The organism is Maritimibacter harenae, from assembly GCF_009882975.1.
Lineage (GTDB): Bacteria > Pseudomonadota > Alphaproteobacteria > Rhodobacterales > Rhodobacteraceae > Maritimibacter > Maritimibacter harenae.
Window position 1 is genome coordinate 168,401 of sequence record NZ_WTUX01000002.1, and the last position, 56,697, is coordinate 225,097.

At 67.6% G+C, this 56,697-nt stretch carries 50 protein-coding genes (2 of these 50 only partly in view); 32 read left to right on the forward strand and 18 right to left on the reverse strand.

All coding sequences use genetic code 11. The features are described from left to right. A protein-coding gene (gene xylB, locus GQE99_RS00885) for a xylulokinase (protein WP_161349702.1) crosses the window boundary here: on the reverse strand, positions 1–293 show its 5' portion. 1,153 nt of this gene lie to the left of the window's left edge; the window shows 293 of its 1,446 coding nt (coding positions 1–293); it begins with the start codon at positions 291–293; its stop codon lies off the left edge, out of view. Positions 294–507: 214 nt separating this feature from the next. On the opposite strand from xylB, the gene GQE99_RS00890 reads away from it, so the two are divergent. The 10 genes from GQE99_RS00890 to GQE99_RS00935 all read left to right on the forward strand — a co-directional run bounded on the left by GQE99_RS00890 (position 508) and on the right by GQE99_RS00935 (position 11,756). Beyond that, on the forward strand, positions 508–1,539 hold the full coding sequence (locus GQE99_RS00890; protein WP_161349703.1) for a LacI family DNA-binding transcriptional regulator: 1,032 nt from the start codon (positions 508–510) through the stop codon (positions 1,537–1,539). 97 nt (positions 1,540–1,636) lie between these two features. Next, positions 1,637–2,953 carry an ABC transporter substrate-binding protein gene (locus GQE99_RS00895; protein ID WP_161349704.1) on the forward strand — a complete coding sequence of 439 codons (1,317 nt, stop codon included), beginning with the start codon at positions 1,637–1,639 and terminating at the stop codon, positions 2,951–2,953. Between the two features lie 109 nt (positions 2,954–3,062). After that, a complete protein-coding gene (locus GQE99_RS00900; protein ID WP_161349705.1) occupies positions 3,063–3,941 on the forward strand; it encodes a carbohydrate ABC transporter permease in 879 nt (292 codons plus the stop codon). A 9-nt stretch (positions 3,942–3,950) separates the two neighbouring features. Further along, a complete protein-coding gene (locus tag GQE99_RS00905) occupies positions 3,951–4,781 on the forward strand; it encodes a carbohydrate ABC transporter permease (RefSeq protein WP_161349706.1) in 831 nt (276 codons plus the stop codon). A gap of 12 nt (positions 4,782–4,793) precedes the next feature. Then, positions 4,794–5,798, forward strand: coding sequence for an ABC transporter ATP-binding protein (locus GQE99_RS00910; RefSeq protein ID WP_161349707.1), 1,005 nt, complete (start codon positions 4,794–4,796; stop codon positions 5,796–5,798). Further along, on the forward strand, positions 5,795–6,568 hold the full coding sequence (locus GQE99_RS00915; RefSeq protein ID WP_161349708.1) for an L-iditol 2-dehydrogenase: 774 nt from the start codon (positions 5,795–5,797) through the stop codon (positions 6,566–6,568). The genes GQE99_RS00910 and GQE99_RS00915 overlap by 4 nt, the downstream gene beginning before the upstream one ends. Then, on the forward strand, positions 6,568–8,058 hold the full coding sequence (locus GQE99_RS00920; RefSeq protein ID WP_235917051.1) for a mannitol dehydrogenase family protein: 1,491 nt from the start codon (positions 6,568–6,570) through the stop codon (positions 8,056–8,058). Before GQE99_RS00915 ends, GQE99_RS00920 begins: the two co-directional genes overlap by 1 nt. Positions 8,059–8,204: 146 nt before the next feature. Continuing rightward, the gene (locus GQE99_RS00925; protein WP_161349710.1) at positions 8,205–9,188 is read left to right on the forward strand and encodes a M23 family metallopeptidase; all 984 of its coding nucleotides are present in this window, start codon (positions 8,205–8,207) and stop codon (positions 9,186–9,188) included. 199 nt (positions 9,189–9,387) lie between these two features. Beyond that, the gene (locus tag GQE99_RS00930) at positions 9,388–10,380 is read left to right on the forward strand and encodes an LOG family protein (RefSeq protein WP_328794011.1); all 993 of its coding nucleotides are present in this window, start codon (positions 9,388–9,390) and stop codon (positions 10,378–10,380) included. After that, a complete protein-coding gene (locus tag GQE99_RS00935; RefSeq protein ID WP_161349711.1) occupies positions 10,377–11,756 on the forward strand; it encodes an MBL fold metallo-hydrolase RNA specificity domain-containing protein in 1,380 nt (459 codons plus the stop codon). The genes GQE99_RS00930 and GQE99_RS00935 overlap by 4 nt, the downstream gene beginning before the upstream one ends. A 79-nt stretch (positions 11,757–11,835) precedes the next feature. Here GQE99_RS00935 and GQE99_RS00940 read toward each other — a convergent pair whose 3' ends face one another. Beyond that, complete coding sequence (locus GQE99_RS00940) at positions 11,836–12,606, reverse strand: 3-keto-5-aminohexanoate cleavage protein (protein ID WP_161349712.1); 771 nt, start codon at positions 12,604–12,606, stop codon at positions 11,836–11,838. Continuing rightward, on the reverse strand, positions 12,603–13,922 hold the full coding sequence (locus GQE99_RS00945) for an aspartate aminotransferase family protein (RefSeq protein WP_161349713.1): 1,320 nt from the start codon (positions 13,920–13,922) through the stop codon (positions 12,603–12,605). Before GQE99_RS00945 ends, GQE99_RS00940 begins: the two co-directional genes overlap by 4 nt. A gap of 142 nt (positions 13,923–14,064) precedes the next feature. Here GQE99_RS00945 and GQE99_RS00950 point away from each other — a divergent pair, with 142 nt between their 5' ends. From GQE99_RS00950 to GQE99_RS00965, 4 genes are all read left to right on the forward strand, one after another. After that, positions 14,065–14,922 carry a MurR/RpiR family transcriptional regulator gene (locus GQE99_RS00950; protein WP_328794012.1) on the forward strand — a complete coding sequence of 286 codons (858 nt, stop codon included), beginning with the start codon at positions 14,065–14,067 and terminating at the stop codon, positions 14,920–14,922. A 44-nt stretch (positions 14,923–14,966) separates the two neighbouring features. After that, positions 14,967–15,938, forward strand: a complete 972-nt coding sequence (locus GQE99_RS00955) for a TAXI family TRAP transporter solute-binding subunit (protein ID WP_161349714.1) — start codon at positions 14,967–14,969, stop codon at positions 15,936–15,938. A gap of 98 nt (positions 15,939–16,036) precedes the next feature. After that, a complete protein-coding gene (locus GQE99_RS00960; RefSeq protein ID WP_161349715.1) occupies positions 16,037–18,652 on the forward strand; it encodes a TRAP transporter permease in 2,616 nt (871 codons plus the stop codon). Beyond that, positions 18,649–19,086, forward strand: a complete 438-nt coding sequence (locus GQE99_RS00965) for a universal stress protein (protein WP_161349716.1) — start codon at positions 18,649–18,651, stop codon at positions 19,084–19,086. Before GQE99_RS00960 ends, GQE99_RS00965 begins: the two co-directional genes overlap by 4 nt. Here the strand turns inward: GQE99_RS00965 and GQE99_RS00970 are convergent. Beyond that, positions 19,083–19,550, reverse strand: coding sequence for an Lrp/AsnC family transcriptional regulator (locus GQE99_RS00970; protein ID WP_161349717.1), 468 nt, complete (start codon positions 19,548–19,550; stop codon positions 19,083–19,085). The genes GQE99_RS00965 and GQE99_RS00970 overlap by 4 nt on opposite strands. Before the next feature lie 163 nt (positions 19,551–19,713). Between GQE99_RS00970 and GQE99_RS00975 the strand changes: the two genes are divergently transcribed. Beyond that, entirely contained in the window at positions 19,714–21,339 is a 1,626-nt protein-coding gene (locus tag GQE99_RS00975; RefSeq protein WP_161349718.1) for a thiamine pyrophosphate-binding protein, read from the forward strand. Positions 21,340–21,342: 3 nt separating this feature from the next. Here GQE99_RS00975 and GQE99_RS00980 read toward each other — a convergent pair whose 3' ends face one another. Further along, positions 21,343–23,481, reverse strand: a complete 2,139-nt coding sequence (locus tag GQE99_RS00980) for a S8 family peptidase (RefSeq protein WP_161349719.1) — start codon at positions 23,479–23,481, stop codon at positions 21,343–21,345. Positions 23,482–23,908: 427 nt separating this feature from the next. On the opposite strand from GQE99_RS00980, the gene GQE99_RS00985 reads away from it, so the two are divergent. The 6 genes from GQE99_RS00985 (at position 23,909) to GQE99_RS01010 (ending at position 33,388) form a co-directional block, all read left to right on the forward strand. Next, a complete protein-coding gene (locus GQE99_RS00985) occupies positions 23,909–27,118 on the forward strand; it encodes a reductive dehalogenase (protein WP_161349720.1) in 3,210 nt (1,069 codons plus the stop codon). Positions 27,119–27,313: 195 nt separating this feature from the next. Further along, complete coding sequence (locus GQE99_RS00990; RefSeq protein WP_161349721.1) at positions 27,314–28,309, forward strand: sugar ABC transporter substrate-binding protein; 996 nt, start codon at positions 27,314–27,316, stop codon at positions 28,307–28,309. A gap of 3 nt (positions 28,310–28,312) precedes the next feature. Further along, complete coding sequence (locus tag GQE99_RS00995) at positions 28,313–29,809, forward strand: sugar ABC transporter ATP-binding protein (protein WP_161349722.1); 1,497 nt, start codon at positions 28,313–28,315, stop codon at positions 29,807–29,809. 3 nt (positions 29,810–29,812) lie between these two features. Then, positions 29,813–30,751 (forward strand): ABC transporter permease, encoded by a 939-nt coding sequence (locus GQE99_RS01000; RefSeq protein WP_161349723.1) that lies wholly within the window; start codon positions 29,813–29,815, stop codon positions 30,749–30,751. A 22-nt stretch (positions 30,752–30,773) separates the two neighbouring features. Further along, positions 30,774–32,315: a hydantoinase/oxoprolinase N-terminal domain-containing protein gene (locus GQE99_RS01005; RefSeq protein WP_161349724.1), complete on the forward strand. Its 1,542-nt coding sequence runs from the start codon at positions 30,774–30,776 to the stop codon at positions 32,313–32,315. Continuing rightward, positions 32,312–33,388 carry a DUF917 domain-containing protein gene (locus GQE99_RS01010; protein ID WP_235917052.1) on the forward strand — a complete coding sequence of 359 codons (1,077 nt, stop codon included), beginning with the start codon at positions 32,312–32,314 and terminating at the stop codon, positions 33,386–33,388. The genes GQE99_RS01005 and GQE99_RS01010 overlap by 4 nt, the downstream gene beginning before the upstream one ends. On the opposite strand, the gene GQE99_RS01015 is transcribed toward GQE99_RS01010, so the two are convergent. Further along, the gene (locus tag GQE99_RS01015; RefSeq protein ID WP_161349725.1) at positions 33,364–34,872 is read right to left on the reverse strand and encodes a helix-turn-helix domain-containing protein; all 1,509 of its coding nucleotides are present in this window, start codon (positions 34,870–34,872) and stop codon (positions 33,364–33,366) included. The two genes, GQE99_RS01010 and GQE99_RS01015, sit on opposite strands and share 25 nt — an antisense overlap. A gap of 244 nt (positions 34,873–35,116) precedes the next feature. On the opposite strand from GQE99_RS01015, the gene nirK reads away from it, so the two are divergent. Beyond that, complete coding sequence (gene nirK / locus GQE99_RS01020) at positions 35,117–36,235, forward strand: copper-containing nitrite reductase (protein ID WP_161349726.1); 1,119 nt, start codon at positions 35,117–35,119, stop codon at positions 36,233–36,235. A 69-nt stretch (positions 36,236–36,304) separates the two neighbouring features. After that, positions 36,305–37,090, forward strand: coding sequence for a formylglycine-generating enzyme family protein (locus GQE99_RS01025; protein ID WP_161349727.1), 786 nt, complete (start codon positions 36,305–36,307; stop codon positions 37,088–37,090). A gap of 1 nt (position 37,091) precedes the next feature. Here the strand turns inward: GQE99_RS01025 and GQE99_RS01030 are convergent, their stop codons facing one another. Genes GQE99_RS01030 through GQE99_RS01055 form a run of 7 tightly spaced genes read right to left on the reverse strand, consistent with a single transcriptional unit; the run spans position 37,092 to position 42,669 of the window. Next, positions 37,092–37,787 (reverse strand): NnrU family protein, encoded by a 696-nt coding sequence (locus GQE99_RS01030; RefSeq protein ID WP_161349728.1) that lies wholly within the window; start codon positions 37,785–37,787, stop codon positions 37,092–37,094. Continuing rightward, on the reverse strand, positions 37,784–38,008 hold the full coding sequence (locus GQE99_RS01035; RefSeq protein WP_161349729.1) for an NnrT protein: 225 nt from the start codon (positions 38,006–38,008) through the stop codon (positions 37,784–37,786). The genes GQE99_RS01030 and GQE99_RS01035 overlap by 4 nt, the downstream gene beginning before the upstream one ends. Next, positions 38,005–38,178 carry a hypothetical protein gene (locus GQE99_RS21230; protein WP_202530526.1) on the reverse strand — a complete coding sequence of 58 codons (174 nt, stop codon included), beginning with the start codon at positions 38,176–38,178 and terminating at the stop codon, positions 38,005–38,007. Before GQE99_RS21230 ends, GQE99_RS01035 begins: the two co-directional genes overlap by 4 nt. Position 38,179: 1 nt before the next feature. Continuing rightward, positions 38,180–40,060, reverse strand: a complete 1,881-nt coding sequence (locus GQE99_RS01040) for a nitric oxide reductase activation protein NorD (RefSeq protein WP_407943780.1) — start codon at positions 40,058–40,060, stop codon at positions 38,180–38,182. Further along, positions 40,060–40,854 carry a CbbQ/NirQ/NorQ/GpvN family protein gene (locus GQE99_RS01045; protein WP_202530527.1) on the reverse strand — a complete coding sequence of 265 codons (795 nt, stop codon included), beginning with the start codon at positions 40,852–40,854 and terminating at the stop codon, positions 40,060–40,062. The genes GQE99_RS01040 and GQE99_RS01045 overlap by 1 nt, the downstream gene beginning before the upstream one ends. A 3-nt stretch (positions 40,855–40,857) precedes the next feature. After that, positions 40,858–42,204, reverse strand: coding sequence for a cbb3-type cytochrome c oxidase subunit I (locus GQE99_RS01050; protein WP_161349731.1), 1,347 nt, complete (start codon positions 42,202–42,204; stop codon positions 40,858–40,860). Positions 42,205–42,216: 12 nt separating this feature from the next. After that, positions 42,217–42,669: a c-type cytochrome gene (locus tag GQE99_RS01055; protein ID WP_161349732.1), complete on the reverse strand. Its 453-nt coding sequence runs from the start codon at positions 42,667–42,669 to the stop codon at positions 42,217–42,219. A gap of 128 nt (positions 42,670–42,797) precedes the next feature. Between GQE99_RS01055 and GQE99_RS01060 the strand changes: the two genes are divergently transcribed. Next, positions 42,798–43,016: a hypothetical protein gene (locus tag GQE99_RS01060; RefSeq protein ID WP_161349733.1), complete on the forward strand. Its 219-nt coding sequence runs from the start codon at positions 42,798–42,800 to the stop codon at positions 43,014–43,016. Here GQE99_RS01060 and GQE99_RS01065 read toward each other — a convergent pair. Continuing rightward, positions 43,013–43,708 carry a Crp/Fnr family transcriptional regulator gene (locus GQE99_RS01065; protein ID WP_161349734.1) on the reverse strand — a complete coding sequence of 232 codons (696 nt, stop codon included), beginning with the start codon at positions 43,706–43,708 and terminating at the stop codon, positions 43,013–43,015. The two genes, GQE99_RS01060 and GQE99_RS01065, sit on opposite strands and share 4 nt — an antisense overlap. A 98-nt stretch (positions 43,709–43,806) precedes the next feature. Here GQE99_RS01065 and GQE99_RS01070 point away from each other — a divergent pair, with 98 nt between their 5' ends. From GQE99_RS01070 to GQE99_RS01085, 4 genes are all read left to right on the forward strand, one after another. After that, a complete protein-coding gene (locus GQE99_RS01070) occupies positions 43,807–44,232 on the forward strand; it encodes a pseudoazurin (RefSeq protein WP_161349735.1) in 426 nt (141 codons plus the stop codon). A 76-nt stretch (positions 44,233–44,308) separates the two neighbouring features. Then, positions 44,309–45,499 (forward strand): NnrS family protein, encoded by a 1,191-nt coding sequence (locus GQE99_RS01075; RefSeq protein WP_161349736.1) that lies wholly within the window; start codon positions 44,309–44,311, stop codon positions 45,497–45,499. A gap of 139 nt (positions 45,500–45,638) precedes the next feature. Then, positions 45,639–45,854: a hypothetical protein gene (locus tag GQE99_RS01080; protein WP_161349737.1), complete on the forward strand. Its 216-nt coding sequence runs from the start codon at positions 45,639–45,641 to the stop codon at positions 45,852–45,854. A 73-nt stretch (positions 45,855–45,927) separates the two neighbouring features. Next, a complete protein-coding gene (locus GQE99_RS01085) occupies positions 45,928–47,217 on the forward strand; it encodes a PQQ-dependent sugar dehydrogenase (protein WP_161349738.1) in 1,290 nt (429 codons plus the stop codon). 67 nt (positions 47,218–47,284) lie between these two features. On the opposite strand, the gene GQE99_RS01090 is transcribed toward GQE99_RS01085, so the two are convergent. Both GQE99_RS01090 and GQE99_RS01095 read right to left on the reverse strand, forming a co-directional pair. Continuing rightward, positions 47,285–48,916 carry an autotransporter outer membrane beta-barrel domain-containing protein gene (locus GQE99_RS01090; RefSeq protein WP_161349739.1) on the reverse strand — a complete coding sequence of 544 codons (1,632 nt, stop codon included), beginning with the start codon at positions 48,914–48,916 and terminating at the stop codon, positions 47,285–47,287. Between the two features lie 229 nt (positions 48,917–49,145). Then, entirely contained in the window at positions 49,146–50,345 is a 1,200-nt protein-coding gene (locus GQE99_RS01095; protein ID WP_161349740.1) for a benzoate/H(+) symporter BenE family transporter, read from the reverse strand. 238 nt (positions 50,346–50,583) lie between these two features. On the opposite strand from GQE99_RS01095, the gene GQE99_RS21680 reads away from it, so the two are divergent. Together GQE99_RS21680 and GQE99_RS01105 are read left to right on the forward strand one after the other, a co-directional pair. Next, entirely contained in the window at positions 50,584–51,090 is a 507-nt protein-coding gene (locus GQE99_RS21680) for a MarR family winged helix-turn-helix transcriptional regulator (RefSeq protein ID WP_328794014.1), read from the forward strand. A gap of 394 nt (positions 51,091–51,484) precedes the next feature. Beyond that, positions 51,485–51,862, forward strand: a complete 378-nt coding sequence (locus tag GQE99_RS01105) for a hypothetical protein (protein ID WP_161349742.1) — start codon at positions 51,485–51,487, stop codon at positions 51,860–51,862. A 68-nt stretch (positions 51,863–51,930) separates the two neighbouring features. Here the strand turns inward: GQE99_RS01105 and GQE99_RS01110 are convergent, their stop codons facing one another. After that, positions 51,931–53,202, reverse strand: a complete 1,272-nt coding sequence (locus tag GQE99_RS01110) for an MFS transporter (protein ID WP_161349743.1) — start codon at positions 53,200–53,202, stop codon at positions 51,931–51,933. A gap of 216 nt (positions 53,203–53,418) precedes the next feature. Next, a complete protein-coding gene (locus GQE99_RS01115; protein WP_161349744.1) occupies positions 53,419–54,384 on the reverse strand; it encodes a fumarylacetoacetate hydrolase family protein in 966 nt (321 codons plus the stop codon). A gap of 220 nt (positions 54,385–54,604) precedes the next feature. Between GQE99_RS01115 and GQE99_RS01120 the strand changes: the two genes are divergently transcribed. Further along, positions 54,605–56,272, forward strand: coding sequence for a Calx-beta domain-containing protein (locus GQE99_RS01120; RefSeq protein WP_161349745.1), 1,668 nt, complete (start codon positions 54,605–54,607; stop codon positions 56,270–56,272). A gap of 348 nt (positions 56,273–56,620) precedes the next feature. Further along, positions 56,621–56,697: the start of a L,D-transpeptidase gene (locus GQE99_RS01125; RefSeq protein WP_161349746.1), read on the forward strand. 589 nt of this gene lie beyond the right edge of the window; only the first 77 of its 666 coding nucleotides appear in the window; it begins with the start codon at positions 56,621–56,623; its stop codon lies off the right edge, out of view.

Genomic DNA, 56,697 nt, shown 5'->3' on the forward strand with positions numbered 1-56,697 from the left:
GCGTCGTTCCAGAGGATGACGGGGCGCACCGGCCGATTGTCGGCGTCGAGCAGCACCGCGCCGTGCATCTGGCCCGACAGCCCGATCGCACGCACGCGGGCACGGATGTCGGGCGGCAGCGCCGCGACGGCGGCGCGGGTCGCGTCCCACCAGTCTGCCGCGTCCTGTTCGCTCGCCCCGTCGAAAGGGTTCGATACGGTGAGGGGGGCGGAGGCGGTCGCCGCGATGACGCCCCCGTCGCCCAGGGCGCAGACCTTCACGGCCGAAGTGCCAACGTCGATGCCGAGATACATGTGAGCGCCCCTTTGGCACCGTGAGCCCGGTGCTGCCTTTCCTTCCGGCAACGGCGCCTCCATAATGGTCGCCACCGTCGCGAGTGCCGAGAGCCAAGCGGAATGACACCGGAGTTTCAAGAAAAATCTTTACTCGCGTAAGATTTTGGGAACTCTAAGAGGAGGGCGCCGGATGGGTCGGGCCGTCCCGACGGGAGAGCCGAAAGCCAGGATCATGAGCGAGCACAAGATTCGAAACATGGAGGAATTCGCCGCGCTGAGCGGGCTGTCGCGCCCGACCGTGTCGAAGTACTTCAACGATCCGGCCAGCGTGCGCCCCAAGACGCGCGAGCGGATCGAGGCCGCGCTCGAGCGGTATGATTTCCGCCCCAACATCTTCGCGGTGAACCAGAACCGCAGCCTGACCAAGAACGTCGGAATCGTGGTGCCCTACCTCGCCGATCCGTTCTTCGCCGAGATCGCGCGGGTGATCGAACTGCGATGCATCGAGGCAGGCTATTCCCCCACGCTCTACAGCGCGCACGGGGAGAGCCGGCTTGAGAACGAGATCCTGTCGGGGCTCACGGCGCTCAAGCCCGCGGGCGTGTTCCTGGCCCCGCTGGGCCGGATTTCGGACCGCGCCGCGATCGAGAGATTCTGCCGCGACGTGCCCACGGTGCTCTTCGACAGCAATATCGAGGATATGGGCGAAGCCTTTGTCGGATCAGACAATTTCAGCTTCGTGCAGCAGACCGTCGACTACCTTTGCCGCACGGGGGCGCCCCCGGCCTTCTTCGAAATGCGCAACCCGGCGAACCCGAACGCGAACAAGCGGCGGCATGCCTACCTGAAGATCATGGAGGATGCCGGGCTCGAGCCGCACGTGATCAGCGTGGAGGGCCAGGGCTGGGGCTTCGAGGAGATCGGGCGCCAGGGCGCGCACGACCTGTTCGCGTCGGGGGAGCTCAAGACGGACACCATCCTTTGCAGCAACGACCGACTCGCCATCGGCCTGCTCGCTGCCTGTTACGAGCGCGGGCTGCGAGTCGGGCGGGGCGAGGGCTGCGCGCTGCGGGTCGCCTCGCACGACGATCACCCGTTCTCGCGCTTCACCTGTCCCGCTCTCACCACCGCCGCACACGAATACGAAGCGGTGGCCGACAAGTGCATGGAAACATTGTTTTCCCTGATCGAATCCGGCGGCCGGTTCGAGACGCGGACCGAGACCCTGATCCCTGCACGCCTGATCCTTCGGGCCTCCGCGTGACCGAAAGAAATTAACGCGCGTAAAGAAAATTGTTGACGCATGGGAATTTTGCGCCTTAGCCTTCACGGGACATAGCATCCAACTAGGGAGGATAAGGATGTCCATGACTACCGCGCTTCGCGCGTCCTCGGCCCTTGCACTGTGCGCATTTGCATCGGTGGCCTCGGCACAGGACACGACCATCACCATCGCGACCGTGAACAACGGCGACATGATCCGGATGCAGGGGTATACGGATCTCTTCACCGAAGAGACCGGCATCGGCGTCGAGTGGGTCACGCTCGAGGAAAACGTGCTCCGCCAGCGTGTCACGACCGATATCACCACCAACGGCGGCCAGTTCGACATCATGACCATCGGCATGTACGAAACGCCGATCTGGGGTGCCAACGGCTGGCTCGTGCCGCTCGACGACCTGTCGGAGGAATACGACGTCGACGACATCCTGCCCGCCATGCGCGGCGGCCTGAGCCATGACGGCACGCTCTACGCGGCGCCGTTCTACGGCGAAAGCTCGATGGTCATGTACCGCACCGACCTCATGGAAGAGGCCGGGATGGAAATGCCCAAGGCCCCGACCTGGCAGTTCATCGAAGAGGCCGCGGCCGCGATGAACGATCCCGAGAACGAGGTCTACGGCATCTGCCTGCGTGGCAAGCCGGGCTGGGGCGAAGGCGGCGCCTTCATCACCGTGACCGCCAACTCGTTCGGCGCGCGCTGGTTCGACGAGGACTGGAACGCCCAGTTCGACCAGCCCGAGTGGAAAGAGGCGCTGTCGTTCTTCGTCGAGCTGATGAACAACTACGGCCCGCCGGGCTACGCCACCAACGGTTTCAACGAGAACCTGTCTCTGTTCCAGCAGGGCAAGTGCGGCATGTGGATCGACGCGACCGTCGCGGCCTCGTTCGTGACCAACCCGGACGACTCCACCGTGGCCGACAGCGTCGGTTTCGCGCTGGCCCCGAACGCGGAAGGCGTCGAGAAGCGCGCCAACTGGCTCTGGGCCTGGGCGCTCGCCATCCCGGCCGGCACCCAGCAGGAACACGCGGCCAAGCAGTTCATCGAATGGGCGACCTCGAAGGAATACATCGAGCTCGTGGCCGAGAACGAAGGCTGGGCCAACGTCCCGCCGGGCGCGCGCAACTCGCTCTACGAGAACCCGAAGTACCAGGAAGTGCCGTTCGCCGAGATGACGCTGGAATCGATCAACGCGGCCGATCCGACGGACCCGACCGTGGACCCGGTGCCCTATGTCGGCATCCAGTTCGTCGCCATTCCTGAATTCGCGGGGATCGCCACCGAGGTGAGCCAGGAGTTCGCCGAGGTCTATGCCGGCCAGCAATCCGTCGACGAGGCGCTGGAGAATGCCCAGGCGCTGACCAACGACGCGATGGAAGCCGCAGGCTACCGCTGAGGATTTCCTCCGCAGACCGTCCGGGGGCGGGTCCGCTCGCCCCCGGACATCGCATCTTCGAAGTCCCGTTTCCGCCAAGGGCCACCCCGCCCGATCGAAAGGTTCCGTCATGGCGACCCAGCACTCCCGCTCCGCGGCAAGACTGATGATGACGCCGGCCGTCATCCTGCTCCTGGGCTGGATGCTCGTGCCGCTGACGATGACGCTCTACTTCTCGTTCAAGCGCTATCTTCCGATGCGCGGCGACTCGCTCGAGCGCGGGCTCGACTGGGTCGGGTTCGAGAACTACGTCCGCTTCATCGGGTCGAGCTCGTTCTGGCCCAGCGTGCAGGCGACGCTCCTGATCGTGGGCGGCGTGCTGGTCATCACCGTGGTCCTGGGCATCCTGCTCGCCATTCTTCTCGACCAGCCGTTCTGGGGGCAGGGGATCGTCCGCATACTGGTGATCGCCCCCTTCTTCGTGATGCCCACCGTGTCCGCGCTCGTGTGGAAGAACATGATGATGGACCCGGTGAACGGCATGTTCGCCTATCTCTGGCGCTTCTTCGGGGCCGAGCCCGTGTCGTGGATGTCCGACGCCTCGGTGCAGTCGATCATCCTGATCGTGTCGTGGCAGTGGCTCCCCTTCGCGACGCTCATCCTTCTCACTGCGATCCAGTCGCTCGACAGCGAGCAGCTGGAGGCCGCGGAGATGGACGGGGCGCCCGTGCTGTCGCGCTTCTTCTACATCATCCTGCCGCACCTCGGCCGGGCGATCACGATCGTCATCCTGATCCAGACCATCTTCCTGTTGTCGATCTTCGCCGAGATCTTCGTGACCACCGGCGGCTCCTTCGGGACCCGGACGCTCACCTATCTGATCTTCCAGCGGGTCGTGGACAGCCAGAACATCGGCCTCGGGTCCGCGGGCGGCGTCTACGCGATCATCCTGGCCAACATCGTCGCACTCTTCCTCATGCGCATCGTCGGCAAGAACCTGGACCAGTAGGGGACGGACATGGCACGCGCAGTTTCAACACGTCGCAAGATCGCAATGACCACCCTGGCCTGGATCGTGGGCCTGGTGATCTTCTTCCCGATCTTCTGGACCATCCTGACGAGCTTCAAGACCGAGGCGCAGGCGATCAACAACCCGCCGCTCTTCTGGGGCTTCGACTTCACGCTCGAGAATTACGCGGTCGTGCAGGAGCGCTCGGACTACATGCGCTACCTGTGGAACTCGGTCATCATCGCCGGCGGCTCCACGATCCTCGGCGTCCTCGTCGCGGTGCCCGCCGCCTGGTCGATGGCCTTCGTGCCGTCGCGCCGGACCAAGGACATCCTGCTGTGGATGCTGTCGACGAAGATGCTGCCCGCGGTCGGCGTGCTCTACCCGATCTCGCTGATCTTCGTCGAGTTCAACCTGCTCGACACCCGCGGCGGTCTGATCCTGGTCCTGATGCTCATCAACCTGCCGATCATCGTGTGGATGCTCTACACCTACTTCCGCGAGATCCCGGTCGACATCCTCGAAGCCGCGCGCATGGACGGGGCCGGCCTGCGTGAAGAGATCCTCTACGTCCTGACGCCGATGGCGATCCCGGGCATCGCCTCCACGGTGCTGCTCAACGTGATCCTCGCCTGGAACGAGGCGTTCTGGACTCTGAACCTGACCGCCGCGACCGCCGCGCCGCTCACGGCCTTCATCGCAAGCTACTCGAGCCCCGAAGGATTGTTCTACGCCAAGCTCAGCGCGGCCTCGACGATGGCCATCGCGCCGATCCTGATCCTCGGCTGGTTCAGCCAGAAACAACTCGTCCGCGGCCTGACCTTCGGCGCGGTGAAATAAGGAGAAACGGGCATGGGACGCATCACGCTCGACAAGGTGGCCAAGTCGTTCGGAGACGTCGAGGTCATCCCGCCCCTCGACCTGACCATCGAGGATGGGGAGTTCGTGGTCTTCGTCGGCCCCTCGGGCTGCGGCAAGTCCACGCTGCTGCGGCTGATCGCGGGGCTCGAGGACGTGTCTTCCGGCGAAATCCGGATCGACGGCGAAGACGCCACCAGCGTGCCGCCGGCCAAGCGCGGGCTCGCCATGGTATTCCAGTCCTACGCGCTCTACCCGCACATGTCGGTGCGCAAGAACATCGCCTTCCCGCTGCGCATGGCCAAGCTGGACGCGGCCGAGCAGAGCCGGCGGGTGGAGGCGGCTGCGGACGTGCTGAACCTGACCGAATACCTCGATCGCCGCCCCGGCCAGCTTTCGGGGGGCCAACGCCAGCGCGTGGCCATCGGGCGTGCCATCGTGCGCGAACCGGCGGCCTTCCTTTTCGACGAGCCGCTGTCGAACCTCGACGCGGCTTTGCGCGTGGGCATGCGGCTGGAGATTTCCGAGCTGCACAAGCGGCTCGAGACCACGATGATCTACGTGACCCACGATCAGGTCGAAGCCATGACGATGGCCGACAAGATCGTGGTCCTGCGTGCGGGCAATATCGAGCAGGTGGGTTCGCCGCTGGAGCTCTACCGCGAACCGCGCAACCTGTTCGTGGCAGGCTTCATCGGCAGCCCCAAGATGAACCTGATCGGCGGCGAGATCGCCGAGAAGCACGGCGCGCCCACCATCGGCATCCGTCCCGAACACGTCACCGTCTCGAACGAGGCGGGCGAATGGCACGGCACCGTGGGCGTGTCCGAGCACCTGGGCTCCGACACCTTCTTCCACGTCACCTGCGACGGGATCGAGGAACCCGTGACGGTGCGCGTGGGCGGCGAGGTCGACCTGCATTACGGCGACAAGGTCTGGCTCAGCCCCGATCCGGATCACCTGCACAGGTTCGACAAGGCGGGGCTGCGCATCGCATGAGACGGCTGGACGGAAAGACCGCGCTGATCACCGGCGCGGCGCGCGGCATCGGCCGGGCGTTCGCCGAGGCCTACGTGCGGGAAGGCGCGCGCGTGGCCATCGGCGACATCGACATCGACCGCGCCCGTGCAGCCGCCACCGAGATCGGCGAGGCCGCCATCGCCGTCGAGATGGACGTGACCCGGCAGGACAGCATCGATGCCGCCGTGGCGCAGGCCGTGCAGGAGCTCGGCCAGATCGACATCCTGATCAACAACGCGGCCATCTTCACCGCCGCCCCGATCGTCGAGATCGAGCGCGCCGATTTCGACCGCGTCTTCGACATCAACGTCGCGGGCACGCTCTTCACCCTTCAGGCCGTGGCCCGCCACATGATCGAGCGCGGTATCCGCGGGCGCATCATCAACATGGCGAGTCAGGCGGGCCGGCGGGGCGAGCCGCTCGTCGCGGTCTACTGCGCCAGCAAGGCGGCGATCATCAGCCTCACGCAGTCTGCGGGCCTCAACCTGATCGAGCACGGCATCAACGTGAACGCCATCGCGCCCGGCGTGGTGGATGGTGAACACTGGGACGGGGTCGACGCTTTCTTCGCGAAATACGAAGGAAAGGCGCCCGGCCAGAAGAAGCGCGAAGTGGGCGCGGCCGTGCCCTATGGCCGGATGGGCCGCGCCGAGGACCTGACCGGCATGGCGATCTTCCTGGCTAGCGACGAAGCCGATTACATCGTCGCCCAGTGCTACAACGTCGACGGCGGCCAATGGATGAGCTGATGTCGAAGACCGCAGCCCATCCCGTCCCCTTGCGCAACGACACCCTGGCCGATCTGCCGGAGGGCATCCTGCGCCCGCGCTACGAGCGCGCCCGGCTCACCGCGGGGATCGTGCATATCGGCGTCGGCAATTTCCACCGCGCGCACCAGGCCTGGTATCTCCACCGGCTGATGCAGGCGGGGAAAGCGCTCGACTGGGCGATCGTCGGGGCAGGGGTGCGCCCCTACGATGCCGCCATGCGCGAAAAGCTCATCGCGCAGGATTGCCTCACGACGCTGATCGAGCTGGCCCCCGACCACACCGGGGCCGAGGTGACGGGGTCGATGATCGACTACCTCCCGATCGAAGAGGGCAACGCGCCGCTCATCCATGTGATGGCCGATCCGCGCATCCGCGTCGTCGCGCTGACGGTGACCGAGGGCGGCTATTACATCGATGCCACGACCGGCGCGTTCGACACCGGACATCCCGACATCGTCCATGACGCGGCGCACCCGGACGCACCGCGCACGGCCTTCGGCGCAATGGTTGCCGCCCTCCGCCAGCGGCGGGCGGCTGGGCACAAGCCGTTCTCCGGCCTGTGCTGTGACAACCTGCGCGGCAACGGCGACATCCTGCGCGCCACGGTCGTCGGACTCGCCCGGATGAGCGACCCGGGGCTTGCCGACTGGATCGACAGGGAGGGGGCCTTCCCCAACTCGATGGTCGACAGCATCGTGCCGGCCACCACGGCGAACACGCTCGAGGCCGTGCGCGCCTTTGGCATCGACGACGCCGCCCCGGTGGCGCACGAGAACTTCCGCCAATGGGTGATCGAGGACGCCTTCTGTGATGGGCGGCCGGACTGGGACGAGGTGGGGGCGACCTTTACCTCGGACGTCCATTCCTACGAGATGATGAAGATCCGGATCCTGAACGCGGGGCACCAGATCCTTGCGAATGCGGGCGAGCTTCTGTCGGTGCCGACCATCGCGGATTGCATGGCCCACCCGGGCATCGCGGCGATGTTCCGCAAGGTCCAGACGGAGGAGATCCTGCCTTACGTGGACGCCGTGCCGGGCACCACGCCGGACGACTATCTCGCGCTGATCGAGGGGCGCTTCTCAAACCCGAAGATCCACGACACGACGCGGCGTGTGGCCTTCGACGGCTCATCGCGCCACACCGGGTTCCTCCTCCCCATCCTGCGGGATGCGCTGGCGGCGGGCGGGTCCGTCGACGGGTTCGCGCTGGTCGAAGCCCTCTGGGCGCGCATGTGTGCGGGGCAGCGTGAGGACGGGAGCGTCATCGAGCCCAACGACCCATACTGGGCGCGCCTCACGGAGGCCGCCGCGGCAGCGAAGGACCGCCCGCGCGCCTGGTTGGAGCAGCCCGGGATCTACGGCGGTCTCAAGGACGCCCCGGCCTTCGCCGAGGCGTTCGAGCGCTGGCTTGCGACGATCTGGCGGGACGGCACGGCAGCGGCGCTTGCGGCCTACACGGCGCGGTAGTGCGTGCCGCCCGGCGACCCGCGATTTTGCGATATCGGCTTCACCTGATAGGTTGAAGAGGCGCTGCCCCGACGGGCGGTGCCCTTCCTGTATAGAGCAATCAAAACAATGTATTGTGTTTCTCTTTTAAACCAAAACCTCAACCATTGTTCCGCAGCTTCACCGCGGGGCCTGCCGTGACCGCCGCGATCCTCGCCCTCCAGGTCGTCCTGCCCTTGGTGCTGATCGCGTGGCTGGGCGTCTTCCCGGCGGGCAGCTTGGCCGGTTTCGCGGTGCAGGCGGCCGGGATCGGCGCCTTTCTCTTCGCCCTCGCGCGCATCGCGCAATGGGCGCTGCCGGCCTGGTGGCTCCCGCGCGTCTACGGGGCGCTGTGGCTCTTGGCGGTCGTGGTGCACGCATCGGCGATTGCCGGAGCCCCCGTCTGGCCTGCCGACGCGCCGGGCTGGGCCGGCCTGTCCGTCGCCATGATCCTGCTCGGCCTGGGGGCGGGCTTCGGCGCGGCAGCGCTCGCGGGGCGCCGTCCGCCGCTCGTCACAATCGTGGACATCGCGAACCCGTTCGGGGCCGGGCAGTTCCTCGTCGGCCACGGTGGGGGCAACCGGCTCGTCAACGGGCACCTGAAGACGCTCGACCCCCGCGTGGAGCGCTTCCGGCCGTGGCGGGGACAATCCTACGCCCTCGACTTCTTCGGGCTGGGCCGATGGGGCCTGCGGGCGGCGGGGTGGCACCCGTCCGACCCGGCCGCCTACGCGATCTTCGGGGCCGAACTGCGCGCCCCCTGTGCGGGCACCGTGCGCGCGGCCGAGAGCCGGATGCCGGACTTCGAGGTGCCACGGCAGGACAGCGTCAACCGGCTGGGCAACCACGTGATCCTGTCGTTGGGTTACGCCGAGATCGTGTTCGCCCACATGCGGCAGGGCAGCGTGCAGGTCGCGCCCGGCGATGTCGTGGCGATCGGCGACCGGCTGGGCGAGGTTGGCAATTCCGGCGCCTCGACCGAGCCGCACCTGCACATCCATGCCCAACGCCCCGCGGCGGACGGGGACCCGCCGCTCTCCGGCGCCCCCCTCGCGCTTCGCATCGACGGCCGGTTTCTCGTGCGTGGTGATCGCCTGAAAACGGGGGGATAGGGGCCGCCGCGCCCCGAAGATCACGAAAATGCGCATTTGAACGAGATCAATTTGCGCAGGCCCACGCTCCGATAGCATGGCGACGAGTGACGCGGAGGTTTCGGGTTTGGCGCTCACGTCGGAGTCAGCGAAAGGCCATGTCGTCGCCGTGCGCGGCGCAGTGGTCGATGTCGCTTTCCCTCCGGGCCGGCTTCCGGCCGTGAACGACGCGCCCATGCAGAACAGCACCGACGAAACAGCGGAGAAACCGTTCCCCCCGCACCACACCGAGCGCTGCGTCGATCTGCCGGGATGCCGCCCGAAGCCCAGCGAGGAGGACGCGGCGGCCCCCGACCTCGTGCGGCGCATCCTGGAAAGCCCGAATTACCGGCGTGCGGACGAGGATGTCGATTTCCTCAACCGCAACGGCATGCGCGGCACGCGCCTTTTCCTCGACTACCAGAAGGCCGAAACCCTGCTCGACGATCACGGTATCGCGCATTCCATTGTGGTCTTCGGCGGGACGCGCATCGGTGAGCCGGTGGCGGCCAAGGCGCGCGTCGAAACGCTGCGCGCCCAATGCGCCGAGGCGCCCGGGGACAAGGACCTGGCCCAACAGCTGCGCATCGCCGAACGCGTGGCCGCCAAGAGCCGTTTCTACGACATAGCGCGCGACTTCGGCCGGATCGTGGGGTCGGCGGAGGGGCGCCACGGCAACCGCCTCGTGGTCGTCACGGGCGGCGGGCCGGGGATGATGGAGGCCGCCAACCGCGGCGCGCAAGAAGCCGGGGCCAAGACCGTGGGGCTCAATATCACCCTGCCGCACGAACAATTCCCGAACCCCTACATCACGCCGGACCTGTGCTTCCGGTTCCGCTACTTCGCGCTGCGCAAGCTTCATTTCCTCCTGCGTGCCCGCGCGCTCGTCGTGTTTCCCGGCGGCTTCGGCACGCTGGACGAATTGTTCGAGACGTTGACCCTGATCCAGACCCGAAAGATCCGGCCGCTGCCCGTAGTATTGGTCGGGCGCGACTACTGGCGCCGGCTCTTCGACATCGACTTCATGGTGGAGGAGGGCGTGATCGACCAGGAGGACCGCGACCTGTTCTGGTATGCCGAGACGGCCGAGGAGATCTGGGCCGACATTCGCCGATGGTACGACCGCGCCGGGTTGGACATGATCGGCCCGGTGAGCGAAGGAGATCCGGCATGAAGATCTCGTTTCATGGCGCGGCGCACCAGGTGACCGGGTCCTGTCATCTCGTCGAATGCGCGGGTCGCCGCATCCTGGTCGATTGCGGGATGTTCCAGGGCGGGCATGAACTGCACGAAGACAACGCGGCGAAATTTCCCTTCGACCCCAGGGACATCGACGCCGTTCTTCTCACGCACGCGCATCTCGACCATTGCGGGCGCCTGCCGCTCCTGGTCAAGCGCGGGTTCTCGGGCGAGGTCGTGTCGACCGGGGCGACCAAGGACCTTGCCAAGCTGGTGATGCTGGATTCGGCCCATCTGCACGAGGAAGAGGCCGCGCGCAGGCGCCGGCACGGGCGCGGTGGCGGGCGCCATGACCCGCTCTACGAAACGATCGACGCGCTCGACGCGGTCGCGCTGTTCGGCCGTAACGCCCGCTACGCGACGCCCATCGAGGTGGTCCCCGGCATCACGGCCACGTTCTTCGATGCGGGGCACATCCTGGGCTCGGCTTCCATCCGGCTGGAGCTGCACGAGAACGGCCGCACGCGGCGGGTGCTCTTCTCGGGCGACCTGGGGCCCGAGAACCGGCCGCTTCTCAACAACGCCGCCCCGCCGGACGACTGCGACGTGGTGGTGATGGAGACCACATACGGCGATCGCAACCACCGCCCGCTCGACGCCTCCGTCACCGAGTTCCACGACGCGATCCGCGAGGCCGACGCGCGCGGCGGCAACGTGATCATCCCGACCTTCGCCCTTGAGCGCGCGCAGGAGCTGCTGTGGTACCTGCGCGAGGGTGTGGGAAGCGGTGCATTGCGCAAGGGCATGCAGATCTTCCTCGACTCCCCGATGGCCATTTCCGCGACCCGGATCTTCGGCCGGCACGAGGAGGCGATGCGCCCCGAGGTCGCCCGCATGATCCGCGCGGGGCAGGATCCCTTCGCGCTGCCCGGCCTGCGCTTCACGCGGGAGGCCCATGAATCGATGGCGTTGAATCGGATCCGTTCCGGAGCAGTCATCATGGCGGGGTCGGGCATGTGCACCGGGGGCCGCGTGCGCCATCACCTGCGCCACAACCTGTCCCATGCCGATTGCAGCGTGATCTTCGTGGGGTTCGCCGCGGAAGGAACCCTCGCGCGGATCATCATCGACGGAGCGAAGCACGTGAAGCTCTTCGGCGACCAGGTCCCGGTCAACGCGCGGATCTTCACCATCAACGGTTTCTCCGCCCATGCCGGGGCGAGCGATCTTGCGAACTGGCTCGCGCGGGCCGGGCGGCCGGAGAAGGTGTTCCTCGTGCACGGCGAACACCGCGCGATGACGGCCTTCGCCAAGCGGCTTCGCGGCACGCATGTCGAGATGCCCGAAGCGGGGCGCGTCTACGAGCTCTGAGCGCTTTCGGGGCGAAGGTGGCCGAAGCCTGCCGCGCAGGCGGGTTCCAGTTGGCCCGGACTTGGCCAGTCCGCGCTGATCAGGTCTCGCTTGCGGTCGCGGCGTCCGCGACCACGGCCCTGACCCTTTCGGCATTGTCGGCGGCGGTGCGTCCGTCCGCGTGGACGAGGGAGTTCTCGAACCCGACCCGCCGCTTGCCGCCTGCCGCGCGCGCGCCGCTCAGGCATGCCGTTTCGCCCTGGCCGAAGGCGCAGACCGCCCAGTCGGGCGTGATCGCGCGCTCCCGCATCCAGTCGAGGAACGGATCGAGCATGTCGGGCGTGGAGGTCTGCCCGGAGGTGTAGCGGCCCAGCACGAAGATGAGCTGCAACCCGGAATCCCCGAGGCGCGCGTCGGGCAGGGTGGCCGCCAGCCCCTCGGCATCCTCCACGGAATAGAGGATGTGCTGGATCGCGATGCCCCGGTCATGCGCCTCTTCGTAGAAGCGCCGCGCCCCGTCCTCGCGCGTGATCTCGCGCCAGGCGGCCGAGACCATCGTGGCCCCGCTCTCCAACGCGACGCGCTTCTGGTGGTCGGGGGCGTAGAGCCCGGCGGATTCCGTCGTGATCTGGACGGGCAGGGCGGGAAGCACGCGGCCGAGATGTGCGAGCGCCTCCCGGTAGGCGCCGGCGTCCAGCAGGTGCCGCCCTCCTTCGTCGCGCAGGTGGAGGTGCAGCCCGTCGGCCCCGGCCTCCGCGCAGGCGCGCGCGGTCTCGGTGATCTCGTCCAGCGTGATCGGCAGCGCCGGGTGGTCGGCCTTGATCCTGGTCGCGCCGTTCGGGGCGACCATCAGGTCGGGCAGGGGGCTCACAGCACGGCCCCGAGCGCGGCGTCGAGCTTGTCGACCAGTTCGCCCAGCTGATCCTCGGTGAGGATGAAGGGCGGGGCCAGGAGCACGTGGTCGCCGCGGCTGCCGTCGATGGTGCCGCCCATCGGGTAGCAGATCAGCCCCGCCTCGAAGGCGGCGGCCTTGATCCTGCGGTGGATGCCTTCGGACGGGTCGAAGGGGTCTTTCGTGTCGCGATCCGCCACGATCTCGAGCCCGCGGAACATGCCGCGCCCGCGGATGTCCCCCACGCTGGGGTGTTGGCCGAAGGCCTCGGACAGTGCTGCCCCCAGCCGCTCGCCCATGTCGGCCGAGCGGTGGGCCAACCCGCCATCGGTGAGCTTCGTCACCACGACGTCCGCGGCGGCCGTGGCGATGGGGTGGCCGATGTAGGTGTGCCCGTGCTGGAAGAAGCCCGAGCCCGCCGCGAAAGCGTCATGAATCTCTGCCGTGCACAGCGTCGCGCCGATCGGCTGGTAGCCTGCGCCCAATCCCTTGGCGATGGTCACGATGTCGGGGACGACCCCGTCCTGTTCGCAGGCGAAGAGCGTGCCGGTCCGGCCCATGCCGCACATCACCTCGTCGAGGATCAGGAGGATGCCGTAACGGTCGCAGATCTCGCGGATGCGCTTGAAATAGCCCGGCACCGCGGGCACCGCGCCCATCGTCGCCCCGACCACGGGTTCGGCGATGAAACCGATCACGGTCTCGGGCCCGACGCGCTGAAGCTCGGCCTCGAGTTCATCGGCCATGCGCCGGCCATAGTCCACGAGGTCTTCGCCGTCTTCCTGACCGCGGTAGGCATAGCACGGCGCGATGTGGCTGGTTTCGACCATCAGCGGCTGGAACGGTGCGCGCCGCCAGGCGTTGCCGCCGGTCCCCAGCGCGCCAAGCGTATTGCCGTGGTAGCTTTGCCGCCGGGCGATGAACCGGTGGCGTTCCGGCGCGCCGGTTTCGACGAAGTACTGCCGCGCCATCTTGAGGGCGGCCTCGACGGCCTCGGAACCGCCGGAGACGAAATAGACTTTGTCGAGGCCCTCGGGCGCATGTTCGATCAGCCGGTCGGCAAGCCGTTCGGCGGGCTCCGACGTGAAGAAGCCGGTGTGGGCGAAAGCGAGGTCTCCGGCCTGACGCGAGATCGCGTCGATCACGTCGGCATCGGAATGGCCCAGGCAGGACACGGCCGCGCCACCGGAGCCGTCGAGGTAATATTTGCCAGCCTTGTCAATGATATAGGCCCCTTCGCCGCGCACCGCGACGGGCGGTGTGGCACGGGCGCTTCTGTGGAACACGTGAGTCATCTTCGACCTCTCAGGCGCCGATTCGGCCGGCGCGACAGGTTCATGATGAAACAGATGGGTCAAGCGTTGACAATAAATGAAACAAATGAAACGGTCATTTTTGTTTGATATGATGCCGCGCGACAGGACAGGGGAGGTCTCCGTGCTCGACAGCTTTGAGGAACGCTTGGCCTCGAACTACGATTCGCTGTCGGCCCGCCTGCGGCAGGCCGCGGATTACGTCGCAGCACATCCTCTCGATACCGCGACGCGTTCGCTCCGGGCCGTGGCCGATCACTCCGGCCTGCCGCCCGCGACCTTCACCCGGATGTCCAAGGCATTGGGATACGAGAATTTCCAGGAACTGCGGGATGGACTGCGCCAGCGGCTTGCCCGGCGCGAGTCGAGTTTCGCGGCGCGCGCCACGGCGCTGCAGGGGGACACGGACGCCTCCGACCTCGTCGCGCGCAACCGCGCGGCCTGCATCGAGAACATCGACGCGCTGGCCGCGGATCTCGACAATGCGCGGGTCGAAGAGATCGCCGACCGCCTTCACAAGGCGCGCCGCGTCGTGGTGCTGGGCAGCCTCGGTTCGACCGGGATAGCGGAATACACCGCCTACATGGGCAATTTCCTCGGCGCGGGCTGGACGCAGGCCGGGCGCATGGGCACCTCGGTCGGGGCGTCGCTTGCCGACCTCGGGGAGAAGGACGCGCTGATCGTCTTCACCAAGCCACCCTTCGCGGCGACATCGGTGCGCGCGGCGGAATTCGCCTGCGAGCGCGACGTCTTCGTTCTCGTCGTGACCGACACCCACACCTGCCCGGCCTTGCGCCATGCCTCGGCCCGGGTCATCGTTCCGACCGACAGCCCGAATTTCTTTTCGTCCTACGTGGCGACCATGTTCCTGGTGGAAACACTCATGGCCACGGTCGCGAAACGCGCAGGACCCACCGCAACCCGAAGGATTGCGGACGTGGAGGCGGCGAACCTCACCCTTGGTGAGGTGCGTCCCCTCTGAACACTCGACCAAACCCGAAGAACCTAACCAACAGGAGATAGGACATGACACACCACTTCAAACTCGGCTTCGCCGCGGCGACCGCGATGGCGCTCATGGCGCCGCCGGCGATGGCGCAGGAAGAGTTCATCACCATCGGCACCGGCGGCGTGACCGGCGTCTACTACCCGACCGGGGGCGCGATCTGCCGTCTCGTGAACAAGGGACGCCGCGACCACGGCATCCGCTGCTCGGTCGAATCGACGGGCGGCTCGGTCTACAACATCAACACGATCCGCGAAGGCGAGCTCGAGTTCGGCGTGGCCCAGTCTGACTGGCAGTACCATGCTTACAACGGCACCTCGCGCTTCGAGGAAGCCGGGCCGTTCGAAGAACTGCGCGCGGTGTTCTCGGTCCACCCGGAACCCTTCACCGTCGTGGCCCGTGCCGACAGCGGCATCGAGACCTTCGAGGACCTCAAGGGCAAGCGCGTCAACATCGGCAACCCCGGCTCCGGCCAGCGCGGCACGATGGAAGTCCTGATGGACGCGATGGGCTGGACCACCGACGACTTCGCGCTCGCAACCGAGCTCAAGGCCGCCGAACAGTCGGCCGCGCTCTGCGACAACCAGATCGACGCGATGGTCTACACCGTCGGCCACCCGTCCGGCTCCATCCAGGAAGCCACGACCGCCTGTGACTCCGTGCTCGTGGACGTGACCGGCGAAGCGGTGGACAACCTGATCGAGGAGAACTCGTTCTACCGGACCGCCACCATCCCGGCCGGCATGTATCGCGGCAACGACGAGGACACGACGACCTTCGGTGTCGGCGCGACCTTCGTGACGTCGTCGGACGTGTCGGACGAAGCCGTCTACGTGGTGGTGTCGTCGGTCTTCGAGAACTTCGAGGACTTCAAGGGCCTGCACCCGGCGTTCTCCAACCTGAAGCCGGAAGAGATGATCTCGGCCGGTCTTTCGGCGCCGCTGCATGAAGGCGCGAAAAAGTATTATCAGGAAAAGGGTTGGATGGACTAACCTCCCCCTGACAGATCCGGGAGGGCGGTGCGCCGCCCTCCCGCACCCAACACAGACACCGCCAAGCGCAGAGGCCCCGCGGCCGGCAGGGAGGGACCATGTCCGACAACGAGAAACGCGCCCTCAATGAAGACGAGCTGCAGGAGCTGGTCGCCGCCTCCGACAGCGGCGCGCGCGCCGTTCCCGGCAAGGTGGGCCTCTTCATAGCGGCGCTGGCGCTTGTCTGGTCGATCTTCCAGGTGCTGCTCGCATCGCCTTGGGCGCCCTACATCCTGCCGTCGGACGCGATCAACAACGCCCGCCAGATCCACCTCGCCTTCGCGATCTTCCTGTCGGCGATGGCCTATCCGCTCTTCCGCTCCGCCCCGCGCCACAAGGTGCCGTGGTACGACTGGATCCTCGCCATCGGGGGCGCCGCGCTCGCGCTCTACGGCTATTTCTTCTACGACAAGATCGTCCAGGCCGGCGGGCTGGCCGATGAAACCGACGCGATCGCCGCCCTCGCGGGCCTGGCGCTGCTCTTCATCGCCGCCTACCGCACGCTGGGCCCCGTGATGGTGATCCTCGCGCTCGTCTTCCTGGCCTATGTCTTCTTCGGTTCCGGCGAACTGGTGCCGGACTCGATCCAGTGGGCGGGGGCGAGCCTGCGCAAGGCCATGTCGCACATGTGGATCACCTCGGAAGGGGTGTTCGGCATCGCGCTGGGCGTCTCGACCAAGTTCGTCTTCCTCTTCGTGCTCTTCGGCGCGCTCCTCGACAAGGCAGGCGCCGGGAACTACTTCATCAAGATGGCCTTCGGGGCGTTGGGCCACCTGCGCGGGGGGCCGGCCAAGGCCGCCGTCGTGGGCTCCGCCGCGACCGGCCTGATCTCGGGCTCCTCCATCGCCAACGTCGTGACCACCGGCACCTTCACCATCCCGCTCATGAAGCGGGTCGGCTTCTCTTCGGAAAAGGCCGGTTCCGTCGAGGTCGCCTCGTCCGTCAACGGCCAGATCATGCCCCCGGTCATGGGCGCGGCCGCCTTCCTGATGGTCGAATACGTCGGCATTTCCTATGTCGAGGTCATCACCCACGCCTTCCTGCCGGCGGTGATTTCCTACATCGCGCTGATCTACATCGTTCACCTCGAAGCGGTGAAGAACAACATGCCGACGCTGGGCGACAAGGTCGTCTCGACGGGCCGCACCATCGGCGGGATGTTCGCCTTCTTCGCGGGCTTCGCGATCCTGTGCTACGCGACCCAGTTCCCGGTCCGGCTGATCGTGGATCTCGTGCCCACCGGCTCGGGCTGGATCCTCGCCGCGCTCCTGGGGCTGGTCTACCTGGGCCTGATCTACCTGGCCTCCACGGTCCCGGATCTCGAGCCCGATGATCCGAACTCCGAGCAGGTTGAGCTGCCGCACATCCCCAGCATCTACAAGTCCGGCCTCTACTACCTGCTGCCGATCATCGTCCTGGTCTATTTCCTGATGATCGAGCGCAAGTCGCCGGGCCTGTCGGCCTTCTGGGCCACGTTCCTGATGTTCGCCATCCTGCTCACCCAGCGGTCGCTCAAGGCGATGTTCCGGGGCGAGGACAACGCGGTCTCCAAGCTTCGCGACGGGGTGCTCGACCTCGTCTCGGGCCTGATCGCCGGGGCCCGCAACATGATCGGGATCGGCCTCGCGACCGCCACGGCGGGCATCATCGTGGGCACCGTGTCGCTGACTGGTATCGGGCAGGTCATGGCGGACTTCGTCGAGTTCCTGTCGGGCGGCAACCTGATCCTGATGCTGATCTTCGTGGCGATCCTGTCGCTGATCCTCGGGATGGGCCTGCCCACCACGGCGAACTACATCGTCGTCTCGTCGCTCATGGTGGCGGTCGTGGTCGAGTTGGGGGCCCAGTCCGGCCTCGTCGTGCCGCTGATCGCAGTGCACCTCTTCGTCTTCTACTTCGGCATCATGGCGGACGTGACGCCACCGGTGGGGCTTGCGAGTTTCGCGGCCGCGGCCGTGTCGGGCGGGGACGCGATCCGCACCGGCTTCACGGCGTTCTTCTATTCCTTGCGCACCGTGGCGCTGCCCTTCGTGTTCATCTTCAACACCGACCTGCTCCTGATCGACGTGACATGGGTGCAGGGGGTCGTCGTCTTCGTGGTCGCGACGGTCGGCATCCTGATCTTCACCGCGGCGACGATGGGCTGGTTCCTGACGAAGAACCGGATCTGGGAGACCGTGGCGATGCTTCTCATCGCCTTCGCGCTCTTCCGGCCCGGCTTTTTCATGGACATGGTGCAGCCGCCCTACCACGACATCGAACCGGCCGCCTTCGAGCAGGCCGTGGGCGATGCCGCGCCGGGCCGCGACCTGCGCGTGGTGATATCGGGTCCGGACTTCGACACGCTCGAGATGAAGGACCTCACCGTCGTGCTCACCGTGCCAGACGTCGAGGGCGCGCAGGCGCGGCTTGACGAATGGGGCATCCTGCTCATGCCCGAGGGCGACCGGATGATCATGGACGAGCCGATGTTCGGCACCGAGCTTTCCGACAAGCTCTCGTCCTTCGACTTCTACGGCGAGAACCCGGTCGAGATCACGGCGGTGCGCGCCCCGGCCGACCAGATGCCCAAGGAACTGATGTTCATCCCGGCGCTCGCGCTCATGGCCCTGATCGCCTTCCTGCAATCCCGCCGCGCCACCGCGGCCCGTCCCCGAGAAGGAGCGCTGGCATGAGCCGCATCCAGACCGTGCTTTGTGCAATCGACGTGAACCGTCCGGAAACCGAGGCGGATGTCCTCCAGCGTGCCTGGAAGCTGGCGAGCGCCGAGGGCGCGCAACTCGACGTGATCTCGGTCGTGCCGGATTACGGCATGTCCGTGGTCGGGGGCTTTTTCGATCAGGATCACACCAACAAGGTGGTCGAGGACGTGAAGACCATGCTCAACGACCTGGCGGTCAAGGCGCTGGGGGACGAGGTCAACGGGAAGCTCCGTCACCTCGTGGCGGTCGGCAAGGCTTACCAGGAGATCCTGCATGTCGCCGAAAAGGACGGCGCCGATCTGATCGTGCTGGGCGCGCATGCGCCGGACCTGAAGGACTACCTTCTCGGCCCGACCGCGGCGCGCGTCGTGCGCCACACCAGCTCGTCGGTCTACGTGGTGCGTTAAACCCCCGCGATGTCGAGGTCGCTGTCGGCCTTCATGGTCTTCAGCACGAAGTCCGACTGCACCTGCGCCACCTGCGGCAGGATCAGGAGCTTCTCGTGGACGAAATCCGCGAACCGGTCGAGGTCCCTGACCCGCACGTCGAGCAGGTAGTCGGCGCTGCCCGAGACCGAGAAGGCGGACTGCACTTCGGGCTGGTCGGCGAGCCAACGGGAAAAGTCAGTGTGATCCTCCTTGCCGTGAGCATGAAGCGACACCCGCACGAAGGCGCGGATGTTGAAGCCAAGCTTCCCGGCGTCGAGACGGGCATGGTAGCTTTCGATGTAGCCCGCGGCCTCCAGCGCGCTGCGCCGGCGCGAGCATTGCGAGGGCGACAGGTTCACGATCTCCGAGAGCGCGCCGTTGGTCAGCGTCCCGTCGCGCTGAAGCGCGGTGAGGATGCGCAGGTCAAACTGGTCGAGTGACATGGGGGCGCCCTTCGTGCTCTGGCTCTTTCATGCACGAAATGTGCATGCAGGGATCAGATATGATGAAACGCGCGCGAAATCTACTGCCGGTGCAGGCAAAGTTGCACGGTTTTCGCCCGAAACCGGTGATAGGGTGCGCGCGCAGATGACCGAAGGGGGCCCCATGTCCGACACGACGCATACCGTATTCAAATCCATCGCGCAGGCGGTGTCCGACCAGGGGATCGACACGATCTTCGGGCTCATGGGGGACGCCAACATGTTCGTGCTGGACCATTTCGTGCGCGGCTGCGGCGGCACCTTCGTGCCGTCCGTGCACGAAGGCAGCGCGGTGCTCATGGCGCTGGCCCATGCCCACGTGGCCGACGGGGTCGGCGTGGCGTCCGTCACCCACGGGCCGGCGCTGACGAACTGCGTCACCGCCCTGACCGAGGGGGCGCGCGGCCACGTGCCCATGGTCCTGCTCGCGGGCGACACGCCGGTCGTGAACCCGCGCCACCTGCAAAGCATCGACCAGCGCGAGGTCGTGAAGGCGACCGGCGCCGGGTTCGAACAGGTCCGCACGCCCGATACCGCCGCCCAGGACGTGGCGCGCGCCTTTTACCGGGCGCAGGTCGAGCGGCGGCCCATCGTGCTGAACATGCCCGCCGATTTCATGTGGCAGGAAGTGCGCCACGAAAAGATCGTCTACCCGGTCTTCAACACGCCCGGCCACGTGCCGGAAGGCGAGGTCTTCGACGATGCGCTCGGCATGATCGCCTCGGCGCGCCGCCCCGTGATCCTTGCCGGTGGCGGGGCCGTGGGCGCGCGTGACGACATCATCAAGCTCGCCGACCGGATGGAGGCGCCGCTCGCGACCACGCTCAAGGCGAAGGGGCTGTTCAACGACCATCCCTACAACATGGACATCTTCGGCACGCTCAGCACGCCCGCCGCCTACGACGCGATCGCGACGGCGGATTGCCTGGTCTGCTTCGGGACGAGCCTGCACGAGTTCACCACGGATCGCGGCGCGCTTCTCAAGGACAAGCGGGTCGTGCAGATCGACACCAACCCCGAGGCGATCGGCACGTCGGTCCACCCCGACGCCGCCCTCGTCGCCGACAGTGCGCTCACGGCCCAGAACATCCTCTACTGGCTCGACGAGGCCGAGGTGCCGTCGACGGGCTTCACCCGCGATCTCGACAGCGCGACCCTGACCGCCCACCCGGTGGGGCGGGGCAGCGCCAAGCCGGGCACCGTGAACTACATCGGGGCGCTCGAGAAGTTCGAGGAACGGCTGCCGCGCGACCGTGTGCTCGTCACGGACGGCGGGCGTTTCATGACCGAAGTCTGGTGCCGCATCTCGGCCACCGACCCGCGCCATTTCGTGGTGACGGCCAACTTCGGCTCCATCGGGCTGGGGCTGCAGGAAGCGGTCGGCGCAGGTCTCGCGGCGCCCCGGCGTCCCGTGGTCATGTTCACCGGCGACGGCGGCTTCATGATGGGCGGCATCAACGAGTTCAACACGGCCGTGCGCCTCGGGCTCGACCTGATCGTGATCGTCGCCAACGACGAGGCCTACGGCGCCGAGCACATCCAGTTCCGGGACCGCAAGATGGACCCGAGCCTCACCGAGTTCGACTGGCCCTCCTTCGCCGACGTGGCCAACGCGCTGGGCGGGCAGGGGATCGACGTGCGCTCGGAGGAAGAACTCGACGCGGCGCTCGAGGCCATCGAGAAGCGCGACCGCCCGATCCTGATCGATCTGCACCTCGACCCGGACGACGTGCCGCGCATGCGGATCTGAGGCTCAGAACCGGGTGCGCAGCCCCACGAAGAGGCCGGTGCTGCGCTCCCCGGTGACGTTGCCGAAATTCTCCGCGTGGGCGGCCGACAGCACCACGTCGGAGCGCGCGGTGACGGGGAAGTCATAGGAAATGCCCAGCCGCACCTCGCGGCTGTCCGGGGCCAGGTCGATGCCGACCGCGCGGTGCTCGACCGTGCCGCTGCGGGTCTGGACGGGAAGTTCGAGCGTCGTGCGCCCCCCGGCCACCGCCACCGGAAGGCCGAAGGAGAAGGCCAGCCGGTCGCCGCCTTCGAAGAGGTCGCGGGTGACGAACTCGGCCTTGGCCGAGGTGAAGCTCGCGCTGCCGCCGATCCCGCCGCCCTGGCCCAGCGTACTGCCGAAGCCGGCCCCGAGCGCGAGCGCGCTCTTGCCCGAGATCGGCGCCGACCAGTCCAGCGATCCGGCCACGATAGCGCTGCCGCCTCCGGTGAACCAGCGCGGCAGAAGCGCGCCGCCGTCGCGCCCGACGCTCAGGTTGACCGCGAGGTCGCCGATGTCGCTGTCGAAACGCTGGCCCACGGTCACGCCGAAGCTGTCGTTTTCACCCGGCTCGAAGGGCATCATGACGTTCACGGACAAGTCGTCCGTCGTGCCGCCAAGAAGCCGCGTGTCGGGATAGAAGGAGGTGAGGCCGCAACACCCGGCCGCCCCGCCGCTTCTCCAGTCGCGCTCCAGTTCGTCGGCCAGCGGGCGCTGCCCGGGCCGCGCGACGAGTTCGTCGGCGGACACCGAGAAGCGCGCGGAGAGCGCGTCATCCACGACGAGCGAGACATTGGACAGCGCCCGCGTCACCGCATCCCCCGTCGCCTGGCCTTCGACCGCGAGCGGTTCGGCGACGTCGTAGGTCGTCCCGTCGCCCAGCGTGGCGGTGGTCGTGCCGATGGGCAGCAGCGCGGCTTTCACGTCGAGGAAGCCGTGCCCCCATTCGTCGCTGATCGCGTGCACGAAACCCTCGGCGAGCTCGACCTCGCCGGTGGCGTTGAAGCCCGTGAACTCGTTGTCGGCCGAGGCGAGCAGGCGGATCCTCAGATCGTGGGGGGAAAGGTCCGGGAACGCTTCGCCCAGGATCGCCATCGCGCCGGCGACCATCGGCGCGGCGAAGGAGGCGCCGGTGCTGAAGGAATAGGCGTCGGTGGCCGCCGCGCTCGCGCCTTTCCAGCTGCCCTCGGCGGCAAGGCACCAGCGCGCGGACTCGAGGCAGGCGGCCGAGATGCGCCGGCCCCCGATCACGTCGTCGCCCGACATCTCGGCCTCGGCGTTGATCACGGCGAGCCAGCCCGCTTCCAACCCGGGCTCGAGCGAGGGGAGGGCGGGCATCAGGCTCGATTGCGCATCCGCCCCCCCGTTGCTGGCCGCGAAGATCACCACGCCCGTCTCGGCGTAGCTTCGCAGTGCGGAGAGGTAGTCGCGGCTCGCCGAGCTGGAAAAGATCCGGTCGAAGGTGGCGCGCGTCGCCGGGGCGTCGGTAAAGCCCCAGGAATTGTTCAGCGCGACCGCGCCCAGCTGTTCGGCCTGTCGCGCGGCGGCGGCCCGGCTGGTGAAGGTGTCGTAGCTCCCGAAGGCAAGGTCCGCGCCCGGCGCCATGCCGATCATCGTGGACGAATTCCCGGCCGCGACCGAGGCGACCAGCGTGCCGTGATCGCGTTCGGGGAAGGTGCCCGAGGTGTGGATCGTCTTGCCCGCGAAGGCCTCGTGGTCCGCGAGGAAGCCGCTGTCGGTGACCGCGATGATCTGGCCCGCGCCGGTCAGCCCGGCGGCATGGGCAAAGTGCACGCCGGAGCTTTGCAGCGGATAGGTCGAATAGGACTGTTCCGAGGCATCGCGGGTCTGGTTACCGTTGCCGTCGAAATACCAGGTGCGGTCCTGAAGGGTATAGCGGCTGTCGCGCTGGACCAGGAACCGCGCGTCATCCTCGTAAGGTTCGAAGCTTTCGACGAAGGCGCGGCTCAGGACCGAGCCGTCGACGGGCGTCGGTGCCGGGGTGCCGGAGCTGTCCGAGGAGCCCTCGGGCTGGCAGCCGGCGAGCGCCACGGCCAGGACCGGCACCAGGGCGGCTTTCATCGACACGAAGGGCGTCCCTTTCCTGTCGGTCCTGTATGTCATGTCTTTCATTCCATATCGCGGCGCAGCGGCGGGGGCGTGCCCGACCCCGGCGGTATCGTCCGGCCGGGCCACGTTTTCATTCTGCCGTGGTCGCTGCGCATCAACCAGAGGGCTTGATAGCGGCGCCGGCCGATTGGTTCCAGATGGACACGGTCGGTTGGTGGTTTCTTGCCGGTGCGCGCGCGGGGTGGGCAAGATGCCGCCGAAGGGCGTGTCGTCTCCCGCGCGGCCTGCCTGCGCGACCCTCGGGCGGGCACGGGCCATCGTATGGAAAACAAAGCGGATTTGGCGCAGGCGGGGAAAAGTCGGCTTGCGGGCCCCTTGCGGGGGCGCCTATTGTTGTAAGAGCAACGAAACAGCGCCGCCGGCCGTCCCGGACGGCGCGATCCCGGGGGTGGGGGCCCGCGGACAGGGGGGTGGTCACAGGATGACGATACGTTTCTTCTCGGACAAGAATCGCCCGGTGCACATGGGGCCCTTCCCGCTGGAACGGCTCGCGCGCGGATCGATGCCGCCGCTGGCCGGTGTGCCCGCCTACCGCCCGCTCGATTTCCGGCGCCCGGACATGCCCGCCTCGATCGTGAACGCGATGGGTGAATACCAGGCGATGATGGACGCGATCCGCGACGGGCTGGTGAACAAGACGCGCGCGGAATGCCCCGAAGACCCGCAGGAACGGTCCAATCACCTCAAGGCGTTCGGCTACTTCTCGGATGCCGCGATGGTGGGCGTCGGCCCGTTGCCCCAAGCCGCGCTTCTGTCCGAGCCGCGCATCAACCCCGACATCGAGCGGTTGGCCCATGACCTGCGCACGCGCCAGACCAAGACGCTCGCCTCCGGCATCGACATGATCATGGCCGACCTCAAGGAGTCGATGGAAGCGCCGCCCACGACCATCGCGGGCCACAAGCATTCCATCGTGTTCCTCTACGACTACCCGCGTGACCCGCGCGAAGGGGAGCGCGGGTGCGAGTGGCTCGACGACGCGCAGGCGCACCGGGCCTGTCTGCGCGCCACGGAGACGGCGGTGGTCATCGCGAACTACATCCGTCTCCTGGGGTGGGACGCGAAGGCGCATACGGCGACCTGCACCGACGTTGACCTCAATGTGCTGACGGTGGGGGCGGGCCTCGCCACCGTCGAGGATGGGCGGCTCCAGGCGCCCTACGTGGGCGACCGGTTCGGGGTCGCGGTGGTCACGACGGATTTCGACCTGGCCGAGGACGGGCCGCTCCTGCCCGCAGCACAGCAACCGGCGTTTCGCACCAAGGGGCCGGCGTGGTGGCTGGGGGCGGGGTTCCGCCGTTCGGCGCTGAACGGCGATCCCTACGCGCGGCGCGACTTCGCGGACGGGCCGCACCCGTTCGAAACGCTCAAGCGCGTGGAGACGCCGACGACCTATATTGACGAGCCCAACGTCGCACGCGTGCCGAAGCGCACCGACATGTTCGCGCGCGCCCAGTTCGGCGACATGGGGAAGGCGACGCAGGACGGGGCCAAGGGCGGGCACTATGCGCGCAAGGCCGCGCCCTCGATGGCGCAACGCCGGATGCTGGGGGCGTTCGTGCTCCTGCAGGACGGCGAGCCTTCCGACGGGCCGCGCCCCACGGACGAGGCGCGCAACGCCGCCAACATCAAGGCGGCGAGCTACTTCCTCGGGATCGACGCGGTGGGCATCAGCCGCTGCCCGGACTGGACGTGGTATTCCCACGATGCGACCGGGGCCGAGCTCGACCCGCCGCACGACCAGGCGATCAGCATGATCATCGACCAGGGTTACGAGACGATGGAGGGGGCGAGCGGCGACGACTGGATCAGCGTGGCGCAATCCATGCGTGCCTACCTTCGCTTCTCTCTGCTGGGTGGCGTCATCGCGCGCCAGATCCGCAACCTGGGCTACTCGGCCAAGGCGCACACGGTGCTCGACGGCGAGGTGCTGCAACCGCCGCTCCTCCTGCTGTCGGGTCTGGGCGAGGTGAGCCGGATCGGCGAGGTGATCCTGAACCCCTTCCTGGGCCCGCGCCTCAAGTCCGGGGTGGTGACGACCGACATGCCGATGGCGCACGACAAGCCCATCGACTTCGGCATGCAGGCGTTCTGCGAATCCTGCAACAAATGCGCGCGCGAATGTCCCTCGGGCGCGATCACCGCCGGGCCCAAGCTCATGTTCAACGGCTACGAGATCTGGAAATCCGATAGCCAGAAATGCGCGACATACCGGATCACGACCGAGGGCGGGGCGATGTGCGGGCGCTGCATGAAGACCTGTCCGTGGAACCTCGAGGGGCTCTTCGCCGAGAAGCCCTTCCGCTGGGCCGCCATGAACTTCCCCAAGGCCGCGCCACTCCTGGCCAGGCTCGACGACAAGGTCGACAACGGCGGGCTCAACCCGGTGAAGAAATGGTGGTGGGACATCGAGCTCTACGAGGACGGGGGCTACCGCCCGGCGCGCCACCCGGTGAACATGCGCGACCTTCAGACCGACCTCGAGCTCAGGTACGAGGACCAGACGCTCGCCGTCTATCCCGCCAACCTGGCCCCGCATCCCTGGCCCTATCCGTTCCCGATGGACCGTGAGGCAGGGATCGAGGCCTACCAGGCGCTGGTCACCGCCGAGGAATACAAGCGCCGGCTGGAAGCGGGCGACGAGAGTGTCATCCACCGTTACACCGCCGATGGCGAAAGCCCGGTCCTGCGCGTCGAGGTGTCCAAGGTCGAGAAGATGACCCCCGACATCACCAAGTACGAATTCCGCGCGCTCGATGGCGCCGACCTGCCTGAATGGGACGCCGGCGCGCATCTCGACATCGTCGTGGCGCCGGAGTTCCTGCGCCAGTATTCCATGTCCGGCGATCCCGCCGACCGCTCGGTCTACCAGATCGGCGTGCTGCGCGAGGACGAGGGGCGGGGCGGTTCGCAGCTCATGCACCGGATCTTCGCCGAGGGTCGAAAGATCTTCATCTCCAAGCCCATCAACCATTTCCCGCTGGACGAGACGGCGACGCGCACGTTCCTGATGGGTGGAGGTATCGGGGTGACGCCGATGATCGCGATGGCCCACCGCCTTCACGCGATCGGGGCGGACTTCGTGCTGCACTACTCGGTCCCCACGCGCGCCGCCGCGGCCTACCTTGAAGATCTCGAGTCCGTGCCCTGGTCCGACCGGGTCAGCCTGCACGTCTCCGAGGAAGGCACGCGCGCCGATCTCGACCACCTGCTCGGGGGGTACGAGCCGGGCTGGCATGTCTATACCTGCGGGCCGGACCGCTACATGTCCGGCGTGATCGAGGCGGCCGAGCGCCAGGGCTTCCCGGAAGAGGCGCGCCATCTCGAATACTTCTCGGTGCCCGAGGTGCCGGAATACGAAAACCACCCCTTCACGCTCCGGCTCGCACGCTCCGGCCGCACGCTGGAGGTGCCGGCCGACCAGATACCGGCAGACGTGCTGAACGCGGCCGGGTTCCACGTGGACGTGAAGTGTTCCGACGGTCTTTGCGGCGTATGCAAGTGCGGGCTGGTCGAGGGCGAGGTCGAGCACCGGGACTTCGTTCTCTCCCGGAGCCAGCGCAAGGATACCATCATCCTGTGCCAGTCGCGCGCGGCCGAACCCGGCGGGGAAATCGTGATCGACCTCTAGGGACCATCCTTTCGGCATGCCCCGCTGACGCATTATAGAGGCGTCAAAACAAAGCCTTACGTGGCAACCTACCCTTTGGTGCGCGTCCGGCCGGTGCGCGCCACCCTCTTCCCCCAGGGCCACTATCCGCCCGGAGCCTCGCCATGACGGGGGTGCCTGAGCAACGCTTCGCACACAAGCTCAGGAGAGGTTCGCATGATTTTCAACACCAAGAACGCCCGCCCCGTGGCGCTGACCGCCGGCCTTCTGGCCGCGACGGCGCTGGCCGGGACGGCATCCGCGCAGGATTACGAAGTCGCCTACCTGTCGGCCAGCTCAGCCAACACTTGGCTGTCCAGGTCGCTCGAGGAGATGGAGAAGGTGGCAGCGGCCAACGGCGTCGCCATCACCGAGTTCGACGGCCAGTTCGACGCCGCCGCGCAGACCGCGCAGCTTCAGGACGTGATCGCCTCGGGCCGTTATGACGGCCTCATCATCGCCGCCCTGAACGGCCCGGGCGCCGTGCCGGACATCGAGATGGCGATCGAGGAAGGGATCGAGGTCGTGGTGCTGAACCAGGTGCTGGGCTCCGACCTGACCACCTCCGCTCCGCAGGTCGACGGCGTCGCCGCCTCCGTCATGGTCGCGCCCTATCATTCCGGCACCCGGCTGGGGGGCATCACCGTGTCCGCCTGCGAAGGCATCGACCCCTGCGAAGTGGTCTATCTCTACGGCATCAAGGGCACGCCGCTCGACACGGCGATCCGCAACGGCTTCGACGAGGCGACGGCGGACAGTCCCAACATCACCGTGGTGGCCGAGGGCGAAGGCAAGTACCTGGGCCCCGACGGCGGGATCGCCGCGACGCAGGACATCCTGCAGGTCAACGCCAGCTTTGACGTGGTCGTGGGCCCGGACCAGGCGATCCAGGGCACCGAGATCGTGCTCGAGGACGAAGGGATGCTGGGCGACGTGAAGCTGATCGGCTTCGGCGGCTCCGCCCCGGCGTTCGAAGGCATCCGCTCGGGCGCATGGTACGGCACGGTCATGGGGGCCCCGGCCGACGAGGGCCGGCTCGCGATGGAGGCGATGGTCGACGCGCTGAAGACCGGCAACGACCAGGGCGGGATCGACCCGCTGGCCGCCATGCCCGACGACGGCAAGGTGACCGCCGACAACGTAGACCAGTTCTCGGCCCAGTGGGACGGCTGAGACTTGACCACCCGCGTTGACACCCTGCTGACCCTTTCGGGGGTCGGCAAGACCTTCGGCGGCACCGTCGCGCTGGAGGGGATCGATCTTTCGATCGAGACCGGCAAGGTGCACGCCTTCGTGGGCGAGAACGGGGCCGGCAAGTCGACGCTGGGCAAGCTGATCGTCGGCGTCCACGCCCCGAGCGCGGGGCGCATCGCGCTCGACGGGGCCGAGGTGCATTTCGCGAGCCCGGCACAGGCGCTGGACCACGGGCTCGTGGGCATTTCGCAGGAATTGTCGCTGATGCCCCAGCGCACCGTGCTCGACAACATCGCGCTGGGGCGCGAGGTGATGCGCGGGCCTTTCGTCGATGCGCGTGCGACCCGCGCGGCGGTGCAGGCGGTCATGGACCGTTACGACATGCAGGTCGACCTCGACGCCCGCGTGGGCGACATCCCCGTGGTCGAGCAGCAGAAGGTCGAGATCCTGCGCGCACTGAGCCGCGATGCCCGCCTCATCGTCTTCGACGAACCCACCGCGCGGCTGCCCTCCGACCAGGTGGCACCGCTGCTGGCACTGGTGCGCCAGCTGGCCGGGGCCGGGAAGGCGGTGATCTACGTCTCCCATTTCCTCGAGGAAATCCTCGAAGCCACCGACACCGTCACCATCCTGCGAAACGGGCGCCACATCCGCACGGGGCCGACCGCCAGTGAGACGCACGAGACGTTGGTCGAGGGCGTGACCGGCAGTGTGCTGGGTGAGCAGTACCCCGAAATCACCGCGCCGGACGCTGCGCAAGCGCCTGTGCTCTCCGTGCGCGGGCTTTCCCGGCCCGGGGTGTTCGAGAACGTCTCCTTCGACATCCGTCCCGGTGAGATCGTCGGGCTCGCGGGGCTCGTCGGATCGGGGCGCAGCGAAATCGCGCGCGCCATCCTCGGCGCCGATCCCGCGACCGGCGAGATCCGTTTCAACGGGGGCGACACCGGCCGCTCCATCGCCGCGCGGCTGGCGGCCGGCATGGCGATGATCCCGGAGAACCGGCGCGAGCAGGGGCTCATGATCGACCGCCCCATCGTCGAGAACGTCACCCTGTCCCACCTGCGCCGGTTTTCGGGCGCCCTGGGGCTCGACCGGCGGCGCGAGCGCGCCGAGGTCACGCAGCAATGCACGGCGACCGGGCTCAAATACAATTCGCTCGACGATCCGGCAGCCGCGCTGTCGGGCGGCAATCAGCAGAAGATCCTGTTCGCCCGCGCGGCGCTGGGCGATCCTGCGCTTCTCATCGCTGACGAACCCACGCGGGGCGTCGACGTGGGGGCGAAACGCTCGATCTACGACCTGATCGCCGGGCTCGCCGCGCGCGGCAAGGCGATCCTTCTCATCTCGTCGGAGCTCGAGGAAATCCTCGGCCTCAGCCACCGCGTGATCGTCGTGTCGCGCGGACGCGTGGCCGGAGAGCTCGAAGGCGCCGATCTCACCGAGAGCGCCCTGATGACGGCGGCTTTCAGCGGAACCTGACACATGCAAAGAACCATCCTCTTCGCCAAGACCTATGGCATCCTCGTCGTCACCGTGCTGCTGTTCGTGGTGCTCGCGCTGACCACGGAAGGCTTCTTCACCGACCGCAACATGCGCAACATCCTCGACCAGCAGTCCGGGGTGCTGATCGCGGCCTGCTTCATGACGATGGCGATCATCGCGGGCAATTTCGACATCTCCGTGGGCGCGGTCTATGTCGCCACGCCGCTGGTCGCGCTGCTGGTGGAGAACGCGACCGGAAGCATCGCGCTGGGCATTCTCGCCGGGCTCGGGGCGGGCGCCGTCATGGGGGCGATCAACGGCATTGCCGTGACGCGGCTCAAGGTGAATTCCTTCATCGCCACCCTGGCCACGTCCTTCGTCTTCTTCGGAACCGGCTACCTCGTCTCCGACCGCTCCATCATGCGGCCCGAGACGGACGGCTGGCGCGATCTCGCGCGCACGCGGATCTTCGAACTGACGAGCGCGACCTGGATCGCCATCGCCGTGGTCATCCTAGCGAGCGTCCTGCTCACCCGCACGCGCTTCGGGCGCAACGTCTATGCCACGGGCGCGAACCGCGAAGCCGCGCGGCTGGCGGGGGTGGCCACGGACCGTGTGCAGATGATCACCTTCGTTCTGCTCGCGGGGGCGGCCGCGCTGGCGGGAATCCTCGGCTCCTCGCGGGCCATCTCGGCCCAGCCGTCGGACGACTTCAGCTTCATCTTCGCGGTCCTCACCGCGGTCATCGTGGGCGGCACGTCGATTGCCGGGGGCGCGGGCGCGATCTGGCGCACGGTCACGGCGGTCTTCTTCCTCGCCTTCCTGTCGAACGGGTTCAACCTGCACCAGATCGACCCGATCTGGCAGCGCCTGATCGAGGGGTTCGTCATTCTCATAGCCGTCAGCATCGACGCCTGGAGCCAGCGCCGAAGCGGCTGAAACATCAATCAAGGAGAACACCATGATCCGTATCGGGGTCGATGTGGGCGGCACGAATACCGATGCTGTCGTCATGCGGGGCAAGAGCTTCGTGGCAGGGGCCAAGTCGCCCACCACGCCGGACGTGACCAGCGGCGCGAAGGCGGCCATCGCCAAGGCGTTGGAAGCGTCCGACGTCGCCGTGGACGCGGTCGACGCGGTGATGCTGGGGACCACCCATTTCGTCAACGCGCTGGTGCGCCGCCGTGATCTGTCGCCGACCGGGATCATCCGGCTCTGCCTGCCGTCGGGGTCCTCGCTGGTGCCCTTCGCCGACTGGCCGCGCGACCTGGTCGAGGCGATCGGCGGCAGGTACCGGCTGGTCGACGGCGGCTACGAGATGGACGGGCGCGAGATCGCCCCGCTCGACGAGGCGCAGGTGCTGAACGCCGTGGCGGAGCTCAAGGCCGAGGGCTGCACCGAGATCGCGATCTCGGCCGTCTTCTCGACCGTGCGCGGCGACATGGAGCAGAGAGCCGCCGACCTGATCCGCGCCGCGCATCCGGACCTTCAGGTCACGGTGAGCCAGGAAATCGGGCGTATCGGGCTTCTCGAACGGGAAAACGCGGCGATCATCAACAGCGCGCTGCGCCCGCTGGCGGTCGACGTGGTGGCGGCCTTCGGGCGGATGAAGGCCGACCTGGGTCTGACCTGTCCGGTCTTCTTCACCCGCAACGACGGCACGCTCATCGACACCGTGGAGGTGGAGCGCCTGCCGGTCCTGACCTTCGCCTGCGGCCCAACGAACTCCATGCGCGGAGCGGCCTTCCTGTCGGGCCTCGAGAACGCGCTGGTGGTTGATATCGGCGGCACGACGGCGGACGTCGGCGAGGTGCGCGACGGGTTTCCCCGCCTTGCGGGCACATCCGTCACCGTGGCCGACGTGCAGACCAACTTCTCCATGCCGGACGTGGTCAGCATCGGGCTGGGCGGCGGGTCCATCGTGAACGCGGACGCGGGCCGGATCGGGCCGGATTCCGTCGGGCTGGACCTTCTGACCAAGGGCGTCGTGTTCGGTGGAGACACGCTGACGGCCTCCGATGTCGCCGTGGCGGCGGGGCGCGCCGAGATGGGCACGCATCCGGCGCCAGCCATCGAAGACCTCGATGGCCTCGTGGCCGAGATGGACCGGATGCTCGGTGACGTGGTCGCACGCTCGCGCACATCGGCCGAAGAGATGCCCGTCCTCGCGGTCGGCGGCGGTTCGGTCCTCATGGGGCCGGTCGTCGATGGACTCGAAGTGGTGCGGCCCGCGCACCACGACCTGGCCAACGCCGTGGGCGCGGCCATCGCGCAGGTTTCGGGCGAGGTGTCGAAGATCGTTCAGTTGACCGACGACCTCGACCGCGACACGGCGATCGCGCAAGTGACGCAGGAGGCCTCGGACGCCGCCGTTTCGCGCGGAGCCGAGGCGGGGACGCTCACCGTCCTGTCCGTCTCGGACGTGCCGCTGGCCTACCTGCCCGGAAACAATCTCGCCATCAGCGTGACCGTGGTGGGCGACCTCAACCTGGAGACTGCATGATGACCCCTGTTCTGAACGTCGACAAACCCGCCCTGCGCCGCATCGCGCGCGGGGGCGCCGTGCTGGGCTCCGGCGGGGGCGGCGACCCCCACATCGGGCGGCTCATGGCCGAGCAGGAGCTGGGCGACGACAAGACGGTCTCGGTCGTCTCGCTCGACGACCTGCCGGACGACGCGCTGATCCTGCCCATCGCCATGATGGGCGCGCCGCACGTGATGCTCGAGCGCTTCCCCGCGGGCAACGAGATCCCGGCGCTGGTCGCCACGATGGAAAAGCTGATGGGGCGCGAAGTGTCGGCGATCCTGTGCATCGAGGCGGGCGGGTTGAACTCGGTCATCCCCTTCATCGCGGCCGCGCAGTTGGACTTGCCGATCATCGACGGTGACGCGATGGGCCGGGCGTTTCCCGAGCTCCAGATGGTGACCTTCACGCTCGCCGGTCTCAATGCCACACCGATGGCGATGTATGACGACAAGGGCAACGGGGCCACGTTCGACACAGTCTCGAACCAGTGGACCGAACGGCTGGCGCGCGCGCTCACCATCGAGATGGGCGGCGCGGCGATGGTCGGTCTCTACCCGGTCATCGCGGGCGAAATCCGCGATTGCCTGATCAAGGGCAGCCTGAGCCTTGCCCACCGGATCGGCGACCTGATCGAGACCTACGGCGGACAGGCCACCGAAACCCTGGCCTCGTCGCTGGGCGGCACGATGCTCTTTCATGGTCGCGTGCGCGACGTGGAGCGCCGGCTCGAAGGCGCTTTCGCCAAGGGCAGCGTGAAGATCGAGGGGCAGGGGGATTTCCGGGGCCGCAACGTGGTGCTGGGCTTCCAGAACGAGTTCCTCTCGGCCGAGGAAGACGGCCGGATGCTGGCCACCACGCCGGATCTCATCACGCTCATCGACGCCAACACCGGTGCACCCGTGCCCACCGACACGGTCAAGTACGGGCTGTCGGTGAAGGTGCTGGGCCTGCCCTGCGACCCGATCTGGCGCTCTGACGAGGGGCTGGCCATCGTGGGGCCGCGCTACTTCGGGATCGACGTGGACTACACGCCGCTCGACGTGGCCTGACCGATCCAGCCCAGGCGCTTCGCGGCATCGATCGCGTCGCGCCTGCGGCCAACGCCCAGCTTGGCGTAGATGCTCTTGAGGTGGAACTTCACCGTGGCCTCGCTCACACCGCGGGCGCGCGCCAGCGCCTTGTTGCTGGTCGCGTCCGGCAGCAGGCACAGGATGGCGTATTCGGCGCGGGTGAGCTCGGGCGGGGCCGGGTCCACGCGCTCCTCGGCCGCCAGCGGCGCGAGGTAGCCGTCGCGGATGCGCCGGGCACGGTCGATGAACCGCCGCCGGGCGCGGCATTCGGCGCAGAAGCGCGCGAAGGTCTCGCGCGCCGTGCTGAAGAGGTAGACCCAGCCCTCGGATTCGATCGTCTCGAAAACCGGGAGCAGATGGCGCGCCGCGGCGTCGAACCGGCCCTGCTGGATCGCGCGTTCCCCGCGCAGAAGCGCCTGTGTCGCGCGCAGCCGCGCCAGCGTGAGCGGCACCTCGGCGGCCGTGTCGCCCCAGTTGACCACCATCGAGGTGGTATTGGGCATGACGATCACGATGTGACGCTCGTCCAGTCCCAGCGGCGGGGGCGCACCGGGCGCGCGGCGCGGGCCCGCGTGGAAGAACTCGTCGCGCATCAGCTGCATCGCGGGCAGCACGTCGGTCATGCCGCGCACCCGCAGGATGGTCTCGAGTCCCGCGTGCCGTTCCAGCACGCGTTCGTCCTGCGCCGCCTGGCCCACGCGGAACTGGAGCGTGGCAAGCACGAGCAGCGTCTCGGGCCAGAATTCGCCGTGAACCATCGCGTCCTGCATCGGCTCCAGCGCCTCCGGGGCGGGCAGGATCCCGGTGCGCTCGGCATCGATCCACCAGCGCACCACGGTGACCATCGCCATTTCGCAATCCGGCGCGCCGGCCGCCTTGAAGCACCGCTCGCCGTCGTCCATCGCCAGACGCGCGGCCGCCAGATCGCCCGCGCTCACGTGCAGGAAGCCAAGGTGAAGGTGGATGAACCCCTCGAGGTAGTCCGAGCCGCACGCCCGGTAGGCCTCGATCGCGAGCTGCGCGAACTCGGCCGCCGGCGACAGGTCGAGGCGCCGGAACGCCACCATCAGGAGCATGTTGTAAATCGCCCCGTGACACACGTGATCGTCCGGGTCGAAAAGCGAGATCGCGTCGACGTAGCCCCACATCGCGTCCGGGCTCAGCGTCGTGTCATGGCCCATGTGCCCCAGCATCTCGATCACGATCAGCGGCGCGTGCTGCTCGGTCAGTGCCGTGCGCTGTTTCAGGAGAGGCATCTCCGGGTCGAGCCCCAGCGCGCTGAGCAGGTTCTCGTAGCGCTTCATCGCCTGGCGGAAGCGGCCCATCTTGTAGTCGATGAGGATCTTGACCAGCGTCGCGTCGAGCCCGTCGTCGGGCAGGTCGAAGGCATGCGCGTAGGCCGCGAGTGGGGACTTCAGGGCGGACCTGAAGGTAATCTCGCTCTCTGGTGCGGATGCGTCCAATCTCTCGTCCCCGGCGGCTGTGTCGCCGCGTCACGTCTGCGTTGCGGCAAGTCTATGCCGCGCAGGTTGCGTGCGGCAAGGCTTGCTGCGGCGCTAACATCGCCCGGGGCCATGCCTGCAAAGCACAAAAAATGTTCTCACTGGCTCGTTCATCGCCCCGAACCTTGCGTTTGCACAACATTCGGACGGCGATTGCTTGCTAGCTTTGGGTCAGACGCATTTTAGACCCAAAGGAGTAGGAAAAATGCTGACCCGTAGAGCCGCCCTGTTCGGAGCCGCCGGAATCGCTGCCGCGCCTCTGATCGCCACCGCCGCCAAAGCGGAGGAAGCCATGACCCCCGTGGCGGCCCCGGCCGATCTGTCGAAGCTCAAGCGCATCAAGCGCGAGCTGGTCGCGCCGCCGTTCGTTCACGAGCACGAACAGGTGGCCCCCGGCGACCCGCGGATCGTCGAGTTCGAGATGGAGATCGTCGAGAAGGAGATCGAGGTCGATCGTGGCGCTTATCTCCAGGGGATGACGTTCAACGGGTCCATCCCGGGACCGATGATGGTGGTCCACCAGGACGACTACGTGGAGCTCACGCTGATCAACCCGGCCCGGAACATGCTTCAGCACAACGTCGACTTCCACGCCGCGACCGGCGGCCTGGGTGGCGGGGCGCTCACGCTGGTGAACCCCGGCGAGAAGACGGTGCTGCGCTTCAAAGCGACCCGTTCGGGCACCTTCGTCTACCACTGCGCCCCCGGCGGCCCCATGATCCCGTGGCACGTCGCCGCCGGCATGGTCGGCACGATCATGGTCCTGCCGCGTGAAGGGTTGTCCGACCACAAGGGCCGCCCCGTCACCTACGACCGGGTCTACTACATCGGGGAAAACGAGTTCTACATCCCGAAGGACGAGAAGGGGAACTACAAGCGTTACGCCGACGTGGGCGAAAGCTATCCGGACACCGAGGAAGTGATGAACGGGCTGATCCCCAGCCACGTGGTCTTCAACGGCGCGGTGGGCGCGCTCACGGGCGACAAGGCGCTGACCGCCAAGGTCGGGGAAAAGGTGCTCTTCGTGCACAGCCAGGGCAACCGTGACACCCGTCCGCACCTGATCGGTGGCCACGGCGACCTGGTCTGGGAGCACGGCAAGTTCAGCAACGTGCCCGATCGTGACCTCGAGACCTGGTTCATCCGGGGCGGGTCCGCCGGCGCGGCGCTCTACGAGTTCCTTCAGCCTGGCCTCTACGCCTACGTGAACCACAACCTGATCGAGGCGGTGAACCTCGGGGCCACGGCGCACGTCAAGGTCGAGGGCGCCTGGAACAACGACCTTATGGAGCAGGTGGTCGCCCCGACCGAGATGATCAGCTGACGCGTTCGGCAATCGCATGACACCGGGGCGGCCGCGAAAGCGGCCGCCCCAATTTCGTTGGAGACTTCAATGACACCGATCCCCGCCATGACCCTTGTCGCGCTCGCAGGTTTCCTCGGCCTGTGGGGCGACGAGGCCCCCGACGTGGCGACGCCCGAACTGGTCGAGATCCCGTCCGGCACCGTCGCCTTCCGCCCCTTCGGCAACTTCAGTCACGCGGACAAGACCCGCACGCCGGCGGCCCGCGCGGTCGAGGTGGCGGGGTTCGAGATCATGAAATACCAGGTTTCGCGCTCTGATTGGCGCGCCTGCGTTGCCGCCGGCGCCTGTGACGGCGAACGGGCGCTCGACGGTGCGCTTCCGCAGACGCATGTCAACTTCCACGATGCGCAGGCCTATGCCGGGTGGTTGTCGCAGGCGACGGGCGACACCTGGCGCCTTCCGACCGAAGAAGAGTGGCAGCGCGCGGCGGCCGAACGCTATGGCGATGCCACCCCGCGCGGGACCGACGCTCTTGATCCCGGCGAGCGCATGCTCGAACAATACGAACGTGGCGTCCTGCTGCGTGACGGCACCAGCGCCGCGCTGCGCCCGGCCGGCGGCTTCGGCACGAACTCGATGGGCGTGGCCGACATCGCCGGCAGCGTGTGGGAGTGGACCAGCGGCTGCATGGAGACGGGCACGCTCGACGCGTCCGGACGGGTCATCGACAGCACGCCCTATTGCACCGTGCGCATGGCGGGCGGCCGTCACCGGGCCGGGATCATCGACTTCATCCGGGATCCGCAGGTGGGCGGCTGCGCGGTGGGGCTTCCGCCGGATTACCTTGGCTTCCGCCTGGTGCGCGAGCGCTAGCTCAGCCGGGCACCGGGGAGACGCCGATCACCGGCATGTGGAGCAGGTAGAGCCCGATCCAGATCGCCACGCCGACGCCCGCCCGCGTAACCAGCGCGCGGGCGTTCTTCGCGCGCCATGTCCGGTCGATGAGCGGGGCAGGGGACAGAAGCGCCGTCGCGGCGAAGAAGTCCCGCGCCTGCGCCGGTTCCAGCGCGCGCCGCGCCCGGGCGTCGAAGGCGGGGATCGCGGCGAGGGCCAGAAGGCCGAAGGCACCGAAGAGTATCACGTGCGCCAGATCGCCGTTCGGGAAGAGGTGCGCGATGGCCCAGAGCGCCAGCGCGAGAAAGAGGGGGTGGCGCGAGAGCGCCGCGAGCCCTGGGTCGGAGGGGTCGAACACCGCGTTGCGCCGCCCCCCCAGCGTGTAGGGCTGGCCGAGCCCCGCGCCGATCGCGGCCAGCACCATCGCCACGGGCATCGCGAGGTTGGGGACCCAGCGCGTCCAGGGCATCTGGGGCCAGAGCTCCACGTAGGGTGCGCGCCCGGCGGCCGAGATGACCCAGACCAGCAGCGCGAGCGAAAGAAGCCCGTAGACGGAGAAATAGGCGCGCCGCCCGACCGCGGCGATCAGCCGGTCGCGCAGGCCCCCGACACGCGGCAGGAAATGGCTCCCCACGAAGAGGGCCAGCGCGAGGGCGTATTCGCTCCAGCCGGTCACGACGCCTCCGCGCGGGCGATGAGGTTGCGGATGTGGCGGGCGAAGGCCCAGGTGACCGGAATGCCGGTCACGAAACCGCCCACCACCGACTCGTAGGGCGTGAGAACCCGCCAGCCGACCCAGCTTGCGATCAGCGAGGCGAAGAAGAGGTTCACCGCCATCGCGCCCGCCCCGAAGGGATAGAGCGCAAGGTTCAGCTTGAGAAATCCCAGCCGGGTCATCTGCGGCGCACCAGCAGGTGCACGGCCAGCAGCGCGGCGATCAGCGCGAGCGAGGCCATGAGGAACCAGAATTCGGCCACCTCGGTCTGGGCCTGCGGCACCGGGCGCTCGAAGCTCGCGGCGAGAAGGGGCGTGGGCAGGGCCACGGCAAGGGCGATCAGGCGTTTCATGTCAGCTCTCCTGTGTGAGGGTTTGATAGATGTCGGGCAGGGCCCGGGGCAACCGGTCGGCGTGGGGCAGGAGGGTGAAGCCCGCGCGGCCGAAGATGCGCGCGAACCAATCCTGCCCGTCCGCATCCACGACCACGCTGTGCACGGCCTGTCCCAGTGAGCGGGCTTCGCGCACGGCCATGCGGCTGTCCTCGATCCCGTGCTGGCCTTCGTAATGGTCGAGGTCGTTGGGCTTGCCGTCGGTCAGCACCAGAAGCAGGCGGCGCGTCGCGCCTTCATCGGCCAGTTGCGCGCTCGCATGCCGGATCGCGGCGCCGAGGCGGGTGTAGTGGCCCGGGCGGAAACCACCGATCCGGGCGGTCACGGTCTCTCCCATCGGCTCGTCGAAGGCCTTGGCCTTGGTGAGGAAGACCCGGTCGCGGCGCAGCGAGGAAAAGCCCCAGATCGCCAGCCGGTCCCCGGCGGTGTCGATGCCCGCGCCGAGGGCGGCCAGCGCCTCGCGCGCGACCTCGATCACCGAACGGTCGCCCAGGTGCGCCTCGGTCGAGCGCGAACAATCCATGAGGATGGCCACCGACAGGTCACGCGCCATCGGCCGGGTTGCCTGCCAGATCCGGTCGCTTCCCTCGCGCCCGGCGGCGATGTCTGCGCGCGAGGCCACGACCGCGTCGAGGTCGAGGTCGTCCCCGTCGATCTGTCGCGGCAGGATCACGCGGCGCGGATGGAGCGGCGCGAACTGCCGCTTGACGCGTGCCACGAGCTTCGGATCGGGGCGATACCCCTCGGCGGGTACCGCCGGGGCCTCGAGCACACGGGTGTGGTCGGCCATGTAGTCGCCGCTGCGGCGGTTCCATTCGGGGTAGGTGAACTTGCCCGCCAGCCGCTCGTGTTCGGCGTCCTGCGGCGACAGGTCCAGCGACAGGCGCAACCGCGTGGCCGCGCGCTTGGAGTTCTTGCTCAGCGTGATCTCGTCCTGGTCGTCGGCCGCCTTCTGGGCGTTCTCGTCGTCGTCGTCCTCGACCATGCGGTTGAGGTTGAGGCTTTCGGCCCAGGACAGGATCGACTCGAAACGGTGGACGATGAAGCTGTCGCGGCGCTCGGCCTGGTCGCGGTCTTCGCGGCGTCCGGCCTTGCGGCCGTCCATCGCGGGCGCCGGCGCTTCGGGGGGAACATCGTCGTTTGCGGCTGCCTTGCCGGGGGCCGGATGTGTCAGGCGCAGCCAGATCGGGACCGGCGCATAGGTGCGGTAGCCGCGCGGGGCGGGGCAGTCGAGACATTCCTCGTCGCGCGATTGCCCCGCGAGCTGGTCGAGGATCAGGCGTTCGATCCCGGCCTCGCAGCGTGGCAGGCCCGTGCGCTTGCGGCTTTCGACCAGATGGGCGCACATCGCCGCGTAGGGCGCGCGCAGGCCGGGGCAGGCGGCATAGACGCGATCGGAGGCGATCGCGATGGCGGCGATTTCCGCACGGTCGGCCGACAGCGGGTCGGACAGCGGCCGCGGGCGCTCCACGACAGCGGCGAGTGCGGCGAGCCAGAGGTAGGCCGCGCGGTTCAGTGCGCGGTCGGGAAAGGTCGCGATGACGGGAGGCAGGCCGAGCCTGTCTCCGTCGAAGCCCGCCACGTGGGCGCGTTCGCGCGCGGTGCCGAAGCGGCGCGCGCCCAGCACGCGGTGGGGCGAGGCGGTGGCGGCGACCGGGCCGATCTCGACCCCCGGTTCGCCGCCGAGCGCGCGGTAGAGCGTGGCGACGCTGGCGTGCACGCGCGCCAGCTCCACTGCGCAGTCATCGTGGGTGGTCTCGGCGCCCGCCCGTGACACGAGATCGTGCCACAGGCTGCCCACTGCCTCTTCGGGTTCGAGAAAATCGAGGGGGGTCATGCGCATCACCCGTAGACGCTGGCGGCCAGGTCACGCAGCGCCTGCTGCGTGTCGGGCTCGTCCGACAGGGGTTCGATCACCGCCGTCTCGAGCGCCCGGTCGACGCGCATGCCGCCCGCGATCAGGGTCGCGGCGTAGATCAGGAGGCGGGTCGACACCCCTTCCTCGAGATCCATGCCGGACAGCGCCCGCACGTGACCGGCGAGCCTGACGAGTGCGGCCGCGCGGCCCTCGTCGAGCCCGGATTCGCGCGCCACGACGCCTGCCTCGATGGCCGGGTCCGGGAAGTCGAAGCCGATCGACAGGAACCGCTGCCGCGTCGAGGGCTTCAGCTTCTTCAGCACGTTCTGGTAGCCGGGGTTGTAGCTCGCCACCAGCATGAAGCTGTCGGGGGCGCGCAGCTCCTCGCCGGTCCGGTCGATGACCAGGCGGCGCCGGTCGTCGGTGAGCGGGTGCAGGACGACGGTGACGTCCTTGCGCGCCTCCACCACCTCGTCGAGGTAGCAGATCCCGCCCTCGCGCACCGCCCGGGTGAGCGGGCCGTCGACCCAGACCGTTTCGCCCCCCTTGATGAGGTAGCGTCCGATCAGGTCCGCGGCCGACAGGTCGTCATGGCAGGCCACGGTGTGGAGGGGCAGGCCCAGCCGGGCCGCCATGTGCTCCACGAAGCGCGTCTTGCCGCAGCCGGTCGGCCCCTTCAGAAGAAGGGGCAAACCGTTGTTTTGGGCCAGTTCGAACACGTCGCATTCGTCCGATTGGGCCGTGTAGAAGGGCAGGTCGTTGATCATGTCCAGCGTCATGGCTCACTCTCCTGCCGGCACGGCCGCGGGGCCGGGCTTGACGACTTCGCGGCGCACCACCGTCATCGAATAGAGGAACAGGAGGGCACCCAGCACCACCGCCACGCCGGAGCCGAAGCGCATGATGTAGAACAGGTCGAGCTGGTCCTGCACGTCCATGTAGTATTCGCCCAGGATCCGCTGCATGTGCGTCTGGATCGTGCCTGCGAAGGTCAGGGTGAAGGTCATGAACGCCATGCCGCCCGTCATCAGCCAGAACGAGGCCATGTTGAGCACCTGGTTGTAGGGCGCGCGCTTGAGCAGTTGCGGCATCGCGTAGGTGAACATCCCGAGGTTCAGGGCGACGTAGGCGCCGTAGAACGCGAGGTGCCCGTGAGCGGCCGTGATCTGCGTGCCGTGGGTGTAGTAGTTCACACCGTGCAGCGTGTGCAGGAAGCCCCAGACGCCCGCACCGAAGAAGGCGACGGTGGACGACCCCAGCGACCACAGGAGCGCGGCGCGGTTCGGGTGGTTCTTGCGGCCCTTCCAGACCATCACGAAGGCGAAGGTCATCATGGCGAAGAATGGGATCACCTCGAGCGTGGAGAAGATCGAGCCGATCCACTGCCAGTAACCGGGGGTGCCGATCCAGTAGAAGTGGTGCCCGGTGCCCAGGATGCCCGAGAACAGCGCCAGCGCGACGATGACGTAGAGCCACTTCTCGACGACCTCGCGGTCGACGCCGGTGAGCTTGAGCATCAGGAAGCCCAGGATGGCGGCCATGACGAGTTCCCAGGTGGCTTCCACCCACAGGTGCACGACCATCCACCAGTACATCTTGTCGAGCGACAGGTTCACCGGGTTGATGAAGGCGAAGACCCAGAGCAGGCAGAGAAGCCACAAGCCCATCAGCAGGATGTTGGTGATCGCCGTCTTACGGCCCGCGAGTGCGGTCAGCGAGATGTTCACGAGGAAGATCACCGCGGCCACGAGGATGCCGAACTTGACCCAGAGCGGTTGTTCGAGGAACTCGCGCCCGCCGTGAATGCCGACGAGGTAGGAGCCGACCGCCCCCAGCGTGCCCACAAGCAGGATGATAAGCTGGATGTAGGCGAGCTTTGGCGAGAAAAGCTCCCGCTCCGCTTCTTCCGGGACGAGGTAGTAGGCTGCACCGAAGAAGCCCAGAAGGAGCCAGACGATCAGCGCGTTGGTGTGGATCATGCGAACCACGTTGAAAGGAAGGATTTCCGAGAGCGTGTTGGGCGAGATGTAAATCCAGCCTGCGAGCAGCCCGCCCAGCACCTGGATGCCGAAAAGGGCAGCGGCGGCGAGGAAGTAGTACTTCGCCACGGATTGCGATTGGTATTTCATGTCGGTGTCTCCTCAGCCGGCGTCGTTCGGCGGCCAGTTCTGGGTGTTGGTCTGGTCGGCCCAGCGGAGGAATTCGGCCAGGCCGCGCATTTCCTCTTCGGTGATCTCGAAATGCGGCATCTGCCGGCGGCCCTCGATTCCCGACGGCTGTGCCTCCATCCAGCCCTTGAGCACTTCGTAGGCCATCTCGGGGTCTTCGATGACGCCCCAGCGGGTCATCACGTTGCCCACTTCGGGGGCGAAGTATGCGCCTTCCCCGTGCAGCGTGTGGCAGTTGATGCAGGAGTGGCGTTCCCACACCTCCTTGCCCAGCTTGATCTCTTCGGTGATCGGCGCGCCCGCGGTCGACGTCTTGACGATGTAGCGGTGGCTTTGCGCCGTGAGGGCCACGAACACGACGACGAAGAAAAGGCTTCCCCCGTAGAACACGTTCCTGGCCCGTGATTTCGTGAATATCTCTGACATGTCACGGTCCCGGTTGTTGGTGTCGATGGCAGACCCCTACCGGGGCCGGGACGCGCCGATGTTGCGCAAACGCAAAGAACGGGTGGAATGCACGCGGCAGGGTGGGTCCAGTGAAGGAGCCCACGAGAATGCGCCGTAGACCTGATTTCGATGACCCGGACCTGCCGCTGGCGACGCTGTTCGCCACGTGGCCCGACCTCGTGGAGCCCTTCATCGCACGCAAGATGCTGTGCCCCGGCTGCCTGGTGGCGCCATTTCACACGATCACGGATGCCTGCGAGGAATACGACCTGGAGGAAGACGCGTTCCGCGCCGAGTTGCGCGCGCGGGTGGCCGAGAAGCTCTAGCCGTGCGCGCCGCTCAGGAGCACCAGCTCGTGGGGTCTCGTGACCACCACGTGTTTGCGCCGTGAGGACACCACCCCGGCCTTCTCCCAGGCCGAGAGCAGGCGGCTCACGGTGTGCAGCGTCGTCCCGGTCATGTCCGAGATGTTCTGGCGCGTGACGGGAAAGCCGATCTCGATCCCCTCGTCGGTGCGCCGTCCGCTCTGGTTCATCATCCGCAGAACGGCGCTCGCCACGCGTTTCTCGACGGCCTGGGTGGCCATCTCGGTCAACGTCATCTGGATTTCGCCCAGCCGCTTGCCCAGCGTCCGGTAACTTTCGGTCGCGAAGCCCGGGTACTCGCCGGTAAACTTCTCCCACAACGACATCGGCCAGGACAGCGCGATCGTCTCGGCCGCCGCGATGGCGGTGGCGGGATAGGTGTCGCGCGCAAGCGCCTTGGCGATTCCGAAGAGCTGCCCGGGCGAGATGTGGAGCACGATGATCTCTTCGCCGCCCTCCGTGGCGCGCACCACGCGCAGGTAGCCGTCGAGAAGGAGGAAAAAGCGGTCCGCGTCGTGCCCCTCGCGGAAGATCGCCGCGCCCTCGTCATACCGGCGCGACACCGCGTGATCGAGGATCTCGCGAATCTGGCCGCGGTCGAGCTGGCTGAACGGGGGAAGGTCCACCAGGAGGCTTTCGTCGAGTTTTGGCACGAATGATCCGCGAGTTTGTCGAAATGCAACGTTCGGCGCCGGCAAATACCGCAAAACCCGCTCAGACGAAACAACAGACATGAACAAAGGATGCTCTGATGAAACCGCTTCTTCTCTCCGCCGCGCTCGCCCTCGTCGCCTTCGGCGCCCAGGCCGAGACATACGAGGTCAAGATGCTCAACAAGGGCGAGGCCGGCGCGATGGTTTTCGAACCCGCCTTCGTCCAGGCCCAGCCCGGTGACGTGATCCGTTTCGTCCCCACCGACCGTGGCCACAACGTCGAGGACATCGACGGGATGCTGCCCGAAGGGGTGGAGGGCTTCCGCACCAATTTCAACGAGGAATTCGAGCTGACGGTCGACGCCGAGGGCCTCTACGGCATCAAGTGCACCCCGCACTACACGATGGGCATGGTCGCCCTGATCCAGGTGGGCGAGCCGGTGAACCTCGATGACGTTGCCGACCTTCGCCAGAAAGGCAAGGCAAAGGCCCGGATGGCCGACCTGATCGCACAGGTGCAGTGACGTCCCGTCCCTTCGTCACGGCACAAGGAAGGGCGGCGCGGCCTGCGCCGCCCTTTTAACACTGGAGGAACCGCACATGTCCGACCGCCGCACATACACCGGCCCTGCGCTTCTGTCCGCCGGTTTCCGTCCCTTCTTCCTGCTGGCAAGCCTCTTCGGCGCGACCGCGATCGCGCTGTGGCTCGCGGTGTGGGACGGGGCGCTCTCCATCACGTCCGTCTTCGCGCCGGTGGACTGGCACGTTCACGAGATGATCTTCGGCTACGGCGCGGCCGTGGTCGCTGGGTTCCTCTTCACCGCCGTTCCCAACTGGACCGGCCGGCTGCCGACACGCGGCTGGCCGCTGGCCACGCTGGCCCTTGTCTGGATCGCTGGACGCCTCGCCGTGGCGGGGCTTCTCGGCTTGGGCCCCGTCGCCGCTCTTGTCGTCGATCAGCTCTTCCTGCTCCTCGTCGGCGCGATGATCGCGCGCGAGATCGTGGCGGGACGCAACTGGCGCAACCTCAAGGTGCTGATCCCCGTCACGCTGTTCTGGGTCGCCAACATCGCCTTCCACGTCGAGGCCCTGCGCACCGGTGTCGCGCTGACCGGGCATCGCGCGGGCATCGCGATCCTGATCTTCCTGATCATGCTGATCGGCGGGCGGATCCTCCCGAGCTTCACCCGCAACTGGCTCGTGAAGGCTGGGCACGCGGACCGGCCCGTGCCGTTCGGACGCTTCGACGGCTTCGCGATCTTCACGGGGGTCGCGGCGTTGGTGTTCTGGGTGGGCGCGGCATCCGGCCTGACGGCGGCACTGGTGATGCTCATGGCCGCGGCCCTGCATGTGGCGCGTCTCCTGCGCTGGCGTGGCTGGCTGACCTGGCGTTCGCCGCTTCTTCTGATGCTCCACGTCGCCTATGCCTTCATCCCGGCCGGGTTCACCGTCGCGGCCCTGTCGGCCGTGGGCGCCGCGACCCCGGCGGCCACGGCGCACGTGCTTGCGATCGGCGCGGTGGCGAGCATGACCGTGGCCGTGATGATCCGCGCCACGCTGGGTCACACCGGCCGCCCGCTTGAAGCCGGCCCCTTCCTCACGGCCGCCTTCGCGGCCCTCGTCATCGCCACGGGTCTTCGCGTCGCCGCCGAGGTGATGCCGGGCCTGCACGGTGCCTTCGTCAACATGGCGGGGACCCTTTGGGTGGCGGCCTACCTTGGCCTCTCGGGCGGGCTGATCGTCCCGGTCGTGATGCCCAAGCCCGACGCGCGGCGACCGTCCGGCGGCTGACCCTGATGCGACAAAATGTTCATAAATTCGCATTGGTGCATGAAATCGTGCGATGTAGCGTGGAGAGATCGAGACCGCGGGCATGGCCCGGGGGCCGGGACCGGCCCCCCACCGGCGGACCTGCAAAGTGAGGTGGCACATGATCCTGAACGGGCATCCTGTCGAAGGCGAGGTGTTTCACACCCGCCACCTGGCCACGGGCGAGGCGTTCCTCGCCGCGATATTCGCGACCCCGGTCGCGGCCCGCTCGGGCGACACGGTCTCCGTGCCCCGGCACGGCCGGCACGTGATTTCCCACTCCACCCGTTTCGGCGTGAACACGGTGTTCTTCCTGACCCCCGTGGGCACCGCCTGACGCGCCCCGAACGACGGTGCTGTCATGGCCCCCTGATCTCCGGTAGTCTGGCCCCGGAGAAAAGGAGGCCATCATGGATCTTATCGCGAAGGCGACCTCGGTCGTGGGCGGCACGATCGCGTTCATGCGGCGCATGGGATCGCCCGCACAACAGGCGTTCGGCGCCACCCCGGACATCCCCGAGGCACGCGCGCAGGGGATCATGACGCTGAAGATGCCCGCCGCGGAGGGCTGGAAGGACGGTCACGTCCCGACCTGTGCGCCGGGGCTCAAGGTGAACGCCTTCGCCTCGGGGCTGGACCACCCGCGCTGGATCGAGGTGCTGCCGAACGGCGACGTCCTGGTGGCGGAATCGAAAGAGCAGGCGGGGCCGCCCAAGACGCTGATGGACCATGCCGCCCAGGCAACGATGCGGCGGGTGAAGGCGATCGGCAAGAGCGCCAACCGTGTCAGCCTGTGGCGCGACGCCGACGGGGACGGCGTGGCCGAGATCCGCGAAGTCTTCGTCGAGAACCAGAACCAGCCCTTCGGCATGGCGCTGGTGGGTGAGCGCTTCTACCTCGGCAACACCGACGGCATCCGCGTTTTCGATTACACCCCGGGCGCCACGTCGCTCTCGGGCAGCGGTGAACAACTCGTCGATTTCAAGCCGCACGGGCACTGGACGCGCAGCCTCCTCGCCTCGCCCGACGGGACCAAGGTCTATGCCGGCGTCGGCTCGCTCACCAACATCGCCGACCAGGGGATGGAGGTCGAGGAGGGCCGCGCGGCGATCTGGGAGCTCGACGTGGCGAGCGGCGAGGCGCGCGTCTTTGCCTCCGGCCTGCGCAACGCGGTCGGCATGGCGTGGGAGCCAGAGACGGGCAAGCTCTGGACCGTGGTCAACGAACGCGACGGGCTGGGCGACGAGACCCCGCCCGACTACCTCACCTCGGTCGAGGAGGGGGGCTTCTACGGCTGGCCCTACTGCTACTGGGGCCAGACGGTCGACGACCGCGTCCCGCGGGATCCCGAGATGGTCGCGAAGGCGATCAAGCCGGACTACGCGCTGGGCGGTCATACCGCGTCGCTCGGCCTGTGCTGGATGCCCGACGGCACGCTCCCGGGCTTCGGCGCCGGCATGGTCATCGGTCAGCACGGATCGTGGAACCGCTCGAAACTCTCCGGCTACCGGCTGATCTTCGTGCCGTTCGAGAACGGCGCGCCGAGCGGCCCGTCGCGCGACATCCTGTCGGGCTTCCTGTCGGAGGACGAGAAACTGGCCTACGGCCGCCCGGTCGGCGTGACCGTCGGCCCGGACGGCAAATCGCTCCTGATGGCCGACGACGTGGGCGACATCATCTGGCGCGTGACCGGGGCTTGAGCCGAGAGAAAGAAAAGGGGGCGCAGAAGCGCCCCCTCGTGTCATTCCGCCTGTCGGGTGGTCCCGGTCAGAACGTGAGGCCGACCGTCAGGTTGCCTTGCGCCGAGCGGTTCGTGGTGCCCAGGCCGCGACCCGAGAAGCTGGCATCGACGTTGATGCCGTTGGGCGCGGTGAACGAGAACCCGGCGCCGACCACGCCGCCGAGGCGGCTGTTGTCGTAGGCGGTCGCGAAGAGGGCGATCGAGTTGTCGCCATTGGTGCGCACGTAATCCATGCCGGCCAACGCGTAGAACGCGCCGCTGCCCTCGGGCGTCGTGAAGGATTGTTCAAGCCGCGCGGTGGCTTCGCCGCGCACGAACCAGGACGGCTGCACCGTGATCGACTGGCCCATGCCGGTCAGCGGTTCGTAGAACTCCTTGCCCGCCGCCACGCTCGCCTGCGGAACGATGGACAGGCCCGGCTGGCCAAGCGCGACGCGCCCCTCGACCGTCAGCTCGCCCGAGAAGCGGTTGCTGGCCGAGGTGAACGTGCCCAGCGGCATGGTCACGCTGTCATAGGTCGTGCGGGTGTAGTTGGCCGACGCGGTGACGAGAAGGTTGTCGTTGATCTCGTAACCCACGTAGGGCGACACGGTGTAGCCCGTGGCGGAGGTCGCCAGCTTGCCCGTCTGAAGGCTCGACTGCGTATAGGCGAAGGACAGGCCCCCCAGGAACTCCGGGGTCAGGCGGTAGTCGCCGCCGACGTGGAAACCGTGGGTGACGCCGGTCATCGCCGGGCCCGCGTTCCCAGTGGTGGTCACGGCGCTGGCCGTGGCCCAGGTGGAGAAGCGGTCGCCGGTGCCGAGGTCGCCGCTGCCCTTGGTCGACATGCGCTCGACCTGCTGGCCGTAGGCGAAGGCCTTGCGCACCTGCTCGGTCGTCAGGTCCGATTGGGTGCCGGTCTGCATCAGGCCGATTTCCGATCCCGTGATCTGCTGATCGTTCGCCATCCCCTCGAACGGGTTGAGCGGGTTTCGTGCGGAGGTCGGGGAGGTGACGAGGATCGTCATGCCGTCGGTCATGACCTGCTCGTTGGCGAGGTAGGCCACGCCGTCGGTGTAGGTCCCGTTCTGGATGCCGACGGTCGCCCGCGCGCCCGCCTCGGCCGAAACGCGGTCATAGGCCATGACGATCGTTCCGTCCCGCAACAGCATCACGTTGTAGCGCAGGGGCGCATTGTCATCCGTTGTACCGGCGCCAGCAAAATGCACGGCGTTCCACTGGGCAACGTAGGTCTCCGTGCCGATCGGGCTCGAGGCCTGATCGAAATATTGCCCGTAGACGTTGGCGACTGTGTCGTCGTGATAGGGATAGATACGGGCGCCGGAACCGGTACTCGGGGCAGTCGGCAAGACAGCATCGTTGGAAAGATCCGGCCCATAGTCGATCGAAGAGGTCGAGATGTAGCCGTTCGTCGCGAACGTCAGGTTGGTGTAATCCGTGCCGTAGAACGGAAATACAAGGCCGCCTAGCGATACGTTCCGGGCAGAAACGTCATCGCCGAAGACAAGGTGCGTCCCCGTGCCGGCGATGTCGTGGAACAGGTCCGTGGGGATGGTCGGGTCGAACTTGGAGCTCGTGATCGAATTCCCGTATGAATCCGATCCGGGCGCTTCCGCCAGGGCCATTCCGGAGATGCAGGCGAGGGCGGTTCCGGACATGAGGACATGCCGAAGGACGCGATTTGCAGTGGTCATTGGTACCCCTAATCACTCGTGAAAAACAAAACTGCTTGGCTTATCCGATAGGTCGTACCGGAAGTTCAAAGGGGTAATGGACCTGTTCGATCAGGTGTTGCCCGCGCAACACGCAAAACGTGTGCGAGAGCGGGTGGCTGTCCGCTTGGTTGCGCCGTGTGCACGTGACGGACGCCGTCCAAGGACCGCGAGATCACTCCTTGGCAAAGGAGTCCCGCTCCAACAGGAGGCTCGCCAGGAGGCCGAAGACGAGGCCCCAGAACGGTGCGCCGATGTTGAAGATCGGCAGGCCCGCCAGCGTGACGAGGAAGGCGACGAGGCCGCCCAGCGGGAAGGTCGGGCCGAACGACGTCTGGAACGCGGCCTGCAGCGTGCGCAGGAGGGCGAGCCCGGCCAGCGTGCTCAGGAAGGCCGCGGGGGTGGCGAGGAGCAGGCTCGTCACCACGGGCGCGAAGACGCCGAACAGGATCGCGAAACTGCCCAGGAGGACGGCGGCGAGCCACTGACGTTCGCGCGCACCGCCGGAGACGAGGATCGCGTTCGAGGGACCCGTGAGGCAGGAGGACACGCTGCCGAAGGCGGCCGCCACCAGCGAAGCGCCGCCGCAGGCCGTGGTGATCGCGTTCACCGGCGGCGTGTGACCGGCCGCGCGCAGGATCACGATGCCCTGGGCGTTCTGGGCGGCGATGACGGTGATCGCCAGCGGAACCACCAGCTCCAAAGTGGCCGCGAGCGTGAACTCGGGCGCGTAGAGCTGCGGGGCTGCGAAGATGCGGTCACCGTTCAAGGCGGGGGCGGCGCCGTTGCCCTGGTAGGCGAGGATCGCGAGTCCCACGATCAGCACCCCGATCATCGGCGGGAAGACCTTCTGCGCGCGTGGCATGGCGGTCAGCGCGAAGAACGTGGCGGTCATCGCGGCGACCAGCACGAAGTCGGTCTCGAAGGCGAGGATCCAGTCCAGCCCGAATTGCACGAAAACCCCCGCGACCATGCCCATCACGATGGGCATCGGCAGCCGGTCCATCGCGGCCTTCACCCAGCCGGTGAGCCCGAGGACCAGCAGAAGCGCGGCGGTCAGGAGGTAGGCCCCGACCACCTCGGCCAGGCTCATGCTCTCGAGCGCGGTGCCGACCAGCACGGTGCCCGGGATGGTCCAGAAGAACGCCAGCGGCTGGCGGAAGGCCACCGACATGCCGATGCTGAGCGCGCCGTTCACCACGAAGGCCGCGAAGATCCAGGAGGCGAGGTCCACCTCGGTCAGCCCGCCGTGCACGCCCGCGCTCAGGATGATCGCCACGGGGGCGGAGGCGGCGAAGAGGAAGGCGACGAAGGCGTTGACCGTCTCCGTGACCGGCAGCCGGCTCACGGGTGTGTCGTCGTTTCGGTCCGTCATGCGTGCCTCCCACCGTCCCGGTCCGGGGGTTTCGCGCCCCGTCTTCGCGATTGGGTAGCCGCGTTTGTGCCACAGGGTCAACTTGGTGTGCCACGATGGGGAGCAGCCGCGACATGTCGTCGGCGCGGCCCGCACGAGGCGGGACGAGATGCACGCGCGGCGCGTCCGCCGCCTTGACTTGGGGCGCCGATCCGGACAATCGAGGGCACGTCCCGTCCCTTGGAGGAGGATCCGCGCAGTGAAAGGCGACAAGACACTCTGCCCAGAGGGCCGCATTTCGAGCCCGACCCGCCGCCACGCGGACGGGCGAGAGATCGTCGATATCGACACCTACATCCCGTATTTCCTGTCCTCGGTGAACAACGCCCTCTCGCTTGGTGCGTCCTCGGAATACCTCGCCGAGTTCGGGGTCGGCATCGCCGACTGGCGCGTGATTTCCATGCTGGCGATCGAGCCGCGCATCCCGGCCGCGCGCATCGTGGAGGTCATCGCGATCGACAAGGGGGCGGCCAGCCGGTCGCTCAACAAGCTCGACGAGCTGGGTCTGGTGGATTTCGAGGCGATGGCCAGCGACCCGCGGCGGCGGATCTGGGAACTCAACGACGCCGGCTACGAGATGCATGACCGCATCCTTGCCGCCGCGCTGGAGCGCGAACGCAAGCTGATCGAGGGCGCCGACCCCGACGACCTCGAGGCGTTCCTGCGCGTCATCCGCATCATGCGCCGGAACGTCGACCGGCTGTGAGGCATGCCGCTCCGGACGTTCCGAGGGGAGAGCGCTGCTTTCGTCGCACCGGAGCCGCGCGGACATGATCGGGCGCTCTTTCGGGGCGCCAGCCTCCCGAAACATCTCCGGAACGGTGCAGGGGATCGGGCGCGGCAGGAGGCGAAGTGATTCGGCAATATCGCTTTGAACAATGAACAACCACGGCGCGTATGACCCTGCGTCAACCAAGCGGGGAAGCTGTGCCGGCGCGCCGAAATGCCGATTTTGGGGCTTTCCGGTTTCGGATCTTAATACAATTTCAACGCCCGTCTCGCAGTGTCGCCATTTCGGTCATGGGTGTAGACAGGTTATCCCTACCTCCCGTATTTTCATGATTATTGAAAACAAAATTGAATGATTCTGGGGACGGAAGATGAACCATCAGATTTCCGACGCGCGGATATTTGCCGGCGCGGAGCGGATCGACACGAGCCAGCCAAGAGACGGTGACGACGCCGGGTCCGACGACCATATCGTCATCAACGAGACCGTTCTGCGGGCCCTGACCGATCCGAGCTGGGACAAGGACGTGGACCAGGCGAAGCTGGTTCTCGACCAGATGGAATTCCGCAGCGCCGCCCCGCTGGGTCAGCGCATCGCCACCCGGATCGTGGAATCGAACGCCGTCCTCGGGCTCGCCATCGTGGCCACGATCGGCATGATGATCTTCCTGCTCGGCAGTGCCTTCGGGGCGCCCTTCGGCCCGCTGACCGACACGGTCGCGGGGTTGCCGTCGGTCATGGGGGACTGACGGCCACGGGGACCGCGCGCCCCGACAATCTTCCGAAAAAATGAGTGGCAAGGGGCCGGTGCCGTCGGTCAGGACTGCGTGTCGCTTTCTGCCTCACGCTCGGCCTCGGCCTGCTCGGCGGCCCAGATACCCGCGGCCTCGACCGCGACGGGCGAGGCGGTGGGCACGACGCCCAGGTAGCTTTCCGTGTCTTCGGTCGCGACGGCGGCACGCTGGCTCATCCTGAAGAGCGCGTAGAGGGCGATCGCGGCGAAGGTGGCGCCGAGGGCCAGCCAGAAGGCGAAGGGGCCGAATTGCTGCATCACGCCGCCGGTGGCCAGCGGCCCCAGGATCGCGCCGACGCCGAAGGTCAGGACGAGCCCGCCGGAGGCCGCGGGCATCTCCTCGGCCGAGAGCGTGTCGTTGGTGTAGGCGAGGAAGAGCGCGTAGAGCGGCGTCGTCACGCCGCCCGCGAAGAAGGCGGCCCCCATCATCGCCCAGAGGTTGTCGCCGGCGGACCAGGCGAGCGCACAGCACACGAGACCCAGGAGCGCCGCGGCGAAGATCAGCCGCCGCCGGTCCATGCGGTCCGAGAGCCACCCCACCGGGTATTGCAGCACCAGCGCGCCGGCGAAGAGCATCGCCACGAAGAGCGAGATCTGCGCCGCGCTCATTTCGATCTGGGAGCCGAAGACAGCCCCCATGCCGGACTGGGTGGCGTAGATGCCGCCCAGCAGGAAGATCCCCACGGTGCCCAGGGGCGAACTTCGAAAGAGCGTGCGCAGCGGCATGGGCCGGGCCACCTCGGCCGCCGGGACGGGCGAGATCGACAGCAGGATCGGGGCGAAGGAGATCGACACCAGGATCGAGGCCCCGATGAAGAGCGCCGAGCTCGCGGCGTCCCCGAGGTTCAGAAGCGCCTGCGCGCCGATGATGCCCAGGGTCTGCGCGATCATGTAGGCCGCGAGCACCTTGCCCCGGTTCTCGTTCGTGGAGGCATCGTTGAGCCAGCTTTCGGCGGTGACGTAGATGCCCGACATGCAGAACCCGATGAGCAGGCGCAGGATTGTCCAGGCCCAGGGTTCGGTCAGGAGCGGGAAGGCGATGAGCCCCGCGGACATGAAGCTGCCAAGGGCGGCGAAGACGCGCACATGGCCCACGCGGCGGATCATCACCGGGCTGAGCCGCGCGCCGGCCAGGAAGCCCGCGAAATAGCCGGAGGTCACGATCGCCAGTTCCGAGGCCGAGAACCCCTCGATCCCGCCGCGCAGGCCGATCAGGGTGAAATGCATGCCATTGCCGAGCATGATCAGGACGATGCCCAGCAGAAGGGCCCAGACTCCGGACAGAACTTGGCTCAAGAGCTCTCCTCTTCCCCGAGGCCGGGCCCTGCGCGCGGCGCTCGCCCCAGTTGCGCATTGGCGGGGCCGTCCTGTCAATCCGGAACCGGGGGTCTCGTCTGCGGGGTCACTGGCCGGGCGCGCAGGCGCGTTTTGGCGCGCGAAGTCGCAAAACTGAAAGAAGGGGGCCGGGACCGGCCGCCTCTTTCTTGCGTATTGTCGGAAAGATGAAAGGCGTCAGGCGGGGATGACCTTCTGGTCGATGGCGCCGAAGACCGTTTCGCCGGCCGCGTCGAAGACCTCCATCCGCACGCGATCGCCGAATTTCATGAATTCGGTGGTCGCGTCGCCCTTGTCGATCATCTCGATCCCGCGCCTTTCGGCGATGCAGGAGGAGCCCACGTCGCGGTAGGTTTCGTTCGACACGGTGCCAGAGCCGATCACGGTGCCTGGCACGAGGTCGCGCGAATAGGCGGCGTGTTCCACCAGCGCGTCGAACCCAACCGACATGGCGTAACCGTTCGCGGCCCCGAACTTTTCGCCGTTCCACCACACGCCCAGGTCCAGGTCGATGCGCGCGTCGCGCCAGGCGTCGCCCAACTCGTCCGGCGTCACCGCGACCGGGGCCATCGAACACGCGGGCTTGGCGCGCACCCAACCGAAGCCCGCCTTCATCTCGAGCGGGGCGATCCGGCGCAGGGACCAGTCGTTGATCTGCACGAGAAGGCGGATGTGCTGGCGCGCCTCGCGGGCCTTGATACCTAGCGGCACGGCATCGGTGATGATCCCGAATTCACCCTCGAAATCGATGAAGTCGTCCTCGGAGGGGAATTTCACGTCCTCGGTCGGGGCGTAGAACCGGTCCGAGACGCCCTGGTACATGTAGGGGAAGTCCGGTTTGAACTTGTCCTCCATGCCGAAGACCTTGGCCATCAGCGCGCCGTGGCTGTCGAAGGCCGAGCCGTCGAGCCATTGCCAGGCGCGCGGAAGCGGGGCCAGCGCGGCGGCCGGGCTGAAGCCACCGCCGAGCCCGTTGTTCACCGCCTCGTATTCCATCTCCAGCTGGATCTCGACCTCGTCCCAGCGCTCCATCAGCTCCTGCATCGTGTGCGCGCCCTTGGCGGGTTCGATGCGGGTCATGTCGCGACTGACGATGAACAGACGCCCGTCCCGGGTGCCGTCCGGCAAGGTGGCGAATTTCATGTCCCTCTCCCTCGGATGATGGCGTCCTATGTCGGCCAAAGCGCGGGCGGGGTAAAGGGGCTTGCGACACCGGGGGTTGATCCGACGGGGGGTGAGCGGTCAGGCTCGGATGACACGTTCATTCAGGGAGTATGTCAGGCAGGCGCGCCGAAAGGGCCGTTTTCACATTTCCAGACAGAGACTTACTGGCATGCTCCCGCTTTCAGACAGGAGCTGCACCTTGAGACAACCCGGCCCCTTCCGCCCATCCGGCACCGCCTTCGCCGCCGCGCTTCTGCTGCCCTCCGCCGCGCTGGCCCAGACCCTCACGCTGGAGCCGACGATGCGCGAGGTGCGCGAGGGCGTCACCAGGGACGTGCAGCTGTTGCTCAAGCTCGACGCGCCGGCGAAGCAGGCGTTCCGGGGCGAGATCCGGCTGGCCGGGGCCGGGGCGACGGCGGGGACGGATTTCGCGCCCACCGTGCTGCCCTTCACCTTCATGAAGGGGGAGGTGGTCAAGACGGCGACCTTCACCATCATCGACGACGGGGAGGACGAGCCTTACCGCGAGCAGCTTGTCCCGTCCGTGGCCGCGCTCTCCCCGCTCGACACCACGCAGGTGCCCGCGGTCATCAACGCCGCGGCGATGGGGCCCATCGCGATCCTCGACAACGACAACGAATACACCGTGTCCGCGTCCGGCGGCGAGGAGGGCGGGGCGGTCACCGTGACGGTGCGCCAGGCCTTCGACAGCGAGATCCCGGCAATGGTGAGCGCGGTGCCGGGCGGTGGCAGCGCGACGCCGGGGGCGGATTTCGCGCCGTGGCGGGTGCAGGGGACCTTGCCGTCGGGCACGACCGAGACCACGCTCACCATCCCGTTGGCCGAGGATGACGAGGTCGAGGGGACCGAGAGCTTCCCCATCGCGCTCGTCGACCATGGTCCGGGCACCGCCTTCTTCGAGCCGTCGCAGGTCACGGGAAGGATCACCGACACCACCAGGCCCGCCGAGCCGGTGCGCATCGAATACACCGAGGGCGTGGTCAAGATGGATGTGCGCGGCATGTTGATCGAGCAGCCGTTCCAGCACCAGAGCATGCAGGGCACCCTGCGCAAGCATCGTGGCGGCGACCGCATGACGCTGAGCCAGTCGAACGGCAAGGACCTGGAGCTCAGGCGCTACTGCGCGCAGGACACCGACTTCGGGGCCATTGCGGCCGACCTGCCGGGGCTCTCCGCGGCCGAGATCGGCGGGGGCCGGGACACCGGCTGGCGCGGGGCGTTCACCGTCGACGACATCAACTTCGACTATGCGATGGCGGAGCGGCCGGACGGCACCTATGCAGGCTACGGGCGTCAGCAGGGCAACGTGGACGGGGCCGACGTCCTGACCGTGCACGGGTTCCGCGTGATCCCGCTGTCCGATCCCGAGCCCGACGTGCCGCGCCTGCCGGCCGATCCGCCCGAGACGCAGGTGCCGCTCGACGACGCGGCCGACGCCGTGGCGCGTGAGCTGGCCGACGAGCTGGGGATGAGCCCGGCGGCGCTGCGCCCCTACATCTCGGTCACGCCCGGGGCGGACGGCACACGTGGTGACGGCGCTTCGGCGCGCGCGGTGGAAGTCGAGATCTGGCTCGACGGCGAGGGGCGGCCGCTGCCCGCGGACCGCACCGCACCAGGGCCGTGCGACCCGAACTACGGCAAGGCGGAGCCCGCAGTGAGCCGCCTTCGCTACCGTTTCCACGACACGGGCGACGGGATCGTCGCGCAGGGGGCGGTCGAGGACGTGGAGTCCGGCCGGCTCGAAAGCGCCTTCATGGAGGATTTCGACACCGCGACCGACAGCCTCGCCACCGCCGCGCAGCGGGCCCACGACGGGCTGTCGCCGGGTCTGTCCGCGCCACAGTAGGCAGGCCGCTGGTCGTGCGTGGGAGGATGCGGGATGCTGCCCCGCGAAGAGCCCCCGCGACCCGTGCGGGCCGCGGAGGTTCGGGTCACTCGTAGGCCGACAGGTCCACGTCGTAGGAATGGGTGTTGCCAGCCGGCAATGTGCCATGTCGGGCGACACCACGACACGGGGATGTGAGCGGGGAACGGCCCAGCAGCGCCTCCTGACCGTTGCTTTTGCCCCACGCCCTGCGGCAAAACCGCGATGCAGTGGAACCTTGTCACCTGGCGGGTCATTGTCATTCGAGGTCGCAACAGGGCATGGCCGGTCGGACATGCGGGGTTGGGACAGCGTGCAGGAGGACGATACATGCTTACGAGACGCCATTTCATCATGACCACGGCGGCCATGTTCTCGCCGCCCATCGCGGGGCAGGCGCTTGCGCA

Excerpts from the sequence above, each read along its gene's own strand:
- GQE99_RS00890 (WP_161349703.1), top strand. The coding sequence starts at position 508 with ATGAGCGAGCACAAGATTCGAAACATGGAGGAATTCGCCGCGCTGAGC.
- GQE99_RS00895 (WP_161349704.1), top strand. The coding sequence starts at position 1,637 with ATGTCCATGACTACCGCGCTTCGCGCGTCCTCGGCCCTTGCACTGTGC.
- GQE99_RS00900 (WP_161349705.1), top strand. The coding sequence starts at position 3,063 with ATGGCGACCCAGCACTCCCGCTCCGCGGCAAGACTGATGATGACGCCG.
- GQE99_RS00905 (WP_161349706.1), top strand. The coding sequence starts at position 3,951 with ATGGCACGCGCAGTTTCAACACGTCGCAAGATCGCAATGACCACCCTG.
- GQE99_RS00910 (WP_161349707.1), top strand. The coding sequence starts at position 4,794 with ATGGGACGCATCACGCTCGACAAGGTGGCCAAGTCGTTCGGAGACGTC.
- GQE99_RS00915 (WP_161349708.1), top strand. The coding sequence starts at position 5,795 with ATGAGACGGCTGGACGGAAAGACCGCGCTGATCACCGGCGCGGCGCGC.
- GQE99_RS00920 (WP_235917051.1), top strand. The coding sequence starts at position 6,568 with ATGTCGAAGACCGCAGCCCATCCCGTCCCCTTGCGCAACGACACCCTG.
- GQE99_RS00935 (WP_161349711.1), top strand. The coding sequence starts at position 10,377 with ATGAAGATCTCGTTTCATGGCGCGGCGCACCAGGTGACCGGGTCCTGT.
- GQE99_RS00945 (WP_161349713.1), bottom strand. The coding sequence starts at position 13,922 with ATGACTCACGTGTTCCACAGAAGCGCCCGTGCCACACCGCCCGTCGCG.
- GQE99_RS00955 (WP_161349714.1), top strand. The coding sequence starts at position 14,967 with ATGACACACCACTTCAAACTCGGCTTCGCCGCGGCGACCGCGATGGCG.
- GQE99_RS00960 (WP_161349715.1), top strand. The coding sequence starts at position 16,037 with ATGTCCGACAACGAGAAACGCGCCCTCAATGAAGACGAGCTGCAGGAG.
- GQE99_RS00965 (WP_161349716.1), top strand. The coding sequence starts at position 18,649 with ATGAGCCGCATCCAGACCGTGCTTTGTGCAATCGACGTGAACCGTCCG.
- GQE99_RS00970 (WP_161349717.1), bottom strand. The coding sequence starts at position 19,550 with ATGTCACTCGACCAGTTTGACCTGCGCATCCTCACCGCGCTTCAGCGC.
- GQE99_RS00975 (WP_161349718.1), top strand. The coding sequence starts at position 19,714 with ATGTCCGACACGACGCATACCGTATTCAAATCCATCGCGCAGGCGGTG.
- GQE99_RS00980 (WP_161349719.1), bottom strand. The coding sequence starts at position 23,481 with ATGACATACAGGACCGACAGGAAAGGGACGCCCTTCGTGTCGATGAAA.
- GQE99_RS00985 (WP_161349720.1), top strand. The coding sequence starts at position 23,909 with ATGACGATACGTTTCTTCTCGGACAAGAATCGCCCGGTGCACATGGGG.
- GQE99_RS00990 (WP_161349721.1), top strand. The coding sequence starts at position 27,314 with ATGATTTTCAACACCAAGAACGCCCGCCCCGTGGCGCTGACCGCCGGC.
- GQE99_RS01000 (WP_161349723.1), top strand. The coding sequence starts at position 29,813 with ATGCAAAGAACCATCCTCTTCGCCAAGACCTATGGCATCCTCGTCGTC.
- GQE99_RS01005 (WP_161349724.1), top strand. The coding sequence starts at position 30,774 with ATGATCCGTATCGGGGTCGATGTGGGCGGCACGAATACCGATGCTGTC.
- GQE99_RS01010 (WP_235917052.1), top strand. The coding sequence starts at position 32,312 with ATGATGACCCCTGTTCTGAACGTCGACAAACCCGCCCTGCGCCGCATC.
- nirK (WP_161349726.1), top strand. The coding sequence starts at position 35,117 with ATGCTGACCCGTAGAGCCGCCCTGTTCGGAGCCGCCGGAATCGCTGCC.
- GQE99_RS01025 (WP_161349727.1), top strand. The coding sequence starts at position 36,305 with ATGACACCGATCCCCGCCATGACCCTTGTCGCGCTCGCAGGTTTCCTC.
- GQE99_RS01035 (WP_161349729.1), bottom strand. The coding sequence starts at position 38,008 with ATGACCCGGCTGGGATTTCTCAAGCTGAACCTTGCGCTCTATCCCTTC.
- GQE99_RS21230 (WP_202530526.1), bottom strand. The coding sequence starts at position 38,178 with ATGAAACGCCTGATCGCCCTTGCCGTGGCCCTGCCCACGCCCCTTCTC.
- GQE99_RS01040 (WP_407943780.1), bottom strand. The coding sequence starts at position 40,060 with ATGCGCATGACCCCCCTCGATTTTCTCGAACCCGAAGAGGCAGTGGGC.
- GQE99_RS01045 (WP_202530527.1), bottom strand. The coding sequence starts at position 40,854 with ATGACGCTGGACATGATCAACGACCTGCCCTTCTACACGGCCCAATCG.
- GQE99_RS01050 (WP_161349731.1), bottom strand. The coding sequence starts at position 42,204 with ATGAAATACCAATCGCAATCCGTGGCGAAGTACTACTTCCTCGCCGCC.
- GQE99_RS01055 (WP_161349732.1), bottom strand. The coding sequence starts at position 42,669 with ATGTCAGAGATATTCACGAAATCACGGGCCAGGAACGTGTTCTACGGG.
- GQE99_RS01060 (WP_161349733.1), top strand. The coding sequence starts at position 42,798 with ATGCGCCGTAGACCTGATTTCGATGACCCGGACCTGCCGCTGGCGACG.
- GQE99_RS01070 (WP_161349735.1), top strand. The coding sequence starts at position 43,807 with ATGAAACCGCTTCTTCTCTCCGCCGCGCTCGCCCTCGTCGCCTTCGGC.
- GQE99_RS01075 (WP_161349736.1), top strand. The coding sequence starts at position 44,309 with ATGTCCGACCGCCGCACATACACCGGCCCTGCGCTTCTGTCCGCCGGT.
- GQE99_RS01080 (WP_161349737.1), top strand. The coding sequence starts at position 45,639 with ATGATCCTGAACGGGCATCCTGTCGAAGGCGAGGTGTTTCACACCCGC.
- GQE99_RS01085 (WP_161349738.1), top strand. The coding sequence starts at position 45,928 with ATGGATCTTATCGCGAAGGCGACCTCGGTCGTGGGCGGCACGATCGCG.
- GQE99_RS01090 (WP_161349739.1), bottom strand. The coding sequence starts at position 48,916 with ATGTCCGGAACCGCCCTCGCCTGCATCTCCGGAATGGCCCTGGCGGAA.
- GQE99_RS01095 (WP_161349740.1), bottom strand. The coding sequence starts at position 50,345 with ATGACGGACCGAAACGACGACACACCCGTGAGCCGGCTGCCGGTCACG.
- GQE99_RS01105 (WP_161349742.1), top strand. The coding sequence starts at position 51,485 with ATGAACCATCAGATTTCCGACGCGCGGATATTTGCCGGCGCGGAGCGG.
- GQE99_RS01115 (WP_161349744.1), bottom strand. The coding sequence starts at position 54,384 with ATGAAATTCGCCACCTTGCCGGACGGCACCCGGGACGGGCGTCTGTTC.